Annotated in this window: 51 protein-coding genes, 1 tRNA gene and 1 pseudogene (2 of these 53 running past the window's edge); 38 read left to right on the forward strand and 15 right to left on the reverse strand. The window is 56.1% G+C overall.

Features of this window, described 5'->3' with window-relative positions; genetic code table 11:
- The 4 genes from O4G22_RS10735 to O4G22_RS10750 form a co-directional block, all read right to left on the reverse strand.
- On the reverse strand, positions 1-245 hold the start of the coding sequence (locus O4G22_RS10735) for a hypothetical protein (protein ID WP_306701766.1). Its footprint begins 370 nt before the window's first position; the window shows 245 of its 615 coding nt (coding positions 1-245); its start codon is at positions 243-245; the stop codon falls past the left edge of the window.
- Complete coding sequence (locus tag O4G22_RS10740) at positions 238-585, reverse strand: hypothetical protein (RefSeq protein ID WP_215452903.1); 348 nt, start codon at positions 583-585, stop codon at positions 238-240. Before O4G22_RS10740 ends, O4G22_RS10735 begins: the two co-directional genes overlap by 8 nt.
- Positions 572-874 carry a hypothetical protein gene (locus O4G22_RS10745; RefSeq protein ID WP_306701767.1) on the reverse strand — a complete coding sequence of 101 codons (303 nt, stop codon included), beginning with the start codon at positions 872-874 and terminating at the stop codon, positions 572-574. Before O4G22_RS10745 ends, O4G22_RS10740 begins: the two co-directional genes overlap by 14 nt.
- Positions 875-1,000: 126 nt before the next feature.
- On the reverse strand, positions 1,001-1,282 hold the full coding sequence (locus tag O4G22_RS10750) for a hypothetical protein (RefSeq protein ID WP_306701768.1): 282 nt from the start codon (positions 1,280-1,282) through the stop codon (positions 1,001-1,003).
- A 35-nt stretch (positions 1,283-1,317) separates the two neighbouring features.
- Between O4G22_RS10750 and O4G22_RS10755 the strand changes: the two genes are divergently transcribed.
- On the forward strand, positions 1,318-1,866 hold the full coding sequence (locus O4G22_RS10755; RefSeq protein WP_102747734.1) for a hypothetical protein: 549 nt from the start codon (positions 1,318-1,320) through the stop codon (positions 1,864-1,866).
- A 493-nt stretch (positions 1,867-2,359) separates the two neighbouring features.
- On the opposite strand, the gene O4G22_RS10760 is transcribed toward O4G22_RS10755, so the two are convergent.
- The 5 genes from O4G22_RS10760 to rbr all read right to left on the reverse strand — a co-directional run bounded on the left by O4G22_RS10760 (position 2,360) and on the right by rbr (position 7,747).
- Positions 2,360-2,662, reverse strand: coding sequence for a hypothetical protein (locus O4G22_RS10760; RefSeq protein WP_306713884.1), 303 nt, complete (start codon positions 2,660-2,662; stop codon positions 2,360-2,362).
- Positions 2,663-2,705: 43 nt separating this feature from the next.
- Positions 2,706-3,950 carry a tyrosine-type recombinase/integrase gene (locus O4G22_RS10765; protein ID WP_046435205.1) on the reverse strand — a complete coding sequence of 415 codons (1,245 nt, stop codon included), beginning with the start codon at positions 3,948-3,950 and terminating at the stop codon, positions 2,706-2,708.
- Between the two features lie 209 nt (positions 3,951-4,159).
- Positions 4,160-4,234 (reverse strand) — tRNA-Val (locus O4G22_RS10770).
- Positions 4,235-4,429: 195 nt separating this feature from the next.
- Positions 4,430-7,123 carry a cytochrome c biogenesis protein CcsA gene (gene ccsA, locus O4G22_RS10775; protein ID WP_306701769.1) on the reverse strand — a complete coding sequence of 898 codons (2,694 nt, stop codon included), beginning with the start codon at positions 7,121-7,123 and terminating at the stop codon, positions 4,430-4,432.
- A 48-nt stretch (positions 7,124-7,171) separates the two neighbouring features.
- The gene (rbr, locus tag O4G22_RS10780; protein WP_094153270.1) at positions 7,172-7,747 is read right to left on the reverse strand and encodes a rubrerythrin; all 576 of its coding nucleotides are present in this window, start codon (positions 7,745-7,747) and stop codon (positions 7,172-7,174) included.
- Between the two features lie 102 nt (positions 7,748-7,849).
- On the opposite strand from rbr, the pseudogene O4G22_RS10785 reads away from it, so the two are divergent.
- A pseudogene (locus O4G22_RS10785) lies at positions 7,850-8,281 on the forward strand (GNAT family N-acetyltransferase); the annotation flags it as partial.
- A gap of 74 nt (positions 8,282-8,355) precedes the next feature.
- On the opposite strand, the gene O4G22_RS10790 reads toward O4G22_RS10785, so the two are convergent.
- Together O4G22_RS10790 and O4G22_RS10795 are read right to left on the reverse strand one after the other, a co-directional pair.
- The gene (locus O4G22_RS10790) at positions 8,356-8,982 is read right to left on the reverse strand and encodes a hypothetical protein (RefSeq protein WP_306701770.1); all 627 of its coding nucleotides are present in this window, start codon (positions 8,980-8,982) and stop codon (positions 8,356-8,358) included.
- Between the two features lie 20 nt (positions 8,983-9,002).
- Positions 9,003-11,528, reverse strand: coding sequence for an FtsK/SpoIIIE family DNA translocase (locus O4G22_RS10795; protein WP_306701771.1), 2,526 nt, complete (start codon positions 11,526-11,528; stop codon positions 9,003-9,005).
- A gap of 913 nt (positions 11,529-12,441) precedes the next feature.
- On the opposite strand from O4G22_RS10795, the gene O4G22_RS10800 reads away from it, so the two are divergent.
- The 24 genes from O4G22_RS10800 to O4G22_RS10915 all read left to right on the forward strand — a co-directional run bounded on the left by O4G22_RS10800 (position 12,442) and on the right by O4G22_RS10915 (position 38,335).
- Entirely contained in the window at positions 12,442-13,224 is a 783-nt protein-coding gene (locus O4G22_RS10800; RefSeq protein ID WP_094136144.1) for a polysaccharide biosynthesis/export family protein, read from the forward strand.
- A gap of 129 nt (positions 13,225-13,353) precedes the next feature.
- Entirely contained in the window at positions 13,354-15,753 is a 2,400-nt protein-coding gene (locus O4G22_RS10805; RefSeq protein ID WP_306713885.1) for a GumC family protein, read from the forward strand.
- Between the two features lie 65 nt (positions 15,754-15,818).
- A complete protein-coding gene (locus O4G22_RS10810) occupies positions 15,819-16,490 on the forward strand; it encodes a tyrosine-protein phosphatase (protein ID WP_094136146.1) in 672 nt (223 codons plus the stop codon).
- Positions 16,491-16,530: 40 nt separating this feature from the next.
- Positions 16,531-17,376, forward strand: a complete 846-nt coding sequence (locus tag O4G22_RS10815; protein WP_306701773.1) for a sugar transferase — start codon at positions 16,531-16,533, stop codon at positions 17,374-17,376.
- A gap of 30 nt (positions 17,377-17,406) precedes the next feature.
- Positions 17,407-18,183, forward strand: coding sequence for a glycosyltransferase family 2 protein (locus O4G22_RS10820; protein ID WP_295978972.1), 777 nt, complete (start codon positions 17,407-17,409; stop codon positions 18,181-18,183).
- 34 nt (positions 18,184-18,217) lie between these two features.
- A complete protein-coding gene (locus O4G22_RS10825; protein WP_290488537.1) occupies positions 18,218-19,375 on the forward strand; it encodes a glycosyltransferase in 1,158 nt (385 codons plus the stop codon).
- A complete protein-coding gene (locus tag O4G22_RS10830) occupies positions 19,372-20,550 on the forward strand; it encodes a glycosyltransferase (RefSeq protein ID WP_306701774.1) in 1,179 nt (392 codons plus the stop codon). Before O4G22_RS10825 ends, O4G22_RS10830 begins: the two co-directional genes overlap by 4 nt.
- A gap of 33 nt (positions 20,551-20,583) precedes the next feature.
- Entirely contained in the window at positions 20,584-21,756 is a 1,173-nt protein-coding gene (locus O4G22_RS10835; RefSeq protein ID WP_290488539.1) for a glycosyltransferase, read from the forward strand.
- The gene (locus tag O4G22_RS10840; RefSeq protein WP_297405263.1) at positions 21,753-22,718 is read left to right on the forward strand and encodes a glycosyltransferase; all 966 of its coding nucleotides are present in this window, start codon (positions 21,753-21,755) and stop codon (positions 22,716-22,718) included. The genes O4G22_RS10835 and O4G22_RS10840 overlap by 4 nt, the downstream gene beginning before the upstream one ends.
- A 40-nt stretch (positions 22,719-22,758) precedes the next feature.
- Positions 22,759-23,898, forward strand: coding sequence for an O-antigen ligase family protein (locus O4G22_RS10845; protein ID WP_306701775.1), 1,140 nt, complete (start codon positions 22,759-22,761; stop codon positions 23,896-23,898).
- Positions 23,888-24,718 carry an alpha-1,2-fucosyltransferase gene (locus O4G22_RS10850; protein WP_306701776.1) on the forward strand — a complete coding sequence of 277 codons (831 nt, stop codon included), beginning with the start codon at positions 23,888-23,890 and terminating at the stop codon, positions 24,716-24,718. The genes O4G22_RS10845 and O4G22_RS10850 overlap by 11 nt, the downstream gene beginning before the upstream one ends.
- 2 nt (positions 24,719-24,720) lie before the next feature.
- Positions 24,721-25,764, forward strand: coding sequence for a glycosyltransferase (locus O4G22_RS10855; RefSeq protein WP_306701777.1), 1,044 nt, complete (start codon positions 24,721-24,723; stop codon positions 25,762-25,764).
- Entirely contained in the window at positions 25,764-26,903 is a 1,140-nt protein-coding gene (locus tag O4G22_RS10860) for a glycosyltransferase (protein WP_306701778.1), read from the forward strand. The genes O4G22_RS10855 and O4G22_RS10860 overlap by 1 nt, the downstream gene beginning before the upstream one ends.
- Positions 26,900-28,075, forward strand: a complete 1,176-nt coding sequence (locus tag O4G22_RS10865; protein WP_306701779.1) for a glycosyltransferase — start codon at positions 26,900-26,902, stop codon at positions 28,073-28,075. The genes O4G22_RS10860 and O4G22_RS10865 overlap by 4 nt, the downstream gene beginning before the upstream one ends.
- A gap of 27 nt (positions 28,076-28,102) precedes the next feature.
- Positions 28,103-29,677, forward strand: coding sequence for a hypothetical protein (locus O4G22_RS10870; protein ID WP_306701780.1), 1,575 nt, complete (start codon positions 28,103-28,105; stop codon positions 29,675-29,677).
- A gap of 28 nt (positions 29,678-29,705) precedes the next feature.
- Positions 29,706-30,245: a putative colanic acid biosynthesis acetyltransferase gene (locus O4G22_RS10875; RefSeq protein WP_094136159.1), complete on the forward strand. Its 540-nt coding sequence runs from the start codon at positions 29,706-29,708 to the stop codon at positions 30,243-30,245.
- Positions 30,246-30,248: 3 nt separating this feature from the next.
- Positions 30,249-31,097, forward strand: coding sequence for a glycosyltransferase family 2 protein (locus O4G22_RS10880; RefSeq protein ID WP_306701781.1), 849 nt, complete (start codon positions 30,249-30,251; stop codon positions 31,095-31,097).
- Positions 31,098-31,122: 25 nt separating this feature from the next.
- Positions 31,123-32,127: a glycosyltransferase family 2 protein gene (locus tag O4G22_RS10885; RefSeq protein WP_179218363.1), complete on the forward strand. Its 1,005-nt coding sequence runs from the start codon at positions 31,123-31,125 to the stop codon at positions 32,125-32,127.
- 54 nt (positions 32,128-32,181) lie between these two features.
- Complete coding sequence (locus O4G22_RS10890; protein WP_306701782.1) at positions 32,182-33,210, forward strand: glycosyltransferase family 2 protein; 1,029 nt, start codon at positions 32,182-32,184, stop codon at positions 33,208-33,210.
- A 6-nt stretch (positions 33,211-33,216) separates the two neighbouring features.
- A complete protein-coding gene (locus tag O4G22_RS10895; RefSeq protein WP_306701783.1) occupies positions 33,217-34,377 on the forward strand; it encodes a polysaccharide pyruvyl transferase family protein in 1,161 nt (386 codons plus the stop codon).
- A complete protein-coding gene (locus tag O4G22_RS10900) occupies positions 34,370-35,893 on the forward strand; it encodes a hypothetical protein (protein WP_300779992.1) in 1,524 nt (507 codons plus the stop codon). Before O4G22_RS10895 ends, O4G22_RS10900 begins: the two co-directional genes overlap by 8 nt.
- Positions 35,894-35,909: 16 nt before the next feature.
- The gene (locus tag O4G22_RS10905; RefSeq protein WP_300779990.1) at positions 35,910-37,169 is read left to right on the forward strand and encodes a Coenzyme F420 hydrogenase/dehydrogenase, beta subunit C-terminal domain; all 1,260 of its coding nucleotides are present in this window, start codon (positions 35,910-35,912) and stop codon (positions 37,167-37,169) included.
- A gap of 90 nt (positions 37,170-37,259) precedes the next feature.
- A complete protein-coding gene (locus O4G22_RS10910) occupies positions 37,260-38,000 on the forward strand; it encodes an acyltransferase family protein (RefSeq protein ID WP_306713886.1) in 741 nt (246 codons plus the stop codon).
- On the forward strand, positions 37,997-38,335 hold the full coding sequence (locus tag O4G22_RS10915; RefSeq protein WP_306701785.1) for a hypothetical protein: 339 nt from the start codon (positions 37,997-37,999) through the stop codon (positions 38,333-38,335). Before O4G22_RS10910 ends, O4G22_RS10915 begins: the two co-directional genes overlap by 4 nt.
- A gap of 175 nt (positions 38,336-38,510) precedes the next feature.
- On the opposite strand, the gene O4G22_RS10920 is transcribed toward O4G22_RS10915, so the two are convergent.
- Entirely contained in the window at positions 38,511-38,864 is a 354-nt protein-coding gene (locus tag O4G22_RS10920) for a hypothetical protein (RefSeq protein ID WP_300775767.1), read from the reverse strand.
- Between O4G22_RS10920 and O4G22_RS10925 the strand changes: the two genes are divergently transcribed.
- The 8 genes from O4G22_RS10925 (at position 38,863) to menD (ending at position 46,158) form a co-directional block, all read left to right on the forward strand.
- Complete coding sequence (locus tag O4G22_RS10925) at positions 38,863-39,741, forward strand: hypothetical protein (RefSeq protein WP_300775768.1); 879 nt, start codon at positions 38,863-38,865, stop codon at positions 39,739-39,741. The two genes, O4G22_RS10920 and O4G22_RS10925, sit on opposite strands and share 2 nt — an antisense overlap.
- Before the next feature lie 119 nt (positions 39,742-39,860).
- Positions 39,861-40,004, forward strand: coding sequence for a hypothetical protein (locus tag O4G22_RS10930; RefSeq protein ID WP_300775769.1), 144 nt, complete (start codon positions 39,861-39,863; stop codon positions 40,002-40,004).
- Positions 40,001-40,198: a hypothetical protein gene (locus O4G22_RS10935; RefSeq protein WP_300775770.1), complete on the forward strand. Its 198-nt coding sequence runs from the start codon at positions 40,001-40,003 to the stop codon at positions 40,196-40,198. Before O4G22_RS10930 ends, O4G22_RS10935 begins: the two co-directional genes overlap by 4 nt.
- A gap of 19 nt (positions 40,199-40,217) precedes the next feature.
- Positions 40,218-40,964, forward strand: coding sequence for an aminoglycoside phosphotransferase family protein (locus tag O4G22_RS10940; protein ID WP_300775771.1), 747 nt, complete (start codon positions 40,218-40,220; stop codon positions 40,962-40,964).
- 70 nt (positions 40,965-41,034) lie between these two features.
- Positions 41,035-41,454, forward strand: a complete 420-nt coding sequence (fucU, locus tag O4G22_RS10945; protein WP_094136170.1) for an L-fucose mutarotase — start codon at positions 41,035-41,037, stop codon at positions 41,452-41,454.
- 21 nt (positions 41,455-41,475) lie between these two features.
- Positions 41,476-42,678 (forward strand): MalY/PatB family protein, encoded by a 1,203-nt coding sequence (locus O4G22_RS10950; RefSeq protein WP_300775772.1) that lies wholly within the window; start codon positions 41,476-41,478, stop codon positions 42,676-42,678.
- 271 nt (positions 42,679-42,949) lie between these two features.
- Positions 42,950-44,557, forward strand: a complete 1,608-nt coding sequence (gene metG / locus O4G22_RS10955; RefSeq protein WP_300779996.1) for a methionine--tRNA ligase — start codon at positions 42,950-42,952, stop codon at positions 44,555-44,557.
- Between the two features lie 5 nt (positions 44,558-44,562).
- On the forward strand, positions 44,563-46,158 hold the full coding sequence (gene menD, locus O4G22_RS10960; protein WP_300775773.1) for a 2-succinyl-5-enolpyruvyl-6-hydroxy-3-cyclohexene-1-carboxylic-acid synthase: 1,596 nt from the start codon (positions 44,563-44,565) through the stop codon (positions 46,156-46,158).
- A gap of 428 nt (positions 46,159-46,586) precedes the next feature.
- On the opposite strand, the gene O4G22_RS10965 is transcribed toward menD, so the two are convergent.
- A complete protein-coding gene (locus tag O4G22_RS10965) occupies positions 46,587-47,897 on the reverse strand; it encodes a malic enzyme-like NAD(P)-binding protein (RefSeq protein ID WP_094136215.1) in 1,311 nt (436 codons plus the stop codon).
- A gap of 176 nt (positions 47,898-48,073) precedes the next feature.
- Here O4G22_RS10965 and O4G22_RS10970 point away from each other — a divergent pair, with 176 nt between their 5' ends.
- Positions 48,074-52,441 carry a DUF6288 domain-containing protein gene (locus O4G22_RS10970; RefSeq protein ID WP_306701786.1) on the forward strand — a complete coding sequence of 1,456 codons (4,368 nt, stop codon included), beginning with the start codon at positions 48,074-48,076 and terminating at the stop codon, positions 52,439-52,441.
- Positions 52,442-52,706: 265 nt separating this feature from the next.
- A complete protein-coding gene (locus O4G22_RS10975; RefSeq protein WP_306701787.1) occupies positions 52,707-53,603 on the forward strand; it encodes a glycoside hydrolase family 16 protein in 897 nt (298 codons plus the stop codon).
- Between the two features lie 97 nt (positions 53,604-53,700).
- Here O4G22_RS10975 and nagZ read toward each other — a convergent pair whose 3' ends face one another.
- Both nagZ and pyrE read right to left on the reverse strand, forming a co-directional pair.
- Positions 53,701-54,765, reverse strand: coding sequence for a beta-N-acetylhexosaminidase (nagZ, locus tag O4G22_RS10980; protein ID WP_306701788.1), 1,065 nt, complete (start codon positions 54,763-54,765; stop codon positions 53,701-53,703).
- A 13-nt stretch (positions 54,766-54,778) separates the two neighbouring features.
- Positions 54,779-55,348 (reverse strand): orotate phosphoribosyltransferase, encoded by a 570-nt coding sequence (gene pyrE, locus O4G22_RS10985; RefSeq protein WP_022197655.1) that lies wholly within the window; start codon positions 55,346-55,348, stop codon positions 54,779-54,781.
- A gap of 131 nt (positions 55,349-55,479) precedes the next feature.
- Here pyrE and O4G22_RS10990 point away from each other — a divergent pair, with 131 nt between their 5' ends.
- Both O4G22_RS10990 and O4G22_RS10995 read left to right on the forward strand, forming a co-directional pair.
- A complete protein-coding gene (locus O4G22_RS10990; protein ID WP_290488566.1) occupies positions 55,480-56,127 on the forward strand; it encodes a L,D-transpeptidase in 648 nt (215 codons plus the stop codon).
- Between the two features lie 194 nt (positions 56,128-56,321).
- Positions 56,322-57,671, forward strand: partial view of a hypothetical protein gene (locus O4G22_RS10995; RefSeq protein ID WP_306701789.1) — the 5' portion only. It continues 1,560 nt past the right edge of the window; 1,350 of the gene's 2,910 nt are visible here — the first part of the coding sequence; its start codon is at positions 56,322-56,324; the stop codon falls past the right edge of the window.

The raw sequence follows: 57,671 nt of genomic DNA on the forward strand, positions 1-57,671 counted from the left end.
TCATCCGGAAATTCCCCGCTTTCGTCATTGGAGACAGCTAGCCATAAACCGGGTTCAACTTCAATGAACTCCTGAATCTCCCAGCCTCTTTCTTTCAGGTGCTCCGGGAAATTATTAAACCGGTTCAGGCCGCGCGTGCGGCGCGTCTGGTTCTTGTACTGGCCTGGCATGCTGTATTCCTGCAATAGCGCGCAGATCATGTCCCCGCTGAACAGAATGGGCCGTTCTTTCACATTGTTATTCATGGTCTTGGTTCTTGGTTGTTTCGGAATCTTCTAAAATTCGGTAAATCCTTCGCAGACTGTACAACGGACGCCCCACCTTCTGGTGCGGTTGCTTCATGGATCGCTTAATCTCTGGATGCTGCTGGGCCGTCCGGTGAAGCCATGAATCACTACGCCCCAGCACCGCACGGGCCACCTTCGCACTCACCCAATCCTGACCACTTTCCACCTTCACCTGTATTCCCGCAGCCTTATCCTGCCCGCCTCCCGTTGCAGCCAACCGTTCCACTACTTTCGCGGCCAGCAAATCCAGCACGGCATCCGCAAACAAAATCTTGTTAAAATCATCAGCCGCAGACATAAACACCTCCAATCAACACAAAACACGCCACTACCCCTATCCCCCACAACCACCCTCTCACCCGGCAGCACCTCCCCGGAGTACCATACGCCCGCATGCAAGGCTTGCCACCCCAAGGCAAATCACCCATCCTCACCGGGAGCACCCTTCCTGCGGAGGGAACCAAAGGACACCATGCCCTCTCATCCCTCCGCAGGCTGGGCTTGATGCTCTCCTCATCCTGCGCCAGAAAATGGCCTCCCGGACAGGGATTAACCCCATGCCAGCCATCATCTTCAATTACACCCATATCATTCAGTTGTTGGTTGTTGTTCTTGGCCTCCACCTTGGAGCCGGGAGATAAAATCTTTTCAATAAAAAGGACTGTGACTGTAATCCCACCCCAGCAACATCAACTCCTCCTCCATCAAATCCATCATGCCACAGTCCCCGCTCTCAGCTTCTTCCTGCTTGCGGATGCTTCTTTCACATCGGCTCCCTGTGTGGCAGCTTCCGCCACCATCAACTCAAACGCCTTTTTAGGAGTAATTTTTAATTGCTCACTCAGCTCCATCACCCGCGCCATTGCTCGCGGACTCAGGCCCAACCAATCTATTTCCGGTCGCTCTGTCTTTCGCATGTCACCAAAATACGAAAAAACACCGTGTTCGTCAACAACAAAACACGGTTTTTTTTCGTAAACAAGAAATAAAATCATCTTGCCAATACGCAAAAAGACCGTATTGTTAGCGCATGACGCCTAGCAAAGAACAAATAAAATCTTGGCTCAAAACAATAGGAAAAGACCGAGAATGGCTCGCTAAACAATGTGGAGCCAAATCTAAAAGAACTGTAGAAAAATGGTTTGAAACTAAAGGTATTGTCCCTGCTAAGGCCATTTTGAAAATTAATGAATTGATGCTTCAAACACAATATCAATCTTCTATACAACCTTCTAATTTGCCGAATCAGGACAATCGCGGGAAAATGGAATTGCGCTTGGACTACGACACTCAAAGACGGGTGGAAAAAGAAGCTCTACGCCTCCGCATGGAACTCTCCGCTTACTGTACAATGGCGGTGGAGTGGTGCAGTGAACAAGAAGATATAGGAGAACGCCTTGCTGCCCGGCTGGCCTCTCAACAACAAGGCACGGAAAAACAGGAGACAGCCAAACAAGGCCTCCCCTCCCATACGGAATCTTCCGATCCCGCCACCCGGAAACGCACAACCGAAGAAACTCTCGGCATACTGCGCATCGGAACTAATCCGGGCGCAAAGAGAAAATCAGGCTCTGCGTAACATCATCGGTTATTACTTCTCTAATTGTGATTTTGACTTGGATATTTGGGAAAAACTGTCCCCAATAAACTAAGCCACTCCTTGCCACAATTACACCTTCTCTTCAAGAAATATTTGTTAGAATCTGCATTTTTCTAACAAAACACGCGCTCAAACTCCTTCCATCAAAAAATAACTGACCAATCCACAGTAATGAAACTCAAAAAAATTGTCACTAGCACAACAACCATTACCACACCAAGACGCTCTTTCATTGTTAAAGGGCAATCATCTCCATTGCTATCCACAACCTTATTATCAAGCAACAATTTTGAACAAATATACATCATAGAATCATAATGTTCATTTCTATCCCACCCCTTCAAAAGAGATAACAGACTCCCAATTAAAAACAACACGAAAGGACCAATAAAAGAACCATCGTATATAAATCCTATGACACTTAAAATTACAGCGAAAAAGAAAATTGTCCCTTGAATAAAACAATTAGAATTCACCCAACAAGAATATAATTCCCCCTTAAAACCCCTAATAACTCAACCTCTTTTTCTCTTATAGAATTTAATTTATTCAATTCATTGTTAATATCATATATATTTTTCTTAAGTTTTACATTTTCATCACAGACCTCATAATAATCTTTGGCCAATTTTCTCAAAACATCTATTTCATCCTCTATCCCTTCGGTAGACAATACCCGTATATCTATAAACTTTTTTGCGCGTTCTCTACTTTCAGAAGCCAAAAGCGCACTAACAGGATTCTCCTTCTTACTTACCAATCGCATTGCACACATATCGTCACAATAATTATAATTTAAATCAGATAAAGAAAAAACTTTACAACTCCGGCAACTTCTCCAACGCCTTCTCCGTCGCCTCCGCTCCAAACTTAATATACCCGGCATGCACGGCGGCGGAAGAGTGCCCTACAATCTCCTGCACCATCGCCGGAACCACTCCTGCATCATGCAGCATCGTTGCTACAGTATAACGCAAAGAGTGGAAAGACAGCTCATTCTTCACCCTTCTCTTTCCGTCTCTGGCAGGAGTTAATTTCCTGTATCTTTTCCCGGCCAATCGTGGATCACGGTCAATCAAACCGGCATCAAACAACATCCCGGAAAACTCCGCAGACAACCTGCCGCTCCCAGACCGCTCATACATCTCGGCACGGGACGGATGAACAAACACGGCATCCTCTCCACAGACAGTTTGCCGCTCGCGCAACACTCCGGCCAAAACCGGAACCATCGGCACCACCATCTCCCGGCCCGTCTTTTGAGTCACCAATTTCACCACTCCCTTTTCCCAATCCACAGCATCCCACCTCAGCATCGCCACATCCCCCAACCTCTGGCCGCCAAGATAAAGAGAACACAACACCATACTCCTCCACTCCTCATCACATCGCTCCAACACTCTCCGCAACTCTTCCAGCGTAAAACCGCGCCGGGCAATTCTTCCAGAATCCGTCTTTTTATCCCTCGGCAGCTCCACTCCCATTCCGGGATTCCTCTCAATCACACCCAACTTAACAGCAGCATTAAAAACAGCGCAAACCATCCCAAACTCCTTCTTCACTGTCTTGACGGCAAACATTCCGGCCAGTTCCAGCATAAAATCATTCATCATGCGGGGAGTAATACGTTCCATTGACCAATCAACCCTGTCTTCCAAAAATGTATAAAACCTGTTTGCGGCATTCCGATAATTCCGGACAGTCGCAACAGACTTCCCCTTTCTGCCCAACCCGGCAATAAAATCGCCAAACCAAGCACGCACAGTAGGAGCAGAAACCTCCTCTCCTGTCACCTCTACAGCCAACTCCCCAATCACCTTCCGTATATGGAAAACAGTCCATCCCTTCTTTGCGGCGGACTCCCACGCATCAGCCACCTTTTGAGCCAGCTTCCGCGCATCCGTCGCGGACATCCCCGCCTCCTTTAGAGCCTCCACCTTCTCCCGCTCCATACCGCTGTTTAAAAGCCTCTGAGCATCCTTCTCAGATATAGCACCCGCCGGAGCAACTTCAATCTTGGTACTATGAGTGACAAGTTTCCACTTGCCGGATGCGGTGGGCACATAAAAACAAGCATGCCAAAACCGAGATCCCTTTCTGCATCTCAAAAACGCCATGCCTGATATAGCATCATAACTAGCATCAAAAAGCAACTATTCATATCCCGTCATACCCTGTCACCTAACAAACTATTTATTAATTAACCCTCTAAAAAACAACGAAAAAGCCCGCACTTTCATTGTGCGGGCTTTTTATTCAAAAAGAAAGCTTTTGGTACACGGAGAGGGATTCGAACCCACGACCAACTGTGTGTAAGACAGCCGCTCTACCACTGAGCTATCCGTGCATGAGGTGGCGGGAATATATACCGGAAAACCGGACCCGGCAAGGAGAAAATGAGAAAAATGCGTTTTCATCTCCTTGTTCTCCATATCAGTAAACTCTGGACACCGCAAATTCCGGAAAAAGAAAAGAAGGCAGGTGAAAATTTCCTGTTCCTTTCCGGGAATATGCTTGCGAATTATTTCCGAAACCTGTTTCCCTACCTGATGTCCACACGCCGGAGAGCACGGTAATGCAGGATAATGAAGAGGACGCACAATACAGCCTCGGCCCCATAGAACATGTCTAACGCATCCCGACCGGAGGTGAACCCGTAGGAGTGCAGCCCTACTCCCAGCATATTGACGCCCCACCAGGCAAAGGCAATGATAACGCCGCCCACCACATTGCTGAAGTGGAGCAGCCAGGAAGACAGCCATCCGGCTTTCCGGGCATGCAATACGGTCAATTGCCACAGAACAATCATCAACGCTCCGTTTTCCTTGGGATCCCAGCCCCAGAAACGCCCCCAGGATTCATTGCCCCAAATACCCCCAAAAACCGTTCCCACCAGCGTAAACACCAGGGAAAAACACAAGATGCCGTAAGCCATGCGGCCCAGGGATTGTTCCGTTTTTCCGCCAATCAGGCGCAAGGGGGAAGCCAGCAGGTATATATGGGAGAGCACCGCCGCCAGCAACCCGGCCGCGTACCCCAGCACAATGGTAATGACATGGGTGGAAAGCAGGAAATTGGAGCGCAGGATGGCCACCAGGGGATCCATATGGTCCACAGCCTGGGAGGATTCATACAAAATACCCATCTGACAGGAGAAAGCCCCAAGCAAAAGCCCCGCCGCCAGTACAATTCCCTTTTTACTGAAAAGTTCCACCACAAGAGCGCAGAGAACTCCCATGCAGGCGATGAAAGCGATGGTTTCATACGTATTGCCCACCGGGGACCTCATGGTGATGAGCACGCGGATGACCAGCGCCGCAGCCAGCACTCCGGCTCCGCCCGCGCCTGTCAGCCACGCCAGGCTGAAACCTCCGGGCCGGAGAAAACGCCGCCAGAAGGGAGCGTTGGCAACCGGGCGGAAAAGCGCGCAGAGCAGCAGGCACACGAACGCCGCTACAAAGACAGCCAGGGAAACATAAAGCGGATCCAGACGATAGTAGAAAATTTCTCTTTCCAGGCCGTGCCGATCTCCGGCGGAGGCGGCTTCATTGGGCTGAACCAGCTTTTCCAGCAGCAGGCCTTCCGCTTTCATCCGCAGTGCGGAAGCCTCCGCCCCTGCCATGCCGACTGCCTTGCGTTCCAGCAGGGACGCCATTGCCAAAAAGGCTCCGGCAGCTTTATCCGGGGCGGCCGTCCACAGGCGTTCTCCATCACGGCCGACAGCAGGAAACCAGCGCGGGAAGTCCATCCGTTCCATGGCGGCGGGGTCTTCCAGCATGATCCGGGAGCCAAGCATCCAGCCCCGCACCACGTCAAAGTTGCGGGCAAGGGACAGAATTTCCTTCTGGGCTTCTGTCAGATTCGTTTCTCCCAGCAACCGGATTTCCCGGACGGCACGGGTCATTTCCTCCCAGCGTTCCGCAAGCTGCGCATAAGAGTATTTTTTCCGCTTGTCTTTCTGGTCCGGCAGGTGCAGGCGCCTGACCACCTCTTCCCGATTGACCAGAAAAACAGGATATTGTTCCGCCAGCTCCGGACGGAACATGCTGTCCAGCATCCATTCCACCGGGGAGAGCTTCCTTTTCCCCTCCGGCGTATCAATCACCAAGCTTCTTTTGCCCAGCGTCCGGAGCAGATGGAAACCCGCATAAGTAGAAACAGGCTTCAGGCGGCCGCCGTCCTGAACGGCCATGGCCCCGGCCCGTTCCACCAAAAAGGAAGACCAGGGCACATAATGTTCCACCAGAACCGGATGGACGGCAGGCCGCGCCGCCAGCATGCCGATGCCGAAGATGGCCGCTACCAGCAGGCAAATGCCTGCCAGGCGCAGACGTTTTTTTCCGCCGGAGGCGGAAGCAGCCTGCGGTTCCTCCTTCACCTCCGGTTCGGCAGCCGCAAGCCCGGGTTTGCGGCGCAGGTATCTGCCGAAAACACAGCCAAAATGCCACAGCAACCCTGCAGCGATGATGTAGGAGGACCATTTGGGCATCTGCTCCAGGGGATTATGGGAAGCGCGGAGAATGGAGATAAGCCTGCCCGGATGCAGGGAATCCTGACCCCAGCTCATCTGGTACAGCGTCCAGCCGGAAAGGCGCAGAGGCTCGTTCATGCGGATAACGGCGTCATACTGACCGCCGGATTCCGGGAAGACGGTTACCTGGGATTCATAGGATTTAGGTTTGGAAGTTCCCGGATAAAACTCCGGCACAAAGCGGTTCAGGCGCAAATCAAACGGAAGGGAAGATTCGTGCACCCGGTCCCCCTGGGGCAGTTCCACCTGTTCCACGGCCACCGTCATTTTGTTGCCCAGCATGATGCCTGCCAGCAGCAGCAAAATACCCCCATGAGCCACCAGCACGCCCGCGTGCCTCCAGGTCCACCGGATGCGGAACATCCCGCCTATGAGCAGGTTGATGAACAGCAGGACGCAGGTAATGCCCATGCCGGGCAGAGGCAGGGAAATCAGGGAGTTCTCCCCGCCCAGCGGTATCAGCACATACGCCGCCCCGAAAAAAGACTCTATGGCAGCCTCCGCCCCCATGGAGGAAGACAGCCTCACCTGGTGCAGCGTTCCGGCAAAAGTCAGCGCCAGAAGAATCAGCATCAGGGCGATGCCCAACCCGTAGCTTCCGGCAACATTCCAGAGGCTGCGTCCATATTTTTCCCAAGCCGCATCCGTTCGTTCCCTGTCCATCAGCGTAAGGCGTCCGTAGTCCAAAAAGAGGGCCGATTGCACGATCAGCTCGTGAAACCGGCCTCAACCATATCTCTGGATAAAAAGTTATTAAAAATTGTCCGCCAATTCTTCAAAGAATGCCTGGGGATGCGCGCAGGCCGGACACACCTTGGGGGCAGTGGTGCCGGTATGTACATAACCGCAGTTGCGGCACTTCCACTGGATTTCCTTCTCCTTGGCAAAAACCCTGCCTTCGCGCACGTTTTCAGCCAGCTTGAGGTAACGGGCTTCATGGTGCTGCTCTACGGAGGCAATCTTGCGGAAAGTTTCCGCAATGGCGGGGAAGCCTTCCCTGTCCGCCACTTCGGCAAATGCAGGGTACATGTCGGACCATTCGTCATGCTCGCCGGCGGCTGCGGCCAGCAGACAATCCTCCGTAGATTCCAAAGGAGCCGTGCAGACGGCGTGCGTTACTTCAATGCAGGCGTCTTTCAGCAGTTTGAAAAATACCTTGGCATGTTCTTTCTCATTGTCGGCCGTTTCCAGAAAGATAGCGGCAATCTGTTCGTAACCGGCCTTCTTGGCTACGCCGGCAAAGTAGGTGTAGCGGTTGCGCGCTTCAGATTCCCCGGCAAAAGCCTTGAGAAGATTCTTTTCTGTTTCTGTCCCTTTGATGGATTTCATAAATTAGTCATCTGGTTGCGTAAACGAAAGCATCCTAATAAGACGCCGCGAAAAAACAAGCAATTATTGAATGAATCTAAAAAATGAACATATCCGGAAAAACAAAAGAGGTACCAGGAAGTGTACAAACGGCCTTACGGGTATCATTACGCCATTTGCCCGAAAAACAGCAACCTCCCGGCAGGGTATATCCATGCAGGCACGGACGGCAGCCATGACCTCGGCTACGGATTGCTTAAAGAGTTCTGGCACAGAGGCTTTGCCACGGAGGCGGCCAGGGCTGTTGTCGCCCGGTTGAAGAAAGACGGCATACCCTACATCACGGCCACACACGATATCAGGAATCCCCACAGCGGAGGCGTCATGAAACAGCTGGGCATGCGCTACCAGTATTCCTATGAAGAGCTGTGGCAACCCAAAAATATTCCGGTCACTTTCCGCATGTACCAGTTGAATCTGGATGGACAGGAGGACCGGGTTTATCAGGAATACTGGAACAAGTCATCCGTCCGTTTCAAGGAAACCGGTATCTGAATTCCCAATACCCGGCCTCATCCACAGGAGCGCCTTCCCGCCCTGTGAAACATGGCGGCTACCTCCGCCTCCGGTCACCTTCCCGCCGGTTTTCCGGAGAAAGTCCTGCTCCACGGTTCTTCCAGCTTGTCCGGAACGCTTTCCAGCTCCCGGAGTATTTTCTCCCGCTCCCGGGAAATCCGCTCCTGATCCGCAGAAGCCGGAACAGGCTGATCCCCGGGCAGCGGCATCAGCCCGTCCGCCGTCCTGCCACCATTCGAGACAATCGGCGGAGCAACAACCTTGCTGTCCTCATCCGCTTCCGGTTCCGGGCTGATCGGCTTCTGCTCATCCATCTTTCCGGAACTTTCCGGAACAGCCAGGTTCCGGTACAGGAACACCAGGTCCCCCGCCTCCACGGCGCCGCTGCGGATATCCGCAGGAATGCGCGCACGTCCCATCCGCTCCTCCGTCACGATCAGGTTGGCGACTCTGCATTTTTCCTCCCGTCCCGGAGATTGGGAGATGAGCACGGTCCCCGGTTCATAAACGTTCCCGGCCAGCGCAATCAACACATAATGATGATTGGGATACACCTGCTCCACCTTTCCCACATATACGGGGGGAGGGGCTGCTTTTTTAACGGGCTGCTGCACCTGCTGGGAACAGGAAGCGCCCAGCACCAACGCCGCCAGAACAGGCAGGGAAACAATTCGTCTCATGGGGAGTTTTTTTCATCGTTTCATTCCACCAGCACCTTGCGTGGACGGTTGGTATTATCCGCCGGGGCAATAATGCCGCGGGATTCCAGCAAATCCATCATGCGCGCCGCACGACCGTATCCGATGCTCAAACGCCGCTGCAACAGGGAGGTGCTTACTTTACGCTCCACGACGGCCACTTCCAGACACTTGGCATAACATTCCTCCTCCGCGTCGTCCAGCGGACTGTCCGCTCCCCCCCGGGAAGGCTCGTCCAGGGATTTCTGAACCTCTTCATGGAATTTCTGCTTGGCCTGGGAAGCGCAGTGGGCCACCAGGGCTTCCACCTCATCGTCAGAGATAAAGGCACCCTGCGCCCGTTCCACCTGGGCGGAACCCGGCGGCAAATACAGAAGGTCCCCTTTGCCCACCAGTTTTTCCGCCCCCTGCCTGTCCAGAATCACGCGGCTATCCGTACCGCTCGCCACCTGGAAGGCGATGCGCGTCGGGATATTGGCCTTGATCGTCCCCGTCACCACCTGTCTTCGGGGCGTCTGCGTCGCTACAATAAGGTGGATGCCTGCGGCACGGGCCTTTTGAGTAAGACGGCCGATATTCGTTTCTATATCCGCTCCCACTGTCTGCATCAGGTCCGCAAGTTCATCAATAATAATGACGATATAGGGGAAGCGTTCGGGGATAATTTCGTCGTCCTCCAGATCCAGTTCATCATCTTCTTCCACAGGCCATTCCCCCTGGGATTCCAGGTCTCTGGCAATGGATTCCGCCAAAGCTTCATCCCCTTGCCCGTCTTCCGGTTCCTCCGCCTCTTCCGCAGGAACATCCGGCGGGCGCTTGTTGAAAGCTTCAAAATTTCGCACGCCCACCTTGGCAAAGCAATGGTAGCGGTGCTCCATCTCATTCACGCACCAACGCAGGGCATTGGGAACTTTCTTGGGATCCGTCACCACCGGAACAATCAGATGCGGCAGCTTGGAATAAGGCTGCATTTCCACCACCTTCGGATCCACCAGGATGAGCCTCAGTTCATCCGGACGGAATTTCAAAAGCATGGAGGAAATGATGCTGTTGATGCACACGGATTTTCCGGATCCAGTGGCGCCGGCCACCAACAGGTGCGGCATAGACGCCAAATCCCCGATCACGGTGCGTCCATACACGTCCTTCCCCAGAGCCAGCGGTATCTTTTTCTTGGGGGAACAAAAGGCCGGGTCCTGCAAAAGCTCCCGCAGGGGAACAGCCACCTTCTTCCGGTTGACGATTTCAATTCCCACCGTATCCTTGCCCGGAATGGGGGCCACGATGTTCACGCTTTCCGCCTTGGTCGCCAGCGCAATATCCTTCGCATACTGGTCAAAAGTGTTTACGCGCACGCCGCGCGCGGGATAGACTTCATAACGGGTGATGGTCGGGCCGCGGGTAATATCCCCCGGCGTCACGTCCACGCGGAATGTCGTCAGGGTATCAATAATTTTCTGCTGTATTTCCAGCATCTCTTCCTTGTCTTCCGCCGTGGGGCCTTCCGGCTTTTCCTCATAATGCAGCAATTCAAAGGGGGGCAGCGCATACTCGCGGAATTCTTCCGTGGGCGGCGTGGACAATTTGGAAAAAGGCTGCTCTTTGGGCGCGGGCTTCATTTCCGCCGGTTCCGCAATGGTAATCCTGGGCCGCGGAGCCAGGGGAAGACGGCCCTGGGCGCGCGGAGCGCCGGGAGGAGGGGCAGAGTCCTCCGGCCGGGACGGAGAAGCGGCAGCCGCTTCATGATACAAACTTTCCAGATCGTCCCCGGTACGCTGGAGACGGGGAACGGAAGCCCGGCCCTTTGTAACCGGTCTGGGGGCGGACAAAGCGGCATCCTGCATGCTGGCCCTCACGCGCGCAGCTTCCCTGGCAAGCTGGGCGGTCTGGCGAGCCAGCATTTTTTCCTTCCTGTTCATACGCCAGGCCCTCCATTCCCGCAGCATGGCCCGGCAAAACGGCCGGGGCCGCATCCCTGCCGCATAAACCAGAGCCATCAAATAGCCAAATCCGGAAAGCGCCAGCACAGCGGATCTGCCGGCCAACGGGAGAAACAGACCGGTTCCCAGCAAATGGCCCGCCAATCCTCCCGCCCCCTGAATCTGGTGGCGGGCCACCCATTCGTTTCCCGGCACATGCCCGGCCGTCAGAAACAGGCATCCGAACAACAACAGGCACAAACCTCCGTAAACCACGCTGCGGGGCAGTCTTCCATGGTGGAGCAGACGATAAAGCCCCCACCACTCCAACAGAATAACCAGCATCCAGGCCATGCCTCCCAGCGTCCAATAAAAAATCCCCGCGCCATATAATCCCACCGTTCCCAGCACATTGGACGTACCCGGAATGACCTGCCCGGAACCATTTAAATAACTCCAGCCTATTTCCCGCACATCAAACGTCAGCATGGCAGCCAGAAGAGCCGCCCCCCCCAACAAAGACACGACGCCCCATGCCATTCCAATCCAAACAGGGGAACGCCCCTCTTCATGCTCAAATGCATGATGCTCCTGCGTATCCAATGCCATACCTGTTTTTATTCTAGCGGCTCTTCGCCCTAAACTCAAGGCCAAACCGGGAAGAAGAGGATTTGCGCGAATCAACTTCCCCAAAACCTGGAAGCGCCGACTTCCGGACCGGAAATACGGTTCCTTAAGCGCTTTTGCCGCCCCGGAAGAGCATCGCCGGAGAACGCCCTTTCCCTACCTGAGAAAATACTGGTCTTACCCTCCCAAAATCAATAAAACCGAAGCAATTTCAATGCTTATTTTTCATATCTGTTTGATTATTTATTATTAGCATAAATTTTTATTATAAAAAGACATATCGTTTGACATTTTGATGATTCATGAAACATTCAGCGGATTTCAAATCCTATTAAAAAAATAGGAATATTGTAATTTAACTCAACTTTCTAATTGTCAGAATTTTAGTGAACCAAAACACATAATTCCTACAACATTCGCCTCTTATTGTTATATTCATAGATAATAATAAGCAGTTTTTTTTGAGGGATTACTATTGACACCGAATTTGAAATCCGTTAATTAGAAACCTCACCCCCATGATACAGCAATTACAGTCTGTTAACCAGGTACAACCCTTATATGCGGGAGTGTCAGCCAATCTCTCCCCAGCACGTCCGGCGGGACCAATCCTGCCGGCCGCTTCTCATTACTGCTGATTATTCCCCTGCCTTTTTCAAACACTTTCTTATTCCGAACAAAAAAAATCAAAATCATCAAATTTAACATCATGACTGAACACAAAGCGGCCTTTTTCTTTCAACCCTCCGGAAAATCGCAGCCACGGAAGGCAGCACGCCATTCCCGCAGCGCTTCCGGCACAAGAAAGAAAACCCTTTGATCCGGAATAATATCTTCCCCTGTTTTCCGCGTTCGTCTTTCCCTCCCAAAAGCAACGTTCCTCCTTCCTCACCAAATGAACACAAACAACCTCATCAATAAAGCCATTCTGTGCTCCCTGGCCATGGCCGGGGCCGCTCTCCTGCCTTCCTGCGTCAGCCCCAAGGAAGTCCTTTATATCCAGGACGTTTCTGAAAATTCCAGGGAAAACATCAAGGCAAACTACCAGACAACCATCCAGAAAGACGACCAGCTCTACATCGCGGTCAGCAGCAAACAGCCGGAGCTCACCGCACCTTTTGCCGTGTCTGAAATAGGCTCCGCCTCCGGCAGTTCCAGCAACAAACCCAAAGGATATCTGGTGGACGCCCAGGGCTACATCGTCCTGCCCGTCATCGGCAAAATGAAAGCTGCGGGCAAAACCTGCTCCCAACTGGCTTCCGACATTGCCGCGACCCTCAAGAACAATGACTACATCCGGGACGCCTCCGTCAATGTGCAAATCATGAATTTCAAATTCTCCGTTCTGGGCGAAGTTAATGCCCCCGGAACCTACACCATTGAAGGACAGCGCCTGACAATTCTGGAGGCCATCAGCCGGGCGGGAGACCTGAATATTGACGGCAACCGGGACGTCACGCTGATCCGGGAAACCAACGGAACCCGTCAAATCGCCAGCATTGATCTGCGCAGCAAGGATCTGTTCACTTCTCCCTATTATTATATCCAGCAAAACGACATCATTTACGTGACCCCCTCAGACCGCAAGGTCAACACGCGCAGCGACGCTGCCCAATGGTACGGCTGGGGACTCTCCGGGCTTGGCATTACTCTGGCCGTGGTCGCCCTGTGCCTGTAGCGGACATTCAGCCGCTTTCCCGTCCGGTTAATCATACCTGAGAACGGAAATATAGGGACGGTTCGGTTCAACCGAACCGTTTTCCTAGGGATTCAGTCTTCCCATACAACCTTCCACCTTCTTTCCTCTATGACAAAAAATACAGCTCCCACCCCTCCTGGTACGGAAAACACAGAAGAAACAGCGCTTTCCCTGGATACGGTGCTGATGATTCTGCGCCGTTACTGGTTCATCATCATTCTGGCAGCCCTCGCCGGAGGCACGGCGGCCTATTATCTGGCCGGCAAACAGAATTATATTTATCAGAAAAAAGCCAGCGTTCTGATGCGCGACTCCAAAACAGGCAGCGACGCTTCTTCCGAACGCATCATGGCGGAATTGAACATAGACCCCAACGCGGCCAACCTGGCCAATGAAAGCCTCGTGCTCAAATCCACCGCATTAATGAACAAAGTGGTGGAAGACCTCAACCTCAACACATCCTATTGGGAAAAAAAAGACTTCAGGGAGCTGGACCTCTACCATGCCAGTCCTTTATTGGTGAACTTTGAACAGATCGACAAGCAGCGCGCCTGCACTCTGCACATCACGCCGCTGGATGAAAAACGCTTCACGCTTGGCCATCCCAATAATCAGGGGGAACTCATCCTGCTGGAAGGTTTTTACGGCAAACCTCTCACGCTTCCCTTTGCCACCGTTTCCGTCCATCCTACTTCCCTGATGACCGACGCATGGAACGGAAAAACCGTCATCGTACGGCACTCTCCCGTCCTTGAAACCGCCAACGCCCTGCTCCATGGCCTGACCATTACCCGTCCGGACTCCAAGGAATCCAGCCTTCTGGAGATGACTCTGACGTCCAGCAATCCTCAGAAAGCCGAAGATACGCTCAACCACCTCATCCAGGTTTACAACCAAATCTCCAAGGATGAACGGAACAAGGCTTCCCTTAAAACGAAAATCTTCATTAGGGACCGGCTGCAAGAACTTGGAGCCTCCCTGAGCGACGTGGACAAGAAACTCACCGAATTTAAAACGAAGAGTGACATCGTTAAAGATACGGACACAACCATGAGCGCGGATTTCAGCACCTCCCAGGCGCTGGAAAAGGAAATCTTTGATCTTGAAACTCAAATAAAACTGGCGTCCACCCTTGCTGACAATCTCAAGGAAAGCGAACGCAAGCAGGGGCTGATCTCCGTAGAAACCGGTCTGCCCGACTCCGGCATCGCCCGGCAGATAGAACATTACAACGAGGCTTATCTGGAATATCAGAAAATTGCCGGAAGCGCCGGCTCCCAAAACCCGATTACCGTGAGCCTGAAGGACAGGATGAATTCCACCAGAGCGGCGGCTAACAAAGCTCTCTCCAACTACCGCAGCAATCTGGACCTCAAACTTAACCAGCTTATCGACAAAAGGAATTCCCTGACTGAACGCCTCACGGAAACCGCCATCAAGGAACAGGAAATCATTCCGCTCATCCGTGAACACAAGGTTAAGGAAGAACTGTACCTGATGCTGTTGAGCAAGGAACAGGAAAACGCCCTGGCCATGGCGGTAACGGAATCCAATGCCCGGGTTCTGGAAGCCGCCCATGGCTCCAACCTCCCTATCTCTCCTAAAACCATTAAATACGTCGCTGGAGGAACGGCGGGCGGGGCCCTGCTCAGTATCCTGGCTTTCATGGGAGTGGCCATGTTGAACAATAAGGTCAACAATAAACATGATCTCCCCTCTGTAAACAGGCAGCCGGTCATTGCCGAACTGCCCCAAATGAGCAAAAAAGAAAGCAGGAACACCAAACTTTTCATTCAGGACGAACATTCCGTCATCGCGGAATGCTTCCACATCCTGCGCAATAACGTAGATTCCATGCTTCCCAGGCCGGAACAGGGGGGGCACGTCATTCTGGTCACCTCCACCCTCCCCGGAGAAGGGAAAACCTTTACCTCCGCCAATCTGGCAGCCGCTTTCGCCTATGCCGGCAAAAAAGTCCTTCTCATTGACGGGGATTTACGCAAATCCTCCCTGACCCGGCGCCTCGGCGGCTCCGGCCGCAAAGGGCTCACCTCCATCCTGCTCCGCCAGAACCCCGACACCACCGGCGTCATCCGCCCTGTAGGGGAAGACGCCCGCGGCATGGATGTCCTTTATACCGGTCCCACGGTGCCCAATCCGGTCACCCTTCTCAGCCATCCCCTGCTGGGTCAAATCCTGGACATTCTGAAAAAACAGTATGACGCCGTCATCATTGACGCTCCGCCCTACGGCATTCTGGCAGATACCGCCATTCTGGCATCCCTCAGCGATATCACCCTGTACACCGTGCGCAGCGGGAAAATAGACAAACGATACTTAACCCAGATCCAGCAACTGGCCGATCAGGGAAAACTGCCCAATATGGCGTACATCATCAACGGAGTCAACTTCAAGTCCGCCAGCTACAGCTACTATGGCTACGGCTACGGTTACCAGTATGGCTACGGCGCCAAAGACCCGCAGCAAACCGCCGGGAAACAGGATTAATAAGAGCAGGCCATGCATAAGCCCAAGGCTTTCTTCCCTTCTCTTTAATCTTTTTCGCAGCAACCATGTTCGGCAACCTGTTCACTCCCCGGTACACCACATCCAGCCTCTTTCCGGACGGCATGGATATGCATACCCATATTCTATGGGGAGTGGACGACGGAGCCTCCAGCCTCAAGGAAAGCCTGGGCATCATCCGCCGGCTCAAAGCCATGGGACTTAAGGGAGCCTACTGTACCCCCCATATCATGGCGCGCTATCCGGAGAACACGCCCGACTTCCTGCGCCGCCGCTTTGACCAGCTGCTTGCCGACGCCAGGAACGAACACTTCCAGCTCCGGCTTGCGGCGGAATACATGCTGGACAACCAGTTCAGCGAACAGCTGCGTCGTTATACCCCTCTGACCTACGACGGCACCCACCTGTTGGTGGAATTGCCCCAGTACTACCTTCCCGGCGCCTGGAAGGACATGATCAGCGCCGTCCGGGACAGGGGTTACATCCCTGTCCTGGCGCACCCTGAACGTTACGGTCGCATCCTGCAGCAGGAAGAGTTTCTCCAGCTGGCCCGGCAGGAAGGCGTCAAATACCAGGGCAATGTCGGCTCCCTGAAAGGGTTCTACGGCAAATCCGCCGCAGCCCTGGCACAAACGTTCCGCACCCGCCAGCTTTATGAATGGTGGGGGACGGACAGCCACAACATCGCCATGGCCAACCGCATACCTCTGAAAACCTGACTCCTCCTACCCTGTCAACAACCCCTCTCGTACAATACTCATGACAATCCCTACAACTAATGTCCGCGTCAGCAAACCGCTGCATAACAGTTTCTATAAACGCTACGGAAAACGCGCCCTGGATTTCACGGGCGCGCTCTTCGGCCTGATATGCCTGTTTCCGGTATTGGTCATTCTGACTGTTCTGCTGGCCATCATCCAGGGCACTTCACCCTTTTTCTTTCAAAAACGCATCGGGCTCGGCCTCAAACCCTTTTATATCATCAAATTCAAAACCATGAAAGATACCAGGGACAGGGAAGGCAACCTGCTCCCGGACGAAGAACGCACGACGCACCTAGGCTCCCTGCTGCGCAGCACCTCCCTGGACGAACTGCCTGAACTCATCAACGTCCTTCTGGGGGATATGAGCTTCATCGGCCCACGCCCCTGGATTCCCGATCAAATGGACATCTTCACCCCTGCCACCCGGAGAAGAAGAATGTCCCTGCGCCCGGGCATCACGGGGCTGGCCCAGATTCGCGGGCGCAATAACCTCACCTTCCGTCAACGGGTATCTTATGACTTGAGCTACCAACGCCACCTGACCTTCAGGTACGACCTGAACATCTTTCTTTACACCTTCCTCAAGGTCATTGAGAGAGAAGGCATCCAGCAGCGTCCGGACGCTCTCAGCACGCCGGTTCGGGTACTGAAACCAAGGGATATGGCTACCTTCGGTTTGAAAGAAAATACGCAGCTTATCTTGAGAACTATCCGAAAGGAACCCCTTCCCTCCTTCGGAGGGCCTGATCACACCCCCTTGGTTCCTAAAGACCAGCCGACCAGAGGCTTGAGAGCAAATACCCAGCTTATCATGAGAAGCCGCCGGAAAGATGTCCAATAAAATTCATCCACTCCCCACCACCACCGAAAAATGAAAATTTCAGTCATTACGGTTTGTTATAACAGCATTGCAACGCTGCAAGACACGCTGGAAAGCATTCTGCGGCAAACTTACCCGGACGTGGAAAACATTGTCGTGGACGGGGCCAGCAAGGACGGGACCGTGGAATTGATTGAAAAATACAGTCCTCAATTTTCCGGCCGCATGAAATGGATATCCGAGCCGGACAAGGGGATTTATGATGCCATGAACAAAGGAATAAGCATGGCTACGGGAGATATCGTCGGCTTTCTGAACGCGGACGACTATTACCAGGACGGAGGCGTGCTGGAAACCATTGCCGAGGCGTTTGCCCGGCATGGGGCGGATGCCGTACATGGCAATCTGCACTACATCAACGGGGCAAGGGAAATCGTACGCACATGGCGCGGAACGGAGTATCGTCCCGGCTCCTTCCAGCGCGGCTGGTGCCCGGCGCACCCCACATTCTATTGTAAAAAGGACTGCTTTACCCGTTACGGCGGCTTTGACCCCGCTATCGGCAGCGCGGCGGATTTTGAACTCATGTTGCGCTTTATAGAAAAAAACCATATTTCCACCGCCTATATCGACCGCGACATGGTCTTCATGCGCACCGGAGGCTCCAGTACGGCGGGCCTGCGGGCCATCCTGAGGAACACGCGCCAGAACAAACAGGCATTCAGGAAAAACAACCTCCCTTACCCGTGGCATTATGGAGTAACCCGGCTGCTGGCCAAGGCGGGCAGCACGCGCAATCCCATCCATTACCTGTTCAAAACCCGCTGAATTTTCCCAGTCCGCACCTGTCCGTCACTCCGCCATGAACCTGATTTTCTATTTTGACCAGCCTATCCTGCCCCATGCGGGAGGAACGGAACGGGCGGCGTATCTTCTGGCGCAAGCCCTGTCGCAGCACGGCCACCGGGTTTCCTTCCTGTCGCTCCGGCAGGCGGCGGACACACCTCCCGGGGCCCCGCCTTACTTCACCCTTCCCCGGCAGGACACGCTCTTCTGCCAGGAAAACAGGGAATATGTGGAAACCCTGTGCTCCGCACAAAAGACGGACGGCATCATCAACTGCGGAGCCAATCAGGATGACTCCTTCTTTTTCAGCCATGAACACCTTGACATCCAGGCTTCCATCATTTCCTGGATTTCCTTTGACGTCCGCACAGGGCTGGATTATTTCTCCTGCCTGCTCCGGAAGGATTTCTCCACCTGGGGAAATACCATAAAAACGCTGCTGCGCCATGCGCTGCTGCCCTATAAAAAACATGCGGCCATCAGCAACAAGAAGAGGAAATACAGGGACATGTTCCGCGGGTCAGACAAGGTGGTCTTTCTTTCCCGGCATTACACGGAAGACGCCCTCCAGCTGGCGGGGCCGCCGGAAAGAGCCCGTCTGTACGCCATCCCCAACCTGCTGACTTATGCCCCCGTTCAGCCCGACCTTTCCGGAAAGGAAAACGCCGTTCTTTATGTGGGGAGGCTGGCGGATTCTCCCAAAAAGGTGGATCGCCTGCTGAACGTCTGGAAAAAAGTGCAGCCTCTTCATCCGGACTGGCATCTGTACCTGGTGGGGGACGGCCCGGAACGCGGCAATCTGGAACGGATGGCGGAACGGCTGAAGCTGGAAAACGTCCATTTTGAAGGGGTCCAGGAACCCGCGCCCTATTACCGCAAGGCCAGAATACTCTGCCTCACCTCCACCCACGAAGGCATGCCCATGGTGATTAACGAAGCTCTCTCCTACGGCTGCGTTCCTGTGGTTTTCAACAGTTTCCACGCTGCCGAAGACATGCTGCCGGACCGGGAGACGGGACGGCTCATCCCGCCCTTCAGCCTGCGCCTCTTCGCGCGGGAGCTGGATGAACTGATGAGCGGCCCCTATGTCCCTCCCTCCACCAGAGTATTAACGAACTATCAACCGGAAAAGGTTATTCCCCTGTGGATGGAATGCCTGCAGGACCAGCCATGAGCAACATCGTCATCTATCTTCCCAATGAACCCCTGGGCAAACAGGGCGGCATGGAGCGGGCCACTCACCACCTGGCCGCCATGCTTGCCGGTGAAGGCCACCGGGTAACGCTCCTCTGCAGAAACAAAAACAGGCTGGGGGAAGAATACGTGCCTCCGACGGATCTCGTATTCATTCCCGCGTCCCTCAGCCGGGAGGAAGAACAGAATTTTCTGCTTAGCTTGATTAAGGAAAGAGGAATTGAGACCATCATCGACCAGACGGAAGGAGGAATTGTGGGGCGGTGGGGAATTTTCCGGCGTCGCGGGCACATGAACGGGGTTTCCGTTAAACTCATTGCCGTTCAGCACAGCTCCCAATATACCTACCTGAAACATTACCGGACCGTCAACCGGAAGCCCGCCGGACGCGGCCTGATCGGCAAGACACGCTCATTTTTCTATAATACGTTTATCCTGGCATTAAAAAAATGCAGGGCCGTTTTGCTTCAGCGCAGCCTGTTCCGGGAACTGGCTTCAGACTATGACCAGATAGTAACGCTCTCGGAAGGGGGCATTGAAGAATTCAAGAAACTGTGTCCCTCCGTCCCCGGGAACAAGCTCTCCTGTATTCCCAATATGGTGGAACTGCCCTCTCTTCCCGGGGAAGAGAAAAAAGAACCGCGCTGCCTGTTTGTCGGCAGGCTGGATAATCCCTCAAAAGGAGTGGACAGGCTCCTGCGCATATGGGAAAAAGTGGAAAAAGCATGCCCGGACTGGCATCTGGACATTGTGGGCGACGGACCGGATGCGGACCTGCTTAAGGATTCCGCCCAAAAACTGGGGCTTTCCCGAATTGTCTTCCACGGCTTCCAGAATCCGGAACCTTACTATTCCAGAGCCTCCATATTCTGCATGACTTCCACGTTTGAAGGATTCGGCCTCGTTCTTGTAGAAGCCATGCAGCACGGATGCGTTCCTATTGCCTTTGACAGCTACCCTGCCGTCCGGGATATTATCTCCCACGGGGAAAACGGCATCCTCATTCCCCCCTTTCAGGAAGAAGATTACTCAAACGCTATCATGGCCCTGACGAACAATCCCGACGAGCTGAAACGATTCAGCCTTCACAGCCTCAGCATATCCCAAAAATTCAGCCCCTCAAACCTGGCATCCAGGTGGAACGCCATTTTGTAGGATCAGAAAAACGTTATCAAATCACTGGCAGAGATGAAAATTTGTTTTGTCGCATGGTCGGATTTCGGAATAGGAGGCGTCCCCAAAGTCCTGACCTGTCTGATGGACGCCTTGTCACGCAACCATGACGTAAGCCTCTATTCCCTGAAAAACCTTCCGCAGTCAGGCATTAACGGAATCAACCGGGAACAAATTCATATTTACTGCAAGGAAATGAATTTATATGAGAAAGTTCGCCGCTCCGCGGCGGACATTCTTGTCAGTAAAACCCCTCTGTTCAGCTCCGCCCTCGGCTGCCGGCTATACGCGGCCGCGCGCTACACGTCAGGCTTCAAAAAGGCGCTGACGAACCACCTCAATAAACATCAATATGATGTAGTCATTTTCGGTTCCGGATTTGAAGACTCCCTGCTTCTCGCCCTTACCAAAAAGAAGCTCCTGCCCAGCATGAGAATCATGACGTGGTCCCATGCCTCCTATGACAATTATTTCACCAACATGGGTTCCTTCTTCTCCCGGTACATGAAGGAGGCCATCAAGGCATATTACCACCGTTTCGATGAAATCATCGTCCTGTCTGACGGGGACGAAAAAGAATTCAAAGAAAAACATCATCTTCCCGCCCGCCGAATCTACAACCCCAACACGATGAAACCGGCCGGGAAATCGTCCCTCACCAGCAAAACGTTCGTTTACGTCGGAGCTCTCTCCCGCCAGAAAGGGACTGATCTGGCCGTCCGCGCGTTCCGCAGATTCATTGAAACGGACCAGGAATGGAATCTCCATATTTATGGGGATGGCCCGTTGAAAGGATGGATTGAAGAATATGTATCCTCCCACGGTTTGGGCCAAAGAATCATCCTGCACGGGCCAAACGGAAACATGGTGGAAGAATTTCCCCGCCATTCCATCCTGGTCTTTCCCTCCCGCTGCGAAGGCTTCGGCCTCGTCCAGGTGGAAGCCATGTGCTGTGGACTGCCTATTCTGGCGGCGGATATACCTATCTGCCGGGAAATAGTGGGCAAACATCACGCCGGCATCTTTTTTGAGTCGGACAATCCGGAAGACCTGTGCCGGGCCATGCGCGAGATGACGGCCTCAGACCTCTCCACCTACGCGGCGAACGGCCTGGCCGCGGCGCCCCTGTTTAATTTGGAGCAGACTGTCTCTGAATGGGAAAACATGTTCAACGCAGTAAAATCATGAAACATTTAACATTACTGGAACCTATCAGGAAAGAAGGCAATTACCAATTCTTCATGCAATGGTTTGCGGACGCATGGACAACCAGCGGAGGGCAAACGGTCAAGGGAATCTCTGCTCCGTGGAATCTGCGTCTGTTGATCGCCAAATCCCGCGTTTCACGGAATTTCCGCCTGTTCACCAGTTCACGCAGGGCGCTGCTGGTGCCGGGAGCCGGTTATCCGGATTCATTCGCGTGGCCGTTCGGTTATGCAAATGAAATCGTGCCCATGCTGTGGGACGTCTGGCCCCGGTACTGGCCGCGCCTCATCTCCTCCCTGAAACGCCACCATGTGCAAACATTGTTGTGCACCTCATCCCAGGTTTGCGAATACGTGACGGAAAAACTTCCGCATATTAACGCGGTTCATGTTCCGGAAGGCATAGACCCCGCCGGCTACCGGGACGGAGGCCCCCTGGAGGGACGCCGGACGGACATTCTCCAGATCGGGCGCCTGATGCAGCCCGTGCACGAGGCCATTCTTCAAATGCGGCAGTCGTCTCCCCGCCTCAGCTATCTTTACCCGGAAGAGCCGGGCCGCCTCGTCTTTCCGGACTTCCCTTCCCTGTGCGAAGGGCTGGCTTCCTCAAAAATCGTCATTTGCTACCCGCGCTGCCGAACCCACCCGGAAATGGCGGGCGATGTGGAAACGCTGACGCAGCGTTACTGGGAATGCATGCTCTCCGGAACGCTCATTGTCGGCCATGCCCCCAAAGAGCTGGTCGATCTGCTGGGGTACAATCCCGTCATTGAACTGGAGACGGATGAGGACATCGGCAACCGGCTCTCCCAGATTCTGGACAACATCTCCTCCTATCAGGAACTGGCGGATAAAAACCTGGCCGCCGCCAGGGAAAACGCATCATGGGATACAAGAATGACCCGTATTCTCCAGCAACTGCGCCAACTGGGATATATGCAGTAACAGTCTTTTTCAGCTTCACTCGAATTCAGCGGATCCGGATATGGCCACACTCTGCAAATACTGGGCTTTCGCCTTCATTCTCTGCCAGCTAGGCCAGCAGTACATGCTCTTAAGCGGCATTGGCTCCATGGGGTCTTTCCTTCTGCTGGGTCTGGGGGCTCTTCTGCTGCTGATCAACGCCGGACGCGTACTTGACCGGAAGACGATCGCATCATCCTCTTTCATTTATTCTTTCGTCTTCATCTTCATCCTGTATCAATTCACCTTCGGTATTTTTGACCTTAATGAGAAAACGGGGATCTATCTGCTTGCCAAGGTGGTCTGCTGCCTGATGATTGCGCTTTCCGTCCAGAAGGACCCGTCACTTTATTTGCAGCGTCTCATGCCGGTTCTGGCGGCCGTCACCAGCGTGCTCATCCTCCTCGGTTTTGTCCACAATAACCTTGTTTTTGAGGGACGCTACACCCTGGGGTTCTGCAACGCGAATGGTCTGGGAGCCGTCTCTTCATTATGCGCGGGGGCCATGATTCTGGATTCTTCCGACCGCTCAAAGAAAAAAATCGCCATCATTCTTCTGTGCGCCCTGGCCACATTCCTCTCCGGCAGTCGGGCTTCCATAGGCATTCTCTGTTTGACCTTCATCATCAAATACGGTTTGAACGTCAGATTTCTGGCGGTGCTTCTGGCCGGAATCCTCACCTGGCAAATCATCCTGCCCATGACGGGAATCTCTTCCACCGGCCTGAACCGGTTCACGGAATCCGTGGAAAATATGGATTTTTCATCCTCCCGGGAAGGAGAACGGAAAGCGACCCTCCTCATGATTGCAGAATCCCCCATCCTGGGAAACGGCTTTGACGTGGAACAGAGTGAAAAGGCCAAGGAGGTAAGCGGCCTGGGCTCCCATAACGGCTATCTTGACATCATGAAAATGATAGGTATTCCCTACTCCATGTTACTGTTTGCGTTCATGGCGTATTATACCTTCACCGTCTGGCGGAAATTCCATAAATCCGCTTGCGATTATGACAGGATACACCTGTTCATCATTATCTCCGTTCTCATCGCCGCCAACTTTGAATCATATCTGTGGGGGATCAACCAGGTAGTCACAACCCTGTTGTTCACCTCCTTCGCCGTATTACAAAAACGCATGACAAACCTTAAACATGGAATCTGAAAAAACATACTTCTACCCCGTCCTCTCGGATTATGACTTCGGCTGGTTCCGTTTATCAGGACCGGGGCTTGCCAACTGCATGTTTGTGGCGGCCCGCGCCTACATACTCAGCAGGCAGGAAAACGCAGGCTATATTTCCCCCACCTGGACCAAACTCAGCCCGGGAACCTTCCTGCGCCGGGAGAAAGATAAAAGAGTCTATTTCAAAATTTTCAATGAACTGGGAATCAGCGGATTCAAAAAAATCCGACTGCTGCTTGCGGAAAAATTGCGCCCCGGCTCCCGGAAGGTGAAACAAATCCGCGGCATGGGGGAATACTTCGACGACCTCAATGAACACATGGACCTGGTGCATGAATTCATTGAAAAAATCACCAGGAAGGAAATTATTGAAAACGTGCATCCGGAAGCCCTGAAGGACTGCATCGCCATTCACGTGCGGCTGGGAGACTATTCCCCGGAGATGCGGGTGGATATCCTCTGGTACGTGAATCTCGTCAAGGAAATCCTGTCCATCAAGCCGTCCCAGCAATTCCTCATCTTTTCCGACGGCTCGGACGAAGAGCTGCGGGAGCTGCTGGCCCTGTCCAACACCAGGCGCGCGTTTTACGGCAACGCCTACGCGGATATGTACGCCATCAGCAAGTGCAAATGGGTCATCGCTTCGGACTCCACCTTCTCCGCCTGGGGGGCATTCATGGGGGAACGCCCCATCCTGTTCAACAAAAGGCATTTCAAGCGGGTGTTCCGGGACCGCATTCCGGAAGCCGTTCTGGGGGACAGCACCCGCATTCCGGATGAATTCAAGACGCTGCTTTAAATATGAAAAAGCAATATGATTTCATCTACCTGACCAATACGCCCTCCTTCTACAAGGCAAGGCTTTGTGAGGAACTGGCGAAAAAACACTCCGTTCTTCTGGTTCTTTACGGCTATGGGGCGGAAGCGGTCAATACCCGGCTCTCCGGCAATGAGAACGGCTTTGACTACTTCTTTCTGCATGAGGGAGACGCGGGAAAAAGAAACAAGGCCCTTGTCCTGTTCAGGCTCCTGAAGCTGATGGCCCGGGTCCGGGCCCGCAGAGTGCTGTTCTCCGGCTGGATGGCGCCGGAATACAACATCTACAGCTTTCTTTCCTCAAAACGGCGCAATGCCGTCATCTGCGAATCGTCAGCCATTGATTCCGGCATGAACGGCTGGAAAGGCCTGCTTAAAAAAGCCGTCATACGCCGCATGAGCGCGGCTCTCCCTTCCGGTTCCCCCCACCGCGCCCTGTTTGAGCATATCCGCTACCCGGGCGACATCCGCGTCACGGGCAGCGTCGGCATCTTTAACATGGAAGGCCGCAGCTCCCGTCCCCATTCCCCGTCCTCCCCCCTGAACTACATTTACGTCGGGCGCCTCGCGCCGGAAAAAAATCTGGAAATGCTCATCAGGGAATTCAACTCCAACGGGCGGCCTCTGACCATCGTGGGGGACGGGCCCCAAAAGGAACTTCTCAGAAACATGGCCGGGGGCAACATCCGCTTTCTGGGGCACATCCCCAATGACAGGCTCCCGGAAATCTATGAACGGCATGACGTGTTCATCCTCCCCTCGCTCTATGAGCCCTGGGGTCTGGTCGTGGAAGAAGCCCTCTTCCGGGGGCTGCCCGTCATCGCCAGCGACAAGGTGGGCAGCGCCGCCGACATGGTGACCGCTCTGGAAACGGGCGCGGTCTTTTCCCTGGCCGCTCCCGACGGCCTGCGCAACGCCATTCATGAAGTTGAAAAGAACTATGAGACCATGGCGCGCCGCGTAGCGGACATCAACTGGAACGGCCGCGTGGAAGCGCAGCTCAAGGCATATACCTCCCTTTTAGATTAATGGCTCCCATATTACAAACCATCGCATCCCTTGACTCCCGTTCGGGTGGCACCAGCACCTGCACTTATGACCTGGTCAAAGCTCTGAACGCTTCCGGCATGCCCACGGATATCCTCACCCTCCAGCCCGGCACCCCGGAAGAACGGATGGTGGGAGAAGACAGCTTCATCCATGCCTGCCCGTTTGACGCCCGCACTCCCCTCGCCGTCTCCCGGAACATACGCCGTTTTCTGGCCGGCTCCCAATATAGCCTCTACCATACCAACGGCCTGTGGCTGGACGTCAACCACGCGACATGCGCGCACGCGCGCAAAACGGACACCCCCTGCATCGTTTCCCTGCACGGCATGCTGTATCCCCAGGCGCTGGAGCGCGGCGGCTGGAAAAAGAAACTCATGCTCGCCCTGGGGCACCGGAAAGACATCGCCGGAGCCGCCTGCGTCCACGTCACCTGCGACAAGGAAATGGAATACTACAGGGACATGGGGTTTTCCAACCCCGTGGCCGTCATCCCCAATCCGGTGCGGATTCCGGAATATCTTGCGGACATCAGGCGCCCCGGGCATGACGGCTTCCGGGCAGGGTTCCTGGGCAGGCTTCATCCCATCAAAAATCTGGAGGCCCTGATCACGGCCTGGGGTCAACTGCGCCTCCCGAACGCGGAGCTTCTGCTCATCGGGGACGGAGAACCGGAATACAAGGCCCGGCTGGAAGAACTGGTCCGGGCGGAAAACATTTCCAACATCTCCTTCACGGGCTTTGTATCCGGGAGGCGGAAATATGAAATGCTCGCTTCCCTGGACGTCCTGTGCGCCCCCAGCCACCAGGAAAACTTCGGCATGAGCATTGCGGAGGCCCTGCTGGCGGGAACGCCCGTCATCGCCAGCCGGGGAACGCCGTGGGAAACACTGAACACCCGCAGGTGCGGCTGGTGGTGCGGCAAAGATTCCTCTTCCCTGGCCGCAGCCCTGGAAAACGCCTTCAGCCTCTCCCCGCAGGAAAGGCTCGCCATGGGGGAACGCGGCCGCGCCCTCGTCATGGAAACCTGCGCCGCCCCTCACGCGGCCGACTGCATGAAACGCCTGTACCGGTATCTGCTGGGGCAGGAAGCCAAACCGGAATTTGTCTATCTCCCATGAACATTCTCTTTTTGCTTGGAAAATTCCCTTCCGTGGGCGGCGTGGAAACCGTCACCGCCATTTTGGCGAATGAATTTTCCGCCCGGGGCCATGCGGTGCACGTGGTTTCCTTTGAACAGGTGACGGAAACGCCCACCCCCGCGCTGGACGACCGGGTCACCCTGCACCGGCTGAGTTACCCCGTCTCCAGCCGGGCCAACCGGGACGCCCTGCGGGACATCCTGGCCTCCAGTCACATTGACGTCATCATCAACCAGTGGTGCCTGCCCTTCCACGTCACCAGGCTGTGCCGGAAAGCCATGAAAGGCCTGCCCTGCCGCCTGCTGGCCGTCCACCACAACGCCCCGGACTGCAACGCCCGGCTGGAAGGCCTCCGGATGCGCATCGCCCGGACGGGAAACCCGGTCAACAGGGCGTTCCTGCGCCTTCTGCTGAAAGGCTGCTCCATGGCTACCGGTGCCAGCCTGCGTTACGTTTACGCCCACAGCGACCGTTACATCCTCCTTTCTGACAGTTTCCACCAGGCCTTCCGGAACATCACCGGACTGAAGGATACCGGAAAACTTCTGACGATTCCCAACCCCATTACCGTGGAAAATCCGGAATTCCGCTATGATCCGGCCCTCAAGAAAAAGGAGGTTCTCTTTGTCGGACGGCTGGAACCCAACCAGAAACGGGTCTCCCGCGTGCTGGAAACATGGGCGCTGCTGGAACCCCGCTTCCCGGACTGGACTCTCCGCCTGGTGGGAGACGGCCCGGAAAAACGCTCCCTTCAGGAATTCTGCACGGAACACCGCCTGAAGCACGTCTCCTTTGAAGGCTTCCAAAATCCGGCTCCGTATTACGAACAGGCTTCCCTCCTTCTTCTGGCCTCCGAATATGAAGGGCTGCCTCTCGCTATGGTGGAAGCCATGTCTTTCGGAGTTTCCCCCATCGTTTACGGAAGCTTTTCCGCCGCCTATGACCTGGTGGACCACGGCAAGGACGGCTGCATCCTGCCCGCAGCCGGAGGGTTCCAGGCGCGCCGGATGGCGGAAATGGCCGCAGGGCTGATGCAGGAACCGGCCGCCCTGCACGCCATGGCGCGGAAAACCGTAGCCAAAAGCCGGAAATTCACGCGGGAGCACATCATCCCCCAGTGGGAAGAAGTCTTCCGCCCACACGCCTCCTGAACCCGCTTTCCCTCCCCCTCTCTCTACATGGAACAGACCCGGAACAAAACGGACATCGCATTCACCGTCAGCGGCAGGCTCGCCGTATCCTGCGCCGTGGCCTACATGGCGCTCCCGACCATCCTTTTCCTGCTGGGATGGGTCAGGCCCCTGTTCTCCGTTCCGGCCGCTGCGGCCGTAGCCGCGGCAGCCGTCCTGCTGAGCGCAACAATCCCGGCCCCCACGCTTCATTTCACCAGGCGCCAGATGGCCATTTACCTCTGCGTCCTCGCCCTTTCCCTTCTGTGGCTTCTGGCGGGCGGAATGACGGGAATCACTTCCCAGCACGCGGACTTCGTGGTCCGCAACCCCATTTATGAAACGCTCATCCGCTGCGACTGGCCGCTGGTGGACGCGGGCGGGCGGCCCTTCATCTACTACCTCGCCTTTTGGCTTCCCCCGGCCCTGGCGTGCAAATGCCTCTCCTGTTCGGACATCTTCATCATCAACTACGTCCTGACCGCCTGGACGGGGTTGGGCCTGGCGCTGACCCTCACGGTCCTCTGGAGCAAATTCCGTACGGCCACCCTGCTTTTCCTGCTCCTGCTCATCTTCCAGGGCCCGCTGGACGGCATCGTCAGGTGGGGGCTTCATTTATTCCATTTGCAAGGGCCGCTGGCCCACGAACTTTACCTGACGGTACTGGCGTTCTTCGGGGGCGTGCCCCCCACCATGCAGCTTCACTACACCTTCCATCACACCACGCTGCTGTGGCTGTTCCTGTCCATGGCGGTCGCCTGGGACATTCCGCCCAAATACCAGCTCTTCCTGGCCGCCCTGTGCCTGCTCGCCTCTCCCATCGGCTCGCTGGGCCTTCTGGTCTTCATCGCCGTCCGCACGCTGATCCTCCGCACGCCCGTCAGGCAATACTTCTCCTCCTGGACGGTGCTGGCGGGCGCCGCGCTGGTGCTGCTGGCCGGCATCTATTTCACGAGCAGCAACGGAAACAACCGCATCCGCCTGACGTGGCAGGACTCCCCCTTTGACCTGCTCCAGTACGGCAACTGGAAATTCTGGGCCGCCATGGCCGGCTCCTGGCTGCTGACGGTCGGCGTTCCGGCGGCGCTCCTGTTCCGCCGCTTCAAAAAAGACGCCCTGTTCTGGTCAGCCCTGGCCATTCTCACCCTTACCTACTTCATTTACATAGGTTCCGTGGGCGGCTACAATGAATTCTGTTACAAAGCCTCCAGCGTCAGCTTCTTCTGCCTGGCTCTCATCTTCACCCGCATCTTCTCGGAACGGATGGGGCCGCCCCGGTGGCGCCGGCTGTGCGTCTGTTACCTGATCCTGGCCGCGCTCCCCAGCCTTTCCGTCTTTGCCAAGGCCGCCCCCACGCTCGCCTTCTCGGAACCCGCGCGGCTTGCCAACATGCAGCGGGAATGGAAGGGGCACCTCCACCACCCGGAACATCCCTGGAACCGCCCGCTTTGGGGAACCGGAGAAGGACGCGCCTTCAGGAACATCTATTTCCAAAAGGCGGGCCAGTCCGCGGACGGCCCGCTGGCCCCCTTTTCCACCGGAATAAGGACGGATGCGGAACCCGCCGCCGCCCCGCGTCCATAACCCCCTTCCACCTCCGCACCCTTTCGCCATGGACCTTTCCCGTTACCAGGAACATTACTCCCTCAGCTACCGCCTCAAACGGTACGGCTGGTATATTGTCAACAGGACCCTCTTCCGGATCATGGTCACCAACGCCATGAAAGTTCCCCGGAACCTTCTGTTGCGCCTGTTCGGGGCGCGCATACCGCTCGCCTCCCTCGTTTACCCCAGCAGTAAAATCTGGGCTCCTTGGAACCTCTCCGTGGGGGAATACGCCTGCATCGGCCCCGATACGGAAATTTACAACAAGGCCCCCATCACCATCGGGAACCACGCCGTCATCTCCCAGGGGGCCTTCCTCTGCACGGCCTCCCATGACATCTCGGACCCCGCCCACTCCCTCATTTCCGCCCCCATTACCGTGGAAGACCAGGCATGGGTGGCGGCGCAGGCCTTTGTGGGCATGGGGGTGACGGTTGGCAGGGGAGCCGTGGTAGGAGCCCGCAGCGCCGTATTCAGGGACGTGGCTCCCTGGACGGTTGTAGGCGGGAACCCGGCCCAATTCATCAAACAACGCACGATCCGCTGAACCATGCTTAACCTCGCCGTCATCATCCTCGCCAGAAATGAGGAGCTCCATATCCGCCGCTGTCTGGAAAACATTCTTCCCATCGCCAGGGAAATCTTTGTCATTGACTGTTTTTCCACGGACAACACCGCCGCCATCTGCCGGGAATACCCCCGGGTGCAGGTCATCCAGCATGAATGGCCCGGCCTGTACGCCCTGCAATTCAACTGGGCTCTGGACAACTGCCCCATCACCGCAGAATGGGTCCTGAGACTGGACGCGGACGAATGGTTCATGCCGGAAGCCCTGGAAGAACTGAAAGAAAAACTGCCCTCCCTCCCCCCGGACGTCACCGGAATCATCCACAAGCGTAGGCATATTTTCCTGGGCCGTTGGATGAAGCACGGCGTTTACCCGGTCAAGCTGCTGCGCCTGTTCCGCTACGGCGCGGCCAGGTGCGAACAGCGCCATATGGACGAACACATGGAACTCAGCCGGGGCCGCTCCGTCGAATTCGAATACGACTTCGTGGACGAAAACCTGAATGACCTGGGATGGTGGGCGCACAAGCACGTGGACTATTCCGCCCGGGAAGCGGCGGATATTGAAGACATCCTCTCCTCCTCCGCGGCGGCCTCCGGCATCAGCGGGCAGGCGGCCAGAAAGCGGGCCATGAAGGAACGCTACGCCCGCCAGCCGCTTTTCTGGCGTTCCTTCGCCTACTTCTGCTACCGTTATTTCCTGAAACTGGGTTTTCTGGACGGCAGGGAAGGATTTTTGTGGCATTTCATGCAGGGATGGTGGTACAGGACCCTCGTGGATGCCCGGCAATTCGAAAAACAGAAACAAGACGCCGCCAAAACGGCACGCTGATTCCATTCCGCCCCGCTTTCTCTCCATGTCCCCCCTTTTTTCCATCATCATCCCCGTTTACCGTTCCGGCCCCTTCCTCAGAGACTGCCTGGACTCCATCAGGAACCAGACCCTGACGGACTGGGAATGCATCTGCATCAATGACGGTTCCCCGGACGAGAGCGGAGCCATTCTGGACGAATATGCCCGGAAGGATTCCCGTTTCACCGCCATCCACCAGGACAACCGGGGCGTAAGCGCCGCGCGCAACGCGGGGCTCTCCGTGGCGAAGGGAAGCTGGACCGCCTTTGTGGACGGGGACGATACCGTAGAGCCGGACATGCTGGACTGCCTGCATGAGGCGGCTCTGCGCACGCCGGAAGCCTCCCTCCTCTGCTACGGAATCAGCAAAGACTTCCATACGGGGCTCCGGCTCATCCGCACGGAAACCACCCTCCCAAGCCGGGACCAGCACATCCCCGCGGAGGAAACGGGGGCCTTCCTGCGCTACCTGCTGACCAGCCTGGACATGGAATCCTCCTGCAACAAACTGTTCCGCACGGAACTCCTGAAAAAAAACGGCATCCGCTTCAATACCTCCGCCGTCGTATTTGAAGACTTCCAGTTTGTCCTGGACTATCTTTCCGCCTGCTCCCCGGACATCAGCCTGGTCAAAAAAGCCTTCTACCACTACCGCGCGCAGGAAAAGGAAAACGGAGCGGCCAAGCGCAGCCGCTTCAACCTCGTCCGGGACATAGACACGCTCACGGCCAAATTCCTGGCCTGGATCAGCACCCTTTCCCTCCCGCAGGAAGACATCCCCGTCGTCAAAGGCTACATCCTGCAAAAAATCAGCGTGATTTTCCATGCCCTCCAGCGGCAGCCCTATGCCGCGCGCAGGGAAGTATTCCGGGACTTCCTTTCCAGCGGCCTGGCCGCCCGCAAGGCGGAGCTTCCCCTGTGCGGCCGCTACTACCACCTCGTCTGCCGCCTGCTGGCGGCGCGCAGATACCGACTGGCCCACCTTCTGCTGAAGACAAGGAACATTTAACCCTCTGAGCCTCCCCATCCAAACGGCATCGCCCATACACAGCCTTTCAACAATATGACCCAGCCTCTCGTCAGCATCGTCATTCCGGTGTTCAATGTGGAACGCCATCTGCGCCAATGCCTGGATTCCGTTCTCCGCCAAACCCTGAAAGAATGGGAATGTATTTGCATAGATGACGGTTCCCCGGACGGCAGCGGAGCCATTCTGGACGAATACGGAAACAAAGACGCGCGTTTCAAAATCATCCACCAGCGGAACAGGGGCGTTTCCGCCGCACGCAATCTGGGCATCAAACTGGCCGCCGCCCCTTATTTGACATTCATTGACTCGGACGACTGGGTTGAGGACGACGCGCTGGAAAGCCTCCTTTCCGCCATGAAGGAATCCTGCGCCGATATGGTGATGTGTTCCATCTGCATCCATCAGGAAAATCATCAGGAGGTTTCCATGGAAACACCTTACCCCCCTTCCGAAAACATGCGGGACGAATACGCGGTAACTGAAAAATCCTTCTCCGGAGCGGCTCTGGTAGATGTCTCCATCTGGGCGAAACTTTTCAGCGTGGAAACGATCCGCGCCCATCAAATCCACTTTGCGCCAGAACTCAAGGTATCCGAAGATATGGAATTTTCCACCCGGATGCTCTGTCACAGCCGCCGCGTCTCCATCATCCGGAAACCCCTGTACCATTACCGTGCCGGCCACGAGAGCAGCATTATGAACAACATTGTCCGCGGAAGAATGAAAACGTCGGATTTCATCAATTCCATCAATGCCATCTACCGCCTCTACCAGTGCGTCCCCTCCGGCCTGGAACGCGGGGAATGCAGGGAACGCATTACAGGCACGCTGAGAAGGGCTCTTTCCGGAAAAAACTTTTACCGGCAAATCATCCGGCAACTTGACCACAAGGATCAGGCCGCCATCGCGGCCTCAACCTCCTTCCCTTACATGAATTATCTGAAGGAGGGGAAAAAGCTTGCTTCTCTCCAGATGATTCTGCGGCACCTCAGAATGCAGTTCGGCCTCGGAACCCGTTTTCAGACTCTCTCAAACGCCGTTAGAAACTTTTTTAAAAGCTGACGCCCAATGAAGATAGGCATTATCACCATCCATTATTCGTTTATCACCCGCAACTACGGCTCCCTGATGCAGTTATATGCCATGCAGCAGGTGTTGGAAGGAATGTCCGTTCAATCCGCCCTGATCAAGCAGCTCCCCAAACCGCTACCCGTCCCCCCCCCTCCCACAACTCGGCAAAAACTGGACTATTACTGCCGGCATCCCTGGAATTTGCTTGCCCGCTGCGCCCGTTCCCTGAAACCGGAACGGAAAGCCCCGCAGACTGCCCCTTCATTTGAATCCTTTATTGAACAGGAGATACACTCCCTGTCCCCCATTTTCCTCCCCGGAGAACTCAACGCGCAAGAACTGGATTTTGACGCATACCTGGCGGGAAGCGACCAGATATGGACATCCTGCGAACCGGAAAAACTTCTGGATTTCGCCCCTGCCGGCAAACGCATGGCCTATGCCGCAAGCGCAGCATGGGGGCAACAGTCCCCGGAATGGCATGCCCTGGCCCAGAGGGAATTCCCTAAATTCTCCGCCATTTCCGTACGGGAAAAACACGGGGTGGAAATATGCCGGAAAGCCGGCGCAGAAAAAGTTGAAGTTGTTTTGGATCCCACACTGCTCCTGGACCGCAGGGAATACTGCCGGCTGACGGAAGGGAGGCCGCCGTACTTTTCCGAACCGTGCGTCCTGGGATATTTTCTCAACATTGACCAGCTTTCCCGGCTTCCCTGGAAGCAGGTGAAAGAAGTCGGGAAAAAAATGCGCGCCACGCTCCGCATCATTCCTCTTCAGGGAGCGGAATGCTGCATCCCGGAAAAATATTCCATCTCCCCGGATCCTTATGAATTCCTGCAGGCCTTCCAGGAAGCCCTCTGCATCATCACCAATTCCTTCCATGGCACAGTATTCGCGCTTATCATGCGCAAGCCCTTTATAACCATTCTTCAAAAAGGAGAAACAGCCGTCCAGAACACGCGTATTTTCTCCCTGCTGGAATCCCTGGGCCTGGAAGACAGGATTTACCATCCGGAAAAAGGCTCCCTGGCCGAACAACTGGACCGTCCCATTAACTGGACGGCCGTCGAACGGAACTGGGAGGCTCTGCGCATTCATTCCATGGAGTTTCTGAAAAACGCCATTCAACAATGCACCTCCGCTACCCGCCATGGCTGAAGAAAACAGCAACAAACGCATTGCCCGCAACACCATACTGCTTTACACCCGTTCGTTGATCAATCTGGTCATCGGGCTGTACACGTCGCGCCTTACCCTGGACGCGCTGGGAATAGCGGATTACGGGATTTACAACGTCGTCGGCAGTCTGGTGGCGCTCTTCGGGCTGTTCAACGGCAGTCTGAACACGGCGATCAGCCGGTTCATCACCTATGAACTGGGAAGGAACAACAACCAAAGGCTGAACAAGGTTTTTTCCTCCTCCCTGAGCATCCTCTTCATTTTTGCCCTGGTGATATTCATCCTGGGGGAAACCGTGGGGCTGTGGGCAATTAATTGCCGCATGGTTTTTCCCGCGGACCGAATGAATGCCGTCAACTGGGTCTATCAGATTTCCCTGATGACATTCCTGGTAAGCCTGCTCAACGTGGCGTACACCGCTACGCTGGCTGCGCATGAAAATTTCCGGGTGCTGGCGACAGTAGAAATCCTGCTGACAGGGGTCAAAGTAATATGCGTCATCCTGCTGTATTACGTTCCCATGGACAGGCTGATTTACTTCGCCGGGTACAGCTTCCTGCTCACCCTGGCTTCGAGCGGCTTTTACGTCTTCTATTGCATGCGGCATTACCCCATCTGCCGCTACCGGGCCATCCTGGACAAGCCATTCCTCAAGGAAATGGGAGCATTTTATTCATGGAACCTCTTCGGCTCCATCGCCTGGCTGCTGAAAGGTTCCGGCATCAACGTGGTCATCAACCTCTTTTTCGGCGTACTCATCAACGCCGCGCAGGCCGTGGCGTCCCAGGTATCCGCCGGGGTCACGGCCCTGATGGGAAGTTTTTCCAGCGCCATGCAGCCGCAAATCACGAAAAGCTACGCGGCGGGAGACTACGAACACATGTGGAAACTTGTCTTCAACGGAACGCGCTACAGCTTCTTTCTGCTGGCCGTCTTCATTCTCCCCCTGTGCTTCAACATTGATTTCATCCTCTCTCTCTGGCTCAAGGAAATTCCCGAGTACACCAACATCTTCGTTATCCTTTTCCTGGCCAATGTGCTGGCGGAAAGCTACTCCACCTATTTGATCACCGTTCTCCTGGCTACCGGGAAAATCGCCTTTTACCAGGCCAGCGTGGGGACAATTCTCCTGTTAAATGTCCCGTTAAGCTATCTGGCCTTCCAATGGGGATATCCGCCCGTTTCTTTCCTTGTAGTATCCATTGTTCTGACGTTCGCTGCGTCTGCCCTGAGACTTTTCCTGCTAAAGAAAAGATTTTCCTTCTCCATTACTCTCTTTCTCCGTTCCGTCTTTCTCAAAACGCTTCTTACTATTCTCCTGGTCAGCGCGTTGAATTTCATGTTGCTGAATCTTCGCTCACTCCTTCCATATGGGAATATCCTCGTGCTTCTCTTCTCCTGCCTTATTTCCATGGGAGGCATTTACATCCTAGGCCTCAACCCGGAAGAACGCCGCATTGTCATCGTGCAGGCAAAAAAATACCTTCACCGTTAACTCTTCATTCACGAACATGATCATTTTGGAAAACAAATACGATTGTTGCGGCTGCCACGCCTGCGTGACAATCTGTCCCCGGAAATGCATTTCCATGCATCCGGATCAGGAAGGCTTCCTTTATCCGTCAACTGATCAGAGCCTCTGCGTGGACTGCCATCTGTGCGAGAACGTCTGCCCCATGATTTCACAGAAGGAAGAAAGAAAAAACGCCGCGGAAGAGGCAGACAGAGAACCAATCAAAGCGTATGCCGCACGCAGCGGAGATAGCCTAACGGCGCAGAACAGCGCTTCCGGAGGAATATTTCCCATTTTGGCAGAGAAGGTCTTGAATGAGGGAGGAGTCGTTTTTGGAGCCAGGTGGGACGAGGATTTCATGGGAGTCCGCCACGATTTCATCACAGACAAAAAAGACCTGTATCTTTTCCAAGGCAGCAAATATGTCCAGTCAACCATAGGAAACGCATTCTTTCAGGTCCGTGATTTTCTGAAATCAAACCGTAAAGTCCTTTTTTCCGGAACTCCGTGCCAAATTCAAGGGCTGAAAAAAGTCATCCGGAAAAACTCCGAACTTTTAATTACCGTTGATGTTGCCTGCCATAGCGTACCGTCTCCGAAGGTTTGGAAGTCCTTTTTCCGCAATCTGATCACCAAGAACAGGATTTCCGATGTTTCCGGCGTTTTCATGAGAAAAAAGACTTTCTCTCCCGCGCGGGGCTGGAGATGTGATTCCTTCGTGGTGGAATCAACCAACACCCCACCCCTTGAAGATTCCATTTATGAAACCGCCTACGGACGCGGTTTTTTGGAAGGCATGTTTTCCCGCCCGTCATGTGAAAAATGCCCTGCCAAAAATATGGAAAGCGGCAGCGACATCACGCTTGGAGATTTTTGGGGAGTGGAAAACTATTTTCCGGATCTGGTCATGCAAGAGGGGCTTTCCATCATTATCTGCAAGACGCCCAGGGCTCACGCATTGCTGGAATCTGTGCGCGGCTCTCTGTCCGTTTTACGTCCTGCCGAATATAAATGGGCGGCAGCGCATAATGAGGGATTACGTTTTGATCCCCGGAAAAACCCTCATCGGGACTCCTTTTTCCGGAAGCTGGCCAAATGCCGTTCCGATCAGGCGGCGGTCAATCTGATGGAATCATATTTCCGCCCTAAGCTTCTTGCAAAGATAAAGACGAAATTAAAATCCGTGTTGAAATGTATTCTTTGCCGCTCGCCGTTCTCTTCCGGCAGAAAAGAAAAAAACCACTCTGAAAAGCCTTAACAGTTGCCCGAATAAACTGATTATCAATCACCTGCGATAGTAATCGCCTGAAATGCGACACCTTTCAGATTTAAACACGTTCCGATCAACATGAATAAATGTATAGAGGAGAAAACAGGAAGGCTGAGATACTTTGACGCCCTCCGGGGCTTTTCCATGATTTTCGTCGTATTCAGTCATGTAGTACTTTTCTCCATGGGCCTGACCGACGTGAAGGACAGTACTGTAAACTGGGTGATCATGACTTTCCGGATGCCGCTGTTCTTTTTTGTCAGCGGCTTCTTCGCCTACAGGATTTGCACGAGATGGACCGCCTCCCTTGTGGGGGACGTCATCAAAAGGAAGATTCAGGCACAAGTAATTGGAACGATTGTGTTTTGTTCCCTGTTCCTGTTTTGTCAGGGCCAGGGAATCTTTACATGGCTGCACACGGGTTTCCAGGGATATTGGTTTACCATCACCCTGTTTCAGATGTTTGTGATCTTCCTGGCTCTGTCTCTGTTATCCAGGTTATGTTGCACGGAGCGCATGCTGGACATCGGGCTCCTGCTCGTTTCTTCCATCTATTTCCTCTCTTTCGGGGTGCCGGTAATAAGAGAATTCTGGGATTCTCCGCTGGGAGGCATATTGTGCGAGTATGAAGTAACCCGCTATTTCCAGTTTTTTGCATTGGGAATCTTTTGCCGCAAATACTGGAACCAGTTTGCGCGGTTATTAACAAAGGATTGGTTCAAAACCCTTTTCATAGTTATTTTTGTGGTGTGTCTTTGTTTTATGAATTTAACTGAAAATTCCCAAATATCCCCCCCCCCCCCAATTCCACCAAGATGATCGGCATTCTTGTACGATATGCCGGTTTAATAGTCGTAGTTTCATTCTTCTTCAGCAGGGAGAGATACTTTAACGAAGGCAATATCTCTGGCAATCTTCTGGAATACATCGGCCGGCGCACATTGGACATTTACCTGATCCATTTCTTTTTCCTTCCCAATCTGGAATTTTTACAGCCATTTTTTACCACAGGCAATACGGTCATCATTCAACTGTTTATCGGCATCACCGTATCAGCAGCCATCATCACCCTCTGTCTATTGATAAGCAATGTACTTCGTTCCAGCAACTTTCTCGCGTCCTGGCTATTTGGCGTCAAACCGCCTCCAAAGTGAAGAAATCCACGGCGCTCCATGCCTGACAGCCCCATGGATGGTTCTTGAAAACAGGAAGGACTTTGCGCCGTCCTGCGCATCCTTCCCCATATACCGGAGGACAGACCGTTCAACGCCTGTGAACATGGGGAAATCCTGTACAAGGACAAAGACCACATGTCCAGCAAAGGCTCCATCAGACTCTTCCAACACCTGAAGCCCCAGTTAAGGAAAGCGCTGGAAAAGGAATCCGCGGCATCGGCAGTTTCGCAAAAGCCATCCCCCGTGAGCGCGCCTGCCGCAGAACAGGCAGGGAGCCGTTTAAATCAATCTGACTTTTGTGGAAGCAATAAAGTTTTCCCTGGGAAAAATGCCCTTGCACGATGTAATAACGCGCCGAATATTTAACACTTTTTGTCATACGTTGAACATATCTTTCCATTTCTTTTCTGGTATTGAAGATACCCTTGCTAAAAATAAAAATATTGTTACCGTATTTTTCCCCTCTAATTATGCAACATAAAACCATTATCGCAACATGTGCGGCCATGGCCGCTTTTTCCGGCATGGCTTCTGCCGATATCCAGCTTCCCCTGGATGTTGTAAACGCCAATAACGGCGGCGAGGCATTCTCCGCCCAGCTGGGAACAGGCTACGCTACCAAATATATCAGCCGCGGCCTGGCTTTCCAGAATTCCGCCAGCGACCATGTCATTCCTCTGGAAGCCGTCGGCGCCTATCAGTTGAACAATCAATATTCCCTGATAGGCGGATTGAAATATCAGTGGCTGACGGATAATGGCCTGAAACACGATGATTCCGGCATTTGCGACGAAGGTTCGGCCATCTTAGGCGTCAGCCGCAAATTCGGGAAATCAACTATCGCGGCCCTGAGCTACCAGTTTGTTCACGGCGGCGTCCCCGGAAGTTTCAACACGCATAACACGGGCAGCAATTCCGGCATCCCCGCTTTCAGCCACAACAGGCCGGAAGAACACAGCTTCGTTCTGGACATCCACCATGACTTCGGCAAAGGGCTGGAAAACTTCTTCTGGGACTGCCGCGTCCAATACACGTTCCGCTGGATGACAGGCTGGTGGTTCACCAATACCCTGGGGTACAAATATGACGTCAATAAATCCACCTCCGTTATCGTGGCGGGCACCTGGAACGCCACGGCCGGTTATTTTGACAGCAATTCCCTGAACGCCAACGGAACGCAGGGCATTTCCCTGACGGTTTCCGCCCCTGTCAAGGCAACGGAAGACCTGATCGTGACTCCGTTCGTGGGAACGGTCTGGCTCGGCAACGGCGGCCTGGCGGCCAACCACCGCGGCGCCTCCGCCCGTTTCCCCTACAGGGAACCATCCAAGGTTTACCGCAATTTCACCTTCGTCGCCGGGGTAGGAGTTGCCTATTCCTTCTAAAAATCTGACTGTCACTCACTCAACCAACGCAGGCTCCGGCATGTGCCATCAATCATGCCGGAGCCTTTCTTTAACTTTTCATATCCCCCGTTTTCCATACCGCCCCCGTTCAGGAACAAGTGGCCGCCCTGAGCGACGCGTTTGCCATCGCAGGAAACTTCCTCCGTTGCGAAACCATTAACAGCGGCCACATCAACATGACCTTCCGGGCTACCTGCCTGGAGCCGGACGGCACCACCCGCCGCTATATTTCCAGCGCGTGAACGACGTCGTGTTTCCCTGCCCCGGAGACGTCATGCACAACGTGGAAAAGGTGACCAACCACATCCGCTGGAAAATGCTCCGGGTGCTGAAAACGCCCTTCCGCCAGACGCTGAACCTGTACTTCGCGCGGGAGGGGCCGCAAGTATCTGGAAATTCCCGGTTCCGGCTTCTGGCGCTGCTACAACTGCATTGAAAACACCCACACGTTCGACGTGGCGGACCATCCCCGCCAGGCTTACGAAGCGGCCAGGGCTTTCAGCGCTTTCCAACAGCTCCTGTGCGACATGAATCCGGAGGACATCCATGAAACCATTCCATTCTTCCACCACACCCGCAGACGCTTTGACCATTTGGAAAAAGCGGCGGCGGCGGACTCCCACGGGCGGCTGAACACCTGCCGCAAAGAGCTGGACTTCATCCGCCGCCGCGAACGCTGCGTGGACGTGCTGCTGGATCTTCTGGAACAGGGAGAGCTTCCCGTCAGAATCGTCCACAACGACACGAAAACCAACAACGTGATGCTGGACACGGAGACGGACGAGGCCGTCTGCGTCATTGACCTGGATACCGTCATGCCCGGAAGCGTCCTGTACGACTTCGGAGACACGGTGCGCACCATGACCTCCCCCGCGGCGGAAGATGAAGAAGACCTGGACAAAACCTTCATGCGCATGCCCATGTTCGAGGCCGTCGTCAAGGGATATCTGAAGACCGCCAGGGACTTCATCACGCCGCAGGAAGTCTCCAAACTCGCTTTTTCCGGCCCGCTCATCACGCTGGAAACGGGAATCCGCTTCCTGACGGATTACCAGGAAGGAGACGTTTATTTCAAAACGAAAAAAGAACGGCACAACCTGTACCGGGCCCGCACCCAGCTCAGGCTGGCGGAAAGCATGGAAGAACAAATGCCAGAAATGGAAGAATGCGTCCGGAAATGCTTCCAGACCGTTAACGGCTGAGTGGGCATCATCGGCATTATTCCAATTTTATGATAGTACCGGGACGCGGGCAGGTGCTATACTGCGGCGCATGTTAAAAAATATTTCTCCCCTTATCAGCCCCTCCCTGCTGAAAATTCTCGCGGAAATGGGGCATGGCGACGAAATTGTCTTTTCAGACGCCCACTTTCCCGCCCATACCTTCAACCCTACGGTGCTGAGAGCGGACGGCCTGGGGGCGGACGCCCTGCTGGCCGCCGTCATTCCCCTGTTGGAACTGGACGCTTACGCCACCCCCGTCATCATGATGGCCCCGGTTCCGGGGGACTCCCTGGACCCTGCGGTAGAGGCCAAATACCGCAAGGCCCTGAATTATGACGGGGAGATTGAGCAAATGGAGCGCTACGCCTTTTACGAACGGGCTAAAAAGGCCTATGCCGTCGTCATCACCGGGGAAACGGCCAAATACGGCAACATCATCCTGAAAAAAGGCGTTACCCCTCTTTCCTGACCATTGCCCGCCAGACCTTCCATGCAGTACGACTTTGACGAAATAATCGACCGCCGCGGCACCGGAGCCCTGAAATATGAAGCCCTGCTGCCCCGCTGGGGCCGGGACGACCTGATCCCCCTGTGGGTGGCGGATATGGACTTCAGGACTCCCCCCTTCATCATGGAGGCCATTCGCCGCCGCTGCGAACACGAAGTCCTGGGATACACCGTCAAGCCCCGCGCCTTCTTTGAAGCCATCCGGGACTGGGTGGGGCGCCGCCACGGGTGGAAGGTGAACGCCTCGGAAATAGGCTTCGCTCCGGGCATTGTTCCCGGCATTTCCAGCGCCATCCAGTGTTTTACGGACCCGGGGGACAAAATCATGATCCAGCCTCCGGTGTACCATCCCTTCGCCATGATCATCCGGGAAAACGGCCGGGAAACCGTGAACAATCCCCTCATTCTGGAAAACGGCCGCTACCGCATGGACTTCAACCACATGCAGGAAGCCGTGCGCGGCTGCCGCATGTTCATCCTGTGCAATCCCCACAATCCCGGAGGCCGCGTATGGAGTCCGGAGGAGCTGCGCCGCGTGGCGGAAATCTGCACGGCAAACGGCACGCTGGTCGTTTCCGACGAAATCCATGCGGACCTGACCCTTCCCGGCCGCAGGCACACCGTATTCGCCACCGTTTCCGAACAGGCCCGCATGAACTCCGTCACCTACATGGCGCCCAGCAAAACCTTCAACGTGCCCGGCCTGGGCAGCTCCTACGTGATTTGCCAGAATCCGGACCTGTTCGCGAAATACCAGAACTTCGTCAGCGGGAGGGAGCTTGCGGAAGGGCACGTCTTCGCGTACGAAGGGCTCATCAGCGCCTATTCCGGCCCGGCGGGGGAGGAATGGCTGGCCCAGGCGCTGGACTACGTTCAGGAAAACATCCGCTTCATTGACCGGGAACTGCGCCGCCGCATGCCCAAAATCAAGGCCATCATGCCGGACGCCTCCTACCTGGTCTTTCTGGACTGCCGGGAACTGAACCTTTCCCAGAAGGAGCTGGTGGAGTTTTTTGTGGACGGCGCGCGCCTGGCTCTCAACGACGGTTCCATCTTCGGCAAGGAAGGGGAAGGCTTCATGCGCCTGAACGCGGGCTGTCCCCGCTCCATCCTGGAACGGGCGCTCAACCAGCTGGAGGAAGCTTACCAAAACCGCGGGTTCCGGAGGCAACAGGCCCAGGGTTAAAAACAGGTTGCACGCTCTCCGGCAATGGAGTCCATTCCCGGAACCATGCATTGGGGAAACTTTTCCGGGGACATCCGGCCCCTCCGGATTTTCTCCTGTTGGTCTCCGTGCGGAAAGGTCACGGCGCGGCGGAAGGGGAATATCCGCACATCCTCTTCCGCCGTTTCACCCACGGCAGCGCCTTATTCTTCCGTCCCATGCCGGGAAACGCTCCCGGGACGCCCCCATGACTTTGCTTGCAAAATAAAAGGAAAGGAGTATCGTTCCCCGCATGTACTATATCACCACGGCCATTGACTACACCAACGGACCGCCCCACATCGGGCACGCTTATGAAAAAGTCCTGGCGGACGTTCTCGCGCGCTGGCACCGGATGAAGGGGGAGGAAGTCTATTTCCTGACCGGGGTGGACCAGCACGGGCAGAAAGTGCAGCAGACGGCGGAAAAGCTGGGCATTACGCCGCAGGAGCATGTCAACAACATCACCGCCCAATTCCAGGCGCTGTGGGACCGCCTGGGCATCAGCAATGACGGATGGGCCTCCACGACGGACCCGCGCCACAAGGCCTGCGTGCAGAAAATCCTGACGGACCTGAAGGACAAGGGCCAGCTTTACAAAAAATCTTACAAGGGATTCTATTCCGTGCGCCAGGAACAGTTCCTGACGGACAAGGAACGGGACGCGGAAGGCAACTTCGGCCCGGAATGGGGGGAAGTGGTGGAACTGGAGGAAGAAAACTGGTATTTCCGCCTGACCGACCATGTGGAATGGATGAAGCAGTTCGTGGAAAAGAGCAGTGATTTTGTCCTTCCGTCCTTCCGCAAGGCGGAAGTGCTCAACGCCATTGACTTTGACTCGGACCTCTGCATTTCCCGCCCCAAGAGCCGCCTTTCCTGGGGAATCGAGTTCCCGTTCGACCCCGAATTCGTCACCTACGTCTGGTTTGACGCCCTGATCAACTACATTTCCTTCGCCGGCTACCTGGCGGAGCCGGACAGCGGCCTGCCGGATTTTGCCAAGCTCTGGCCCGCGGACTGCGAAGTCATCGGCAAAGACATCCTGGTGCCCGCCCACGGCGTGTACTGGCCCGCCATGCTGCATGCCATGGGCTTCTCCGACGAGGAAATGCCCACCCTGCTCGTGCACGGCTGGTGGAACATCAACGGGGAAAAAATGTCCAAGTCCATCGGCAACGTGGTGGACCCCAACCTGCTGGCGGAACAGTTCGGCCCGGAACCCGTGCGCTATTACCTGGTGCGGGACATCACCACCGGGAAGGACGCCAACTTTGACGCGGACCGCCTGGTCATGCTGTACAATACGGAGCTGGCCAACGACCTCGGCAACCTGTGCAACCGCTCCATCAATATGACGCGCCGCTATTGCGATTCCGTTATCTCCGGCGCGGAGGCATACGATGACGAAGCCTCCAGGGCCCTGCGCGCCACCATGGACCAGGCCGTCACCCTGTTTTCCAAATACATGGACGACAACATGGTCTCCGACGCCCTGGCGGCCCTGAACGCCCAGGTCTCCGCCTGCAACGCGTACATTGAGCAGCAGCAGCCCTGGCAGCTGGCCAAGGATGAAGCCTCCGCCCCGCGCCTCCGCTGCGTGCTGCGCCATTTGCTGGAATGCTGCGCCCAGACGGGCTATCTCATCGGCTGCGTCCTCCCTGACGCCTCCGCCCGCATTCTGGACCAGCTCAACGCCGGGGGCCTGTTCCGGGAACTCACGCCGGCCGCGCTGGAATGGGGAATCCTCCCCGCAGGGCACCGCATCAATGATCCCGCCCCCGTCTTTCCCCGCATTCTTTCGGATGAGGAAAAGGCCAAACTGGCTGAAAAAGCGGCCAGGGCGGCAAAAAAACAAGGCTGATTCCCGTGAACTCCCCCGCATCCTTCGTCAAATCCCTGCTGGCCCAATGCTGCCTGGGCGGCATTTGCGAGTGGGTGGTCTGCCCCGGCGCGCGCAACATGGCGCTGCTCCAGGTGCTGGCCGCCGCGGAGGATCTGGTGAAATGGACTCACTTTGACGAACGGTCCGCCGCCTTCTTTGCGCTGGGCCGCATTCAGGATATGGGGCTGCCCGTGGCCGTAGTCACCACCTCCGGAACGGCGGCGGCGGAACTGCTCCCCGCCGTGGTGGAGGCCTACTACCAGCGCCGCCCCCTGCTCCTGCTCACGGCGGACCGCCCGGCGGCCTGCCGGGGCTCCGCCGCTCCCCAGGCCATTGAACAGGCGGATCTGTTCGGCATTTACGCACCCACGATTGATCTGGAAACGCCGGAAAACCTGCCGGAAGACATTCTGCAAGGCTGGGATTACGCCTCCCCGCTCCACATCAACGTGTGCCTGCCGGACCCGGACCCTGCCTGGAATCCCGGCATCTGTGACCTTTACCCGGCGGAACCTCCGGAGGAAAACGGCTTCCGGGGCTCCCTGGCGGAGCTGGCCCGGGCCCTGCGCTTCAAATCGCGCGACGGGCTGGTAGTCATGATCGGCGGCCTGGACCCCACGGAACAGGCCCCGGCCCGGTGGCTGGCCAACGAACTGAAAGCTCCCGTGGTGGCGGACGCCACCTCCGGGCTCCGGGAAGAGCTGGCCCATCTGGCCCTGACGGACGCGGACTCCCTGCTGCGGAAACACCCGCCCGCCGTCCTGCTCAGATTAGGGGACGTGCCCGTGGCCCGCTTCTGGCGCGACCTGGAGGACATTCCAGCCACGGAAGTATTCTCCGTCACCCGCACCGGCTTCTCCGGGCTGGCCCGCCCCTCCTCCGTCGTAACCGGAGACATGGAAGCCATTCTGCATGCGCTGGGGGATATAGATACCGTGGGCGACGTCAACGGCCTGCGCGCCATGAACAAACGCAGGAAAGCCCTGATGGAGGAACTGCTCATCACCTGCCCGGAAAGCGAACAGGCCATGGTGCGCTCCTTCTCCTGCTTTGCCGCGGACAGCGACTGCATTTACCTGGGCAACTCCATGCCCGTGCGGTACTGGAACAGCTTCGCCCAGACGGCCATCCCCACGGAAAACGTCCGCGCCAACCGGGGAGCCAACGGCATTGACGGGCAAATCTCCGGTTTTCTGGGGGTATCCGCCAGGTGCTCCCGCTCCTGGGCCCTCGTGGGCGACCTGACCGCCATGTATGATTCCAATGCCCTGGCGCTCCTTCCCCAACTGGACAGGGGCATCCGCGTCCTAGGCGTCATCAATAACGGGGGAGGCGGCATCTTCCGCGCCCTGCCCGGGGCGGACGGACATTCCGAAGCCATGAGGAAACTGCTGGTGCAACCCCACGCCCATTCCTTCAAGGCCATTGCGGAACAATGGGGCATGCGCTACCTGGCGATCCGCACGGCGGAGGACTTCGACCAGCTTGATTCCCTGGAGGAAAACAGCCAGACGCTTGTAGAACTTATCCCGGACAGGGAACAGACGGAACAGATGCGCCTCCGGCTGGCTAACGCCTAAATGAAGGCAAGCCTTTACCAAAGACCGGAGCGAAGACGATCCTCCGCCCGGCCATATCTTGCGGTTCTCTCCACATGGCTTGAAAGTACCAGATAAAAATAACATTTCCTCCATCTGACCATAGGGGAATTTCTTTCTTGCCTGACGAAGAGAAGAAAACAGCCTCACCATGGTGGTATTCACCAAGCCGCATTCAACAGGGAAACGCCGGGCAACAACATGTCCGCCTTAATTCATACGGAAGGAAGCCCCGCGCCGCAATCCCTCTTTCCGCCTCCAGAATGCTCTGATGCAGTATCCCCGCTATAAAAACACCTCCCTGTATGGGCATGCAAAAACCGGGCGGAACATCAATCCACCCGGTTTTTGCAGCCGCCCGGCGCGAACGCCGGAGGCATGGGTTTTCCGGCCTCCCGCCGGTAACCCCGTTAAAGGTAGCTGCGCACCACGCCGGCGACGCGTTCACGAGCTGCGGCAATGCGCTTGCGCAATTCCAGCGTGTAGGCCTCCATATCCCGGATGGGGGACTGGGCCACGCCGGAAATCATGGCCGCCTGGGCCACCGCCGGGCATTCCCATTCAATGATGCGGGGATCAATGGGCTTGGGAATCACGTAGTCAATGCCGAAGCTGAGCGGGGCGCCCCCGTAAAGGTCAATCACCTCCTGAGGGACAGGTTCCTTCGCCAAATCAGCCAGGGCGCGGGCGGCGGCGATTTTCATCTGTTCATTGATGACGGAGGCGCGAACATCCAGGGCGGCACGGAAAATAAAGGGGAAGCAGGAAACATTGTTTACCTGGTTGGGCCAGTCGGAACGTCCGGATCCCATGATGCAGTCAGGCCGCGCTTTTTTGGCATCCTGGTAAGTGATTTCCGGGTCCGGATTCGCACAGGCGAAAATGATGGGGGAAGGAGCCATCAGCTTGACCATGTCCTGCGTGAGCAATCCCTTGGTGGAAAGCCCCAGGAACACGTCCGCTCCGGTGAGGGCCTCCTCCAGGGAACAGTCTTCCGACTGGGAGAACTGGGCTTTCGTGGCGTGCAGGTCAATGCGCCCGGTATGAATCAGCCCCTTGGAGTCAAACATATAGATATGTTCGCGGCGCACTCCCAGCGTCATGTAGAACTTGGCGCAGGAAATGCCGGCGGCCCCGGCCCCGACGACGACGACCTTCATATCCTCCAGCTTGCGGCCCGTCAACTCGGCTGCGTTCAAAAGGGCGGCGCCGGAGATCACCGCCGTTCCATGCTGGTCGTCATGGAACACGGGAATATTCATCTCCTGGCGGAGACGTTCCTCCACCATGAAGCATTCCGGAGCCTTGATGTCCTCCAGATTGATGGCGCCGAAGGTGGGCTCCATGGTCTTGATCGTTTCAATCAGCTTTTCCGGCTCCTTCACGTTCAGCTCAATGTCAAAAACGTCAATGTCCGCGAATACCTTGAACAAAACGCCCTTGCCTTCCATCACCGGCTTGGCCGCATCCGGGCCGATATTGCCCAGCCCCAGAACGGCGGTGCCGTTGGTGATCACGCCCACCAGATTGGAACGCCCGGTATACAGGGCGCTCTGGGAAGGATCTTCCTGAATGCGGAGACAGGGTTCGGCTACGCCCGGGGAATAGGCAAGCGTCAAATCCCGTTGTGAAAAGCAGGGCTTGCAGGGAAGCGTTTCCACCTTGCCGGGGCGGGGCTGGGAATGATACTGCAAGGCGTCTAATCTAATATCGGAACTCATGATTGTAATGGAAAAACAAAAAAGCGAGCCTTGCTTGCACCACATAATCGCCATGCATTCAAGCAAATAATCAATTAATCGCGTCACACGCTCCGGCCCCAGAAAACCTCTTTTTACATTGATAGAAGCCTCCGGATATGCTAACAGGCAGTCGGATAATCACCTGTCATGTGACCATGGAACATACGCCTCCCCTCCCTTCCGGATTTAATATCAACGGTTATCTTATCCAATCCCTGAAGCAGACGGATTCCCTCTGCCATGTCTATTACGCTTCGGACGCCGACCATGTTCAATACCTGCTCCGCGAATTCTGTCCCCAGGGGCTCGCTGTGCGCGACCCGGAAAGCGGGAAACTGCGTTATCCGGAAAACACGGATATTGAACGGGAAGTTCTTCCGCTGAAGAATGATTTCGAAGCGCAGTTCCGCACGGGCTCCCTGGGGGAAATCCCCGCTCTGGGCACCCTGTACCTGGCTTATGCCATTCCCGGCGGCCATGCCTCCGCGCAGCCGGCTCCCGGCACGGCCGCCCCTGCGGCATCCCGCCTCCAGCGCGATCAGCGGACCCTGGCCGCTCCCGGAACCGCCGGGGCGGCGCCCGTTCATGCGGGCTCCCTTCCCCAGCCGCGGAAAAAGAAGAACTCCGCCGGCATATGGATTCTCACCCTGCTCCTGCTGGGAGGAGCATGCGGAACCTATTATTTCACCCGGAACCCCGCGGAAAAACCCGTCTCTGCTCAAGAGCCGGACGTTCCCCACTCCAACAGGGAAAAGAAGGGAGCCGCCAAACCGGAAAAGAAAGCCGCCCCGCCCGCCGTGAGTGGGGAAGCCTCCCCCGAACAGGAAAACGCCGCGGGCCTCTCCCCGTCCGGACCGGCGGAGCAGCCGGAAAAAACGCCGCCGGCCACTTCCTCCGGGGAACGGAATGAAGACGCCCCGGGCGCTTTGAAGGAAAAATCCGCAGCCGCTCCTGCACAGCCTGACGAAAACTCCTTCGCCCCTGCGGACGGAAAACAGCCGGAACCGCAACAGCCCGCCAACCGGAAGGAATCACAGGAGGGACAGACTGCCGCCAAACCTGCGCCCGTAGTGCGTCCGCGCGGGAAAGCCGCCAGGCAAACAACCAATATGGGGGATGTGAACGCCTATGTGAAAAAATTCGCCAAGCCCATGCCGCTGAACCAGTGGAGAAAACAATACGCCGAGCTGTACACGAGCTGGTTCGGCAATTCCGAGGAAGTAGCCAAAGGCTGGATCACCACCTTCGGCCCTCTGGGCTTCCGCGCCCGCGGCCTGGACGCCTCCTGGCCGGACACGAACTTCCGCGGCTTCTTCCCAAAAACCATGCTGGACCCCAACGGGGAACCCGTGGCGAACCTTTACACGGTCACCCAGGTGATTGAAGGTTCCCCTGCCGAAAAATACGTCAAGGAAGGTGACCTGATCCTGGGCATTGACGGACACCTCTTCAAAACGTCGCAAAGCCTGGACGTGCTTTACGGCCCTTATCAGCATCAGAACCGGCGCGGCCTGGACATGCACGCGGGCCTTCTGGTGGACAAGGCGGAAGGCGCCGGAAAAATCACCCTGAACCTTATTCCCGCGGAAAGCGTGGAAAAAATCCAGGGCATCCAGCCCCTCTGGAAGGAAGCCTTCCGGGAGGAACGGGCTAAAAAGCCCGTTTCCCTTTCCATTCCGGTAAAGGGCGGCCAGCAGGTGCGCCTGCGTGTGGATGACGGCGGCAACGGCATCGGCAGTGACGGCTTCGAATGGTCGGACCTGAGGCTGGAAGGCCCCGGCGGAACCGTTCCGCTGACCAAGGCCCAGCAATACACCGTGGGTTACGGAGAAGCCAGGTACGACGCCAAAAGCAAGGTATGGCAGGCGCACGCCGTCTCTTCTCTGGTCTTTGATATCCCCAAGGGAGACTGGAATCTTAAAGGAACGGGAACCCCCAGGTGGTCCGCCTCCGTGGGCGTGACCGTACAGGTGGGCGGCTCCGCTGCCCTGCCGGACGCAGTGAAAAAATACGTGAAAAACGTCACCTTCAAAATCCCCCAGCTGGGTTCTTATGCCCTCGGCTTCCCCAAAAATTGCGCCAAGAGCAAGGCGGTCGTCCATATGATGAGCGAATGGCTGGCGGCCCAGCAGCGCGAGGACGGCTCCTGGGAACGCCCGGGCGGCTACTGCGGCAACCATTATGATACAGGCTGGGCCGGCCTGGCCCTGATGGCCACGGGCAACCCGAAGTATGACCCCGTCATTAAAAAAGCGGCTCAGTACATCGCCTTCTCCGGCTCCCAGTGCTGGTGGGCCGTCCCCCAGGCCTCCGCGGGCATTTTCCTGTGCGAATACTGGCTGCGCTACCGGGACAACTCCGTGCTTCCGGCCATCCGCAACGGCGTGCAGCGCATGAAAAATGAAGTCCTTTACGGGGACTTCGTCACCGGCCACGGCATTCACCCGGGCTACCGGGGAACAGGCGTCAGCATCGGCGGCTCCCACATGTGCCTGTTCCTGGCGCTGGCCAGCAAAACGCCGGCGCGCACGGAAGACGGCGTACTGGACAAAATGATGGACCATGCCCAGTCCATCTGCCCCACCGGCATGGGACCCTATGGCCGCATGACGGAAACCTTCACCTTTGAACCCGACCGTGAATGCGGGGGGACCTACTCCGGACGCCACGGCCCGTACTACATCGCTTCCCTCATCTGCGGCGGACCGGAGCTGTACACGAAAAACAGCCGCATCATGTATGGGGAAGGCCCCATCGGCGGCTGTGACCAGGGCCACTCTTCCGAGACGCTCTCCATCATGTGGGCCCTCCCCGCCTACTGGCGAACCAATCCGGAAGCATATTACAAAAACATGGAGGCTTTCCGGTGGAAACTGACGCTGCTGCGCCCCTTTGACGGCGGCATGATGCAGAACCCCAACCGCCTGGAACTGATGACGGCGGACTCCGTCATCGGCACCTACATCCGCACCAGCATCTGGATCACGGCCCTCTGCGCGGAACGCCAGAACCTGGCAATTACGGGCAAGCCTGAATTCCAGGCCAAAACGTTCCGGAAGGTTCCCCCCATCATTGACACGGAATCCCGCTTCCTGAACACCTACGTGCGCAACTGGTCCATGGTAAACGCTGCGCTTGGAACCAAGGCCCCCGCCTCCCTGAAATCCGCCATCCGGGAATTGAAAAATATTCCGGTGGAACAGGGCTGCCGCTTTAAGCTTATCAATGTCGTCAACAACCGCGCCCTCCCCATCGCCAAGGCCATCATGGAGATTCCCGGGGTGGACCAGCTCACCAGGGCCACTTGCGCGGAAATGATTCTGGGCATGGATGTGCGCATTTTCTTTGAACCCAAGCGCAACGACGGCAACCCCCAGCCCGGGGAATATTCTCTGAACGTGGACGTCCAGCAGCCACTGGGCGGCCGCGCCCTGGGGCTCCACCGCGACAAGGAGCAGGAAGGGAAAGCCAACTCCGCCTACAAATATGATTTTGCCGGCACGGTGCAATTCAGCGACACGACCACCTTCTCCCCCATGGAAACCATTTCCTGGACGCCCAATTCCAAATTCGGCGGCCAATGGAACGTCTACTCCTACAAGAAGGAACTCAGCGGCCCCACCCAGCCGGGCGTGCAAAAAATGAACGCCAAAATCAAATGGCGCGTCAATGACCTGGAGGTGGAATACGACCGCCCCATCGCCGTGGGCGGCTTTGAAGTGGGATGTGCAGAAAAGGCCCTCTCAGTCACCAACTGCAACCATCTGTGGGTGCCGGGCATCCTGATCCGGGATCACGGCAACTGGGGCTGCTCCTTCCATCTGCCGGACGGGACCTACATTTCCGCGGCCTCTCAGGGCAACCAGATAGAGGTGTACGACAAAACGGATAAAAAGAAGGAAAAAACCTGGGTTTCTCCGAATGACTCCTGCCTGACTCAGGGTTCCCGCTGCCTGTTCCACGTTTCCACGGACTGGCACGGCCTGGAATGCCGCGTGCATGAACTGAAACTGTTGGGAAGCTCCACGGAGGAAGTGGAGGACTACAAGCTGAAAGCCTCCACAGGAGGCCGTGTGGACACGGCCAAACTGACGGACCGGGACGCCACCACGATTGAGGAGCTGGACGCTTCCCCCATGGAAGACGAGCCCCTGGTGCTGGAACTCACCCTGAAATCCCCTGCCGCCCTGCGCGCCATGGACATCAAGATTGAAAAAGGTCACAACCGCCTCATCATTGAAGCCTACAAGGGCGGCAAGTGGGTTCCCGTCCACTGGGGCTCCCTGGGAGCCTCCACCGCCGGCGTCAGCGATGCGCAGAAAGCCATGTACGCCAATGAACCGGAAGTGCTGCGCATGCTTCAGCTTCCGGGCAACGGATTCATCAAATGCATGCGGACGTTTGACCCCGTCACCACCAACAGGCTGCGCGTCAAGCTCTTCCAGAAGGGCGGAAAAGTCCGCCTTGCGGAACTGCACGTGTACAAGGCGAACGCCGCCAAAAATATGGCTCTCCGGTCTTAAGCTGCGGCCGCCCGCAGCTGGAAATAACAAAAAAGCCTTGTGACAAGAGAATCCCGGCAGGGGCGCCAATCGCCGCGCCCCCTGCCGGAAAAACCGGGCAGTCCCTCTTCAGGACGTCGGGAATTTCCTGCTCCATGCCTGGGCCGCCTGCCAATTTTTTGTCTATTGACACCCAGCGGCGCCCGCTCTATATTTTCTCATGATGTTCATCAGAACGGCGTTCCTTTTTCCTCTTCTCTTTCTCTCACTTTCAGCATCTTCCGTCATGGCGGCGACTCCCTGGGCATCCGACAGGAACTGGGAACTCGTTTTTGAAGACGACTTTGACGGATCATCTCTGAACGAACACAACTGGAGCCGCATTGATTACGTAGGCTATAACGCCCCGGACTGGCGCAAGTACCAATCCCGGGAGGAAAGCCTTGTGGAATTCCGGGAAAAGGACGGCAACTCCACCATGACCCTGTGGGGAAAATACGGGGACTACACTACTCAAACCAACCAGACCGCACCGGCCAAAACATACGCCTGCGGAGGGGTATATTCCCTGAAAACCTTCTCCTTCCAATACGGCTACGTAGAAGTCCGCGCCAGATTCGACTGCGTGCAGGGCGTCTGGCCGGCCATCTGGATGATGCCCAAATCCGACAGCATAGGCTGGCCTGTCGGAGGGGAAATTGACATCATGGAACACCTGAATTACGAGGGCCGCGTTTACCAGACAATCCACTGGTCGCAAAACGGCGTTCCCAATCAGGATAAATCCCAGGGGGTCACCCCCGGCTGGAGCGACGGCGCCGCAAAAACGAGCTGGCACACCTACGGGATGGAATGGACGGAAGAAGGCATCACCTTTTATGTGGACGGAAAAGCAACCGGTTCATTCAAAAAGCCCAATAACGCAAACTGGCCCTTTGACAAGGACGGGAATGAATTCTACCTGATCATCGACCAGCAGATCGGAGGCAACTGGGTGGAAAACGCAGGAGTCAATAAAGGAATTGACCAAAATACGCTGGCCAATTCCGGAGCCGCATTCGACATCGACTATGTCAAAGTTTATGCCTCAAGCATCTACAACCACCTCGTTCCGGAACCCGCTGTGGCTTCGCTGGGCCTGTTTGGAGCAGTCTTGCTGGCGGCTCGCCGCAAAAGAAGCTGATCAGCCAGCACTCTTGTTATTCCCCCTGCCGCGGAAATAAACCTTCCGGGACATCTCCGGCATGCGCTTTCAGGCAAAAGCCGTCATCGGGCCTGCCTCAATACTCCTGAACGGGGGATGAAGGCAGGTTGTCCCCGCCGCCTTCCTCTCCCAGGCGGCACAGGGCTTCCGCACGGCGGAGGCAGGAATCCCACAGGGAAGCCTTTTCCGGAAACGGGAAACACAGGGAGTCGCTCAGCTTTTCCACCCGTTTGAAAGAATCCTCCCGGTCATAGGCGTTCAACCCCTCCAGGCGGGAAGCCAGCCCATCCAGCCAGGGAAGAGGGTCATGGCAAATCAGGGGCAGATCGCATCCGGCCCGCAGGGACAGGAAAGCGGCGTCATCCGGGGAATACTGCGCCGCAATCGCCCCCATGCACAAATCATCCGTAAACACCACCCCCCGGAAGCCAAGGCGGTCGCGCAGAAGCCCCCGGATCACCCGTTCGGACAAGGTAGCGGGATAATCGGGATCAATCTGAGGCAACATGATATGGGCGGACATGATGGAGGATAATGCCGGGCACAGAGCCAGAAAAGGCAGCAAATCCGTCTTGAACAACTCCCGTTCATCCAGGTCAACCACAGGAAGGCTGAAATGGGGATCCGCCTGGGCACGGCCCATGCCGGGAAAATGTTTGCCGCAGCTCTGCACGCCGCCCCGGCGCAGGTTGGAGGCATAAACGCCGCCGCGTGAAATAACGTCCTGCGCATTGTCTCCCCAGCAGCGGCCGGGAAGCGCGTTGGCCGCGGACGGATCATGGCAGATATCCAGCACCGGGGCAAAATTCAGATTCACCCCCAGGTAGCGGAGAGCCAGGGCCGTCACCGCGGCCAGTTCCACCATGCCGCCAACCGAACCGAGCCGGGCCAGCGAAGCCGGGGAGGGCAGATGCAGGCCCAGGGAAGCGGTGCGCACCACCCGGCCTCCCTCCTGGTCCACGGCAATGACAGGATGGTGGAGGCAAAGTTTCCGCAGTGTCTCCGTCAGCCCGCGCACCTGCTCCACGGAATCAATATTCCTGGAAAACAGAATAAAACCCGCCGGCTGCCAACGCCGGATGGCAGCCTCTTCCTCCGCGCCCACTTCATGGCCGCTTATGCCGATCAGGGCCGGGAGCATGAACGGAAAAGGATTAACGGCCCAACAGGGAAGTCCTGGTGTACAGCGGGTAAACGGGAATGCCGCGTTCCTCAATCGCCTGGCGTCCGCCTTCCTCGCGGTCCAGCAGCACCAGGGCGGCGGCAACCCTGCCCCCTTCCGCCTCAATGGCGTCAATAGCCTTCAATGTGGAGCCGCCCGTCGTGATGACGTCATCCACCACGACCACGGTATCCCCGGCCTGGAAATTGCCTTCAATGCGGCGGCCGCGTCCATGGTCCTTCGGCTCCTTGCGCACGGTGAACACCTGAAGCTTCTTTTCCGCCCCTTCCAGAGCGCTGGTCATGCCGACGGCCAGGGAAATAGGGTCCGCCCCCATGGTCATGCCGCCGATGGCAGCCACCTCCGGGAAACGGGGCAGAATATCCTCCTTCACCAGCTTCCAGCCCAGAGCGCCCACCAGGGTGGCCCCTACGGGGTCCAGGGCTGTCATGCGGCAGTCCACATACAAGTCGGACACCTTGCCGGAAGCCAGCGTAAAGGTTCCCGTACGCACGGATTTTTCCAGAAGAATGCTTTTAAGAAGATCGTATTGTTCGCTCATGAAAATAGGGATGAATGAAGTGGTCCGCCGTATATAACAGATACCCTTGGAATAAGCAACGGATAACAGCATGCAAATCTTGACAAAAAGGAGGACAGGCCCCATAACCTGCCTGTCATTTTCCCGTTCCCATGAAATCCGGCATATTGACGCTAGTTTCTATCAGTTCCGCTCTTGTTTCCTGCACATCGTACGAGAGGCCCCCGCTGTTTGACCAAATCGCCGGGAAAATCCAGGGCGTGTCCGGGCGGGACGATTACCTGTCCGGGGTGGGCTCTACCTCCGGCGTCAACACGGACCTGCCTCCGGAAGCCCGTCTGGGCCAGGGATATTGGGACCTGCCGGCGGGCACCCAGGGGGAAAAGCACATCATCATTGACCTCAAGCAGCAGAAAGTCTTCTACTACGTGGGAACCACGCTCGTGGGCGTTTCCCCCATGTCTTCCGGCAAGGAAGGCTACGGCACTCCCAGGGGAACGTACAAAATCATCCAGAAAGACGCCAACTACAAATCCGGCACCTACGGCGTTCTGCGCAGCAAGGCTACCGGAGCCGTCGTCAACGGGGATTACAACGCCAGGTCTGGCGGAGCGCCGGCAGGCACCTACTTCGACCCCGCCCCCATGCCCTACTGGATGCGGATTACGGGGGGCTACGGCATGCACGTGGGGTTTGTCACCGGATATCCGGTCAGCCACGGATGCGTGCGCCTGCCGGAGGACATGGCCAAGACCTTCTTTGAGCATACCCCCGTCGGCACCAGGGTCACCATCCGTTAGCCGCTTCCCGTGCGGCGTCGCGCCGCAGGAAGGCCCTGTTCTTACGGGACCCGGCATGTTTCGTATTCCCGCCGTCCGGAAGCTTCCCGGGGTGGTAGCCTCCCCCGTCTCATGGCGCAGCTTCCTCACTCCGGCATTGACAAACGGCCTCGAACCTTTTTGAATATACGGGATCTTTGACCTCTTGATTCGTCATGACAATCCCTCCTCCCCCTGCCCTCCCGCCACATTTCAACATAGGCGGCTACAGCATCACGGCGCTTGTAGAAAGCGGCCCGGACTATCATCTGTACCAGGCTCTTTCCCCGGAAGGCCATACGGTCCTGATACGCGAATTCTGCCCACGGGGCCTCGTCACGCGCGATCTGGCCAGCGGGGAACTGTCTGTCTCTCCGGGATATGAAGCCCAATACTCCCAGGCCTGGGAAGCTTTTGAAACCCAATACGCAGCCAATGCGCAAGGCAAATTCGGAGGGTTAGGCACCGTCCTGTTTCTTTACCCGTTTTCTCCGGCGCAGCCCCAGCCGGCTGTAGCGCATGCCCAGGCTCTCCGCCCCGCCCAAAAACCTCAGCAACCGCAACTGCGGAAACCCGTAGCCGGCGCCCCCATCCCCGGAGCGCCGCTGCCGCGGGTAAAGCGCTCCGGAGGGTTCCCGGTCATCACAGTGATTGTGACCGGGATGCTTGCCCTCTTTGGATTTCTGGGCTACCAGATACTCAAGGATAAAAAGGAACCCGTCGCCAAATCCGTTACCGTGCCGGTAGCGGCTCCGCCCAAGCCCAAACCCAAGCCCGCTCCTCCTGCTCCGGAGCCCGTGGTGGTCGCTCCCGAACCGGAACCCGTAGTGGTCGCCCCCGAACCTGAACCGGAACCCGAACCGGAACCGCCTGCTCCCGACCTTTCCCCCTCCCCGGAAGTCATTGCCATGGAAAAGGCTTTACGGGAGGAAGCTATCGCGTCCAAGGGGAAATTTTCTGAAAAACTGCTGAACAAATATCCCCATTACGCGGAAGCCTACGTGCGCGACTACGTAAAAAAACGCGGAGGCAGTTTTTCTCCGGATTTTGAAAAATGGCTGAAAAACACGAAAAACAACCGTGAAGTCTTCGCCATGTTCTTCCCGCCGGACCCCAGCGTCGCCACCAATGTGGCGTTCATGATTGATGAACTGGGCCTGGAAATGACGGAAAAATATGACCAGCTCGTTCTGGCGTTCGCGGTGGGACGCCGCGAATTCGGCATGGGGGCCTTCGACCTCACCCATCAGGGCCGCTACGTTGACGCCCTGGGCAAGCTGGAAGGCCTCAGATCCTCCGGAGTCATGCCCCCGCCAGCGGACCTGTACTGCGCCGGGAAACCGCCCGTCAACTGGTATGGGAACGCCCCCCGCACCGTGGATGAGGAATGCTACAAAAAGGTGGAAGCTTATCTGGACCGCAAAAAAATCACCCCAAAGCAGGCCTGGCTCAAAAAATACCCCACCGTATCGGAAATCGGGGATTCCGCCATTACGGAAGACAACCTGGCCGGATTTCTGCATGAA

Origin of the sequence: Akkermansia muciniphila (assembly GCF_030848305.1) — a bacterium.
GTDB classification, from domain to species: Bacteria; Verrucomicrobiota; Verrucomicrobiia; order Verrucomicrobiales; family Akkermansiaceae; genus Akkermansia; species Akkermansia muciniphila_A.

What these genes read in the sequence shown, in the direction of transcription:
- O4G22_RS10890 (WP_306701782.1), top strand. Translation starts at nt 32,182, where the DNA reads ATGACCCAGCCTCTCGTCAGCATCGTCATTCCGGTGTTCAATGTGGAA.
- O4G22_RS10755 (WP_102747734.1), top strand. Translation starts at nt 1,318, where the DNA reads ATGACGCCTAGCAAAGAACAAATAAAATCTTGGCTCAAAACAATAGGA.
- O4G22_RS10865 (WP_306701779.1), top strand. Translation starts at nt 26,900, where the DNA reads ATGAACATTCTCTTTTTGCTTGGAAAATTCCCTTCCGTGGGCGGCGTG.
- rbr (WP_094153270.1), bottom strand. Translation starts at nt 7,747, where the DNA reads ATGAAATCCATCAAAGGGACAGAAACAGAAAAGAATCTTCTCAAGGCT.
- O4G22_RS10795 (WP_306701771.1), bottom strand. Translation starts at nt 11,528, where the DNA reads ATGGCATTGGATACGCAGGAGCATCATGCATTTGAGCATGAAGAGGGG.
- O4G22_RS10875 (WP_094136159.1), top strand. Translation starts at nt 29,706, where the DNA reads ATGGACCTTTCCCGTTACCAGGAACATTACTCCCTCAGCTACCGCCTC.
- metG (WP_300779996.1), top strand. Translation starts at nt 42,950, where the DNA reads ATGTACTATATCACCACGGCCATTGACTACACCAACGGACCGCCCCAC.
- O4G22_RS10745 (WP_306701767.1), bottom strand. Translation starts at nt 874, where the DNA reads ATGGGTGTAATTGAAGATGATGGCTGGCATGGGGTTAATCCCTGTCCG.
- O4G22_RS10965 (WP_094136215.1), bottom strand. Translation starts at nt 47,897, where the DNA reads ATGAGTTCCGATATTAGATTAGACGCCTTGCAGTATCATTCCCAGCCC.
- O4G22_RS10845 (WP_306701775.1), top strand. Translation starts at nt 22,759, where the DNA reads ATGGCCACACTCTGCAAATACTGGGCTTTCGCCTTCATTCTCTGCCAG.
- O4G22_RS10880 (WP_306701781.1), top strand. Translation starts at nt 30,249, where the DNA reads ATGCTTAACCTCGCCGTCATCATCCTCGCCAGAAATGAGGAGCTCCAT.
- O4G22_RS10815 (WP_306701773.1), top strand. Translation starts at nt 16,531, where the DNA reads ATGACAATCCCTACAACTAATGTCCGCGTCAGCAAACCGCTGCATAAC.
- O4G22_RS10895 (WP_306701783.1), top strand. Translation starts at nt 33,217, where the DNA reads ATGAAGATAGGCATTATCACCATCCATTATTCGTTTATCACCCGCAAC.
- O4G22_RS10925 (WP_300775768.1), top strand. Translation starts at nt 38,863, where the DNA reads ATGGCCGCTTTTTCCGGCATGGCTTCTGCCGATATCCAGCTTCCCCTG.
- O4G22_RS10790 (WP_306701770.1), bottom strand. Translation starts at nt 8,982, where the DNA reads ATGAGACGAATTGTTTCCCTGCCTGTTCTGGCGGCGTTGGTGCTGGGC.
- O4G22_RS10870 (WP_306701780.1), top strand. Translation starts at nt 28,103, where the DNA reads ATGGAACAGACCCGGAACAAAACGGACATCGCATTCACCGTCAGCGGC.
- O4G22_RS10800 (WP_094136144.1), top strand. Translation starts at nt 12,442, where the DNA reads ATGAACACAAACAACCTCATCAATAAAGCCATTCTGTGCTCCCTGGCC.
- O4G22_RS10760 (WP_306713884.1), bottom strand. Translation starts at nt 2,662, where the DNA reads ATGTGTGCAATGCGATTGGTAAGTAAGAAGGAGAATCCTGTTAGTGCG.
- O4G22_RS10950 (WP_300775772.1), top strand. Translation starts at nt 41,476, where the DNA reads ATGCAGTACGACTTTGACGAAATAATCGACCGCCGCGGCACCGGAGCC.
- O4G22_RS10990 (WP_290488566.1), top strand. Translation starts at nt 55,480, where the DNA reads ATGAAATCCGGCATATTGACGCTAGTTTCTATCAGTTCCGCTCTTGTT.
- O4G22_RS10810 (WP_094136146.1), top strand. Translation starts at nt 15,819, where the DNA reads ATGTTCGGCAACCTGTTCACTCCCCGGTACACCACATCCAGCCTCTTT.
- O4G22_RS10750 (WP_306701768.1), bottom strand. Translation starts at nt 1,282, where the DNA reads ATGATTTTATTTCTTGTTTACGAAAAAAAACCGTGTTTTGTTGTTGAC.
- O4G22_RS10740 (WP_215452903.1), bottom strand. Translation starts at nt 585, where the DNA reads ATGTCTGCGGCTGATGATTTTAACAAGATTTTGTTTGCGGATGCCGTG.
- O4G22_RS10820 (WP_295978972.1), top strand. Translation starts at nt 17,407, where the DNA reads ATGAAAATTTCAGTCATTACGGTTTGTTATAACAGCATTGCAACGCTG.
- O4G22_RS10900 (WP_300779992.1), top strand. Translation starts at nt 34,370, where the DNA reads ATGGCTGAAGAAAACAGCAACAAACGCATTGCCCGCAACACCATACTG.
- O4G22_RS10805 (WP_306713885.1), top strand. Translation starts at nt 13,354, where the DNA reads ATGACAAAAAATACAGCTCCCACCCCTCCTGGTACGGAAAACACAGAA.
- O4G22_RS10825 (WP_290488537.1), top strand. Translation starts at nt 18,218, where the DNA reads ATGAACCTGATTTTCTATTTTGACCAGCCTATCCTGCCCCATGCGGGA.
- O4G22_RS10850 (WP_306701776.1), top strand. Translation starts at nt 23,888, where the DNA reads ATGGAATCTGAAAAAACATACTTCTACCCCGTCCTCTCGGATTATGAC.
- fucU (WP_094136170.1), top strand. Translation starts at nt 41,035, where the DNA reads ATGTTAAAAAATATTTCTCCCCTTATCAGCCCCTCCCTGCTGAAAATT.
- O4G22_RS10970 (WP_306701786.1), top strand. Translation starts at nt 48,074, where the DNA reads ATGGAACATACGCCTCCCCTCCCTTCCGGATTTAATATCAACGGTTAT.
- O4G22_RS10860 (WP_306701778.1), top strand. Translation starts at nt 25,764, where the DNA reads ATGGCTCCCATATTACAAACCATCGCATCCCTTGACTCCCGTTCGGGT.
- O4G22_RS10835 (WP_290488539.1), top strand. Translation starts at nt 20,584, where the DNA reads ATGAAAATTTGTTTTGTCGCATGGTCGGATTTCGGAATAGGAGGCGTC.
- O4G22_RS10855 (WP_306701777.1), top strand. Translation starts at nt 24,721, where the DNA reads ATGAAAAAGCAATATGATTTCATCTACCTGACCAATACGCCCTCCTTC.
- nagZ (WP_306701788.1), bottom strand. Translation starts at nt 54,765, where the DNA reads ATGCTCCCGGCCCTGATCGGCATAAGCGGCCATGAAGTGGGCGCGGAG.
- O4G22_RS10905 (WP_300779990.1), top strand. Translation starts at nt 35,910, where the DNA reads ATGATCATTTTGGAAAACAAATACGATTGTTGCGGCTGCCACGCCTGC.
- O4G22_RS10975 (WP_306701787.1), top strand. Translation starts at nt 52,707, where the DNA reads ATGGCGGCGACTCCCTGGGCATCCGACAGGAACTGGGAACTCGTTTTT.
- O4G22_RS10910 (WP_306713886.1), top strand. Translation starts at nt 37,260, where the DNA reads ATGAATAAATGTATAGAGGAGAAAACAGGAAGGCTGAGATACTTTGAC.
- O4G22_RS10840 (WP_297405263.1), top strand. Translation starts at nt 21,753, where the DNA reads ATGAAACATTTAACATTACTGGAACCTATCAGGAAAGAAGGCAATTAC.
- O4G22_RS10830 (WP_306701774.1), top strand. Translation starts at nt 19,372, where the DNA reads ATGAGCAACATCGTCATCTATCTTCCCAATGAACCCCTGGGCAAACAG.
- O4G22_RS10915 (WP_306701785.1), top strand. Translation starts at nt 37,997, where the DNA reads ATGATCGGCATTCTTGTACGATATGCCGGTTTAATAGTCGTAGTTTCA.
- O4G22_RS10885 (WP_179218363.1), top strand. Translation starts at nt 31,123, where the DNA reads ATGTCCCCCCTTTTTTCCATCATCATCCCCGTTTACCGTTCCGGCCCC.
- pyrE (WP_022197655.1), bottom strand. Translation starts at nt 55,348, where the DNA reads ATGAGCGAACAATACGATCTTCTTAAAAGCATTCTTCTGGAAAAATCC.
- O4G22_RS10920 (WP_300775767.1), bottom strand. Translation starts at nt 38,864, where the DNA reads ATGGCCGCACATGTTGCGATAATGGTTTTATGTTGCATAATTAGAGGG.